The 56,792-nt window shown below is 72.1% G+C and carries 53 protein-coding genes and 1 tRNA gene (1 of these 54 running past the window's edge); 29 read left to right on the plus strand and 25 right to left on the minus strand.

Translation table 11 applies throughout. From position 1 onward, the window contains the following. Positions 1–80: 80 nt before the first annotated feature. The 3 genes from V5O40_RS04840 to V5O40_RS04850 form a co-directional block, all read right to left on the minus strand. The gene (locus V5O40_RS04840; protein WP_164446463.1) at positions 81–659 is read right to left on the minus strand and encodes an LURP-one-related/scramblase family protein; all 579 of its coding nucleotides are present in this window, start codon (positions 657–659) and stop codon (positions 81–83) included. A 70-nt stretch (positions 660–729) separates the two neighbouring features. Further along, positions 730–936, minus strand: coding sequence for a hypothetical protein (locus V5O40_RS04845; protein ID WP_164446462.1), 207 nt, complete (start codon positions 934–936; stop codon positions 730–732). Between the two features lie 106 nt (positions 937–1,042). Then, positions 1,043–3,343 carry a DEAD/DEAH box helicase gene (locus V5O40_RS04850; RefSeq protein ID WP_408631830.1) on the minus strand — a complete coding sequence of 767 codons (2,301 nt, stop codon included), beginning with the start codon at positions 3,341–3,343 and terminating at the stop codon, positions 1,043–1,045. Between the two features lie 233 nt (positions 3,344–3,576). On the opposite strand from V5O40_RS04850, the gene V5O40_RS04855 reads away from it, so the two are divergent. From V5O40_RS04855 to V5O40_RS04885, 7 genes are all read left to right on the plus strand, one after another. After that, positions 3,577–3,918, plus strand: a complete 342-nt coding sequence (locus V5O40_RS04855; RefSeq protein WP_099847876.1) for an STAS domain-containing protein — start codon at positions 3,577–3,579, stop codon at positions 3,916–3,918. After that, the gene (locus V5O40_RS04860; RefSeq protein ID WP_332904336.1) at positions 3,918–4,352 is read left to right on the plus strand and encodes an ATP-binding protein; all 435 of its coding nucleotides are present in this window, start codon (positions 3,918–3,920) and stop codon (positions 4,350–4,352) included. Before V5O40_RS04855 ends, V5O40_RS04860 begins: the two co-directional genes overlap by 1 nt. A 292-nt stretch (positions 4,353–4,644) precedes the next feature. Beyond that, positions 4,645–7,023 carry a sodium-translocating pyrophosphatase gene (locus V5O40_RS04865; protein ID WP_332904337.1) on the plus strand — a complete coding sequence of 793 codons (2,379 nt, stop codon included), beginning with the start codon at positions 4,645–4,647 and terminating at the stop codon, positions 7,021–7,023. A 118-nt stretch (positions 7,024–7,141) separates the two neighbouring features. After that, entirely contained in the window at positions 7,142–7,684 is a 543-nt protein-coding gene (locus V5O40_RS04870; protein ID WP_332904338.1) for a hypothetical protein, read from the plus strand. Further along, a complete protein-coding gene (locus tag V5O40_RS04875) occupies positions 7,675–8,442 on the plus strand; it encodes a hypothetical protein (RefSeq protein ID WP_332904339.1) in 768 nt (255 codons plus the stop codon). Before V5O40_RS04870 ends, V5O40_RS04875 begins: the two co-directional genes overlap by 10 nt. A gap of 302 nt (positions 8,443–8,744) precedes the next feature. Further along, the gene (topA, locus tag V5O40_RS04880) at positions 8,745–11,618 is read left to right on the plus strand and encodes a type I DNA topoisomerase (RefSeq protein WP_332904340.1); all 2,874 of its coding nucleotides are present in this window, start codon (positions 8,745–8,747) and stop codon (positions 11,616–11,618) included. A gap of 376 nt (positions 11,619–11,994) precedes the next feature. After that, a complete protein-coding gene (locus V5O40_RS04885; protein ID WP_332904341.1) occupies positions 11,995–12,882 on the plus strand; it encodes a DUF559 domain-containing protein in 888 nt (295 codons plus the stop codon). A 63-nt stretch (positions 12,883–12,945) separates the two neighbouring features. Here V5O40_RS04885 and V5O40_RS04890 read toward each other — a convergent pair whose 3' ends face one another. Beyond that, positions 12,946–14,262, minus strand: a complete 1,317-nt coding sequence (locus V5O40_RS04890) for a D-arabinono-1,4-lactone oxidase (protein ID WP_332904342.1) — start codon at positions 14,260–14,262, stop codon at positions 12,946–12,948. A 224-nt stretch (positions 14,263–14,486) separates the two neighbouring features. On the opposite strand from V5O40_RS04890, the gene V5O40_RS04895 reads away from it, so the two are divergent. Beyond that, positions 14,487–15,140 (plus strand): TetR family transcriptional regulator, encoded by a 654-nt coding sequence (locus V5O40_RS04895; protein ID WP_164446778.1) that lies wholly within the window; start codon positions 14,487–14,489, stop codon positions 15,138–15,140. Between the two features lie 40 nt (positions 15,141–15,180). Here the strand turns inward: V5O40_RS04895 and V5O40_RS04900 are convergent, their stop codons facing one another. Continuing rightward, positions 15,181–16,389, minus strand: coding sequence for an amino acid deaminase/aldolase (locus V5O40_RS04900; RefSeq protein WP_332904343.1), 1,209 nt, complete (start codon positions 16,387–16,389; stop codon positions 15,181–15,183). A 391-nt stretch (positions 16,390–16,780) separates the two neighbouring features. On the opposite strand from V5O40_RS04900, the gene tmk reads away from it, so the two are divergent. From tmk to V5O40_RS04930, 6 genes are all read left to right on the plus strand, one after another. Further along, positions 16,781–18,877 (plus strand): dTMP kinase, encoded by a 2,097-nt coding sequence (gene tmk, locus V5O40_RS04905; protein ID WP_332904440.1) that lies wholly within the window; start codon positions 16,781–16,783, stop codon positions 18,875–18,877. Next, positions 18,877–20,091 carry a DNA polymerase III subunit delta' gene (locus V5O40_RS04910; RefSeq protein ID WP_332904344.1) on the plus strand — a complete coding sequence of 405 codons (1,215 nt, stop codon included), beginning with the start codon at positions 18,877–18,879 and terminating at the stop codon, positions 20,089–20,091. Before tmk ends, V5O40_RS04910 begins: the two co-directional genes overlap by 1 nt. 178 nt (positions 20,092–20,269) lie before the next feature. After that, positions 20,270–20,599 carry a YbaB/EbfC family nucleoid-associated protein gene (locus tag V5O40_RS04915; protein ID WP_093404078.1) on the plus strand — a complete coding sequence of 110 codons (330 nt, stop codon included), beginning with the start codon at positions 20,270–20,272 and terminating at the stop codon, positions 20,597–20,599. A 1-nt stretch (position 20,600) separates the two neighbouring features. Next, a complete protein-coding gene (locus V5O40_RS04920; protein WP_332904345.1) occupies positions 20,601–20,906 on the plus strand; it encodes a hypothetical protein in 306 nt (101 codons plus the stop codon). Next, complete coding sequence (locus tag V5O40_RS04925) at positions 20,906–21,610, plus strand: hypothetical protein (protein ID WP_332904346.1); 705 nt, start codon at positions 20,906–20,908, stop codon at positions 21,608–21,610. Before V5O40_RS04920 ends, V5O40_RS04925 begins: the two co-directional genes overlap by 1 nt. A 338-nt stretch (positions 21,611–21,948) precedes the next feature. Beyond that, positions 21,949–22,779, plus strand: coding sequence for a PSP1 domain-containing protein (locus V5O40_RS04930; protein ID WP_332904347.1), 831 nt, complete (start codon positions 21,949–21,951; stop codon positions 22,777–22,779). A 107-nt stretch (positions 22,780–22,886) separates the two neighbouring features. Here the strand turns inward: V5O40_RS04930 and V5O40_RS04935 are convergent, their stop codons facing one another. Then, a complete protein-coding gene (locus V5O40_RS04935) occupies positions 22,887–24,674 on the minus strand; it encodes a metallophosphoesterase family protein (RefSeq protein WP_332904348.1) in 1,788 nt (595 codons plus the stop codon). 129 nt (positions 24,675–24,803) lie between these two features. On the opposite strand from V5O40_RS04935, the gene V5O40_RS04940 reads away from it, so the two are divergent. Next, positions 24,804–24,876: transfer RNA gene (locus V5O40_RS04940), tRNA-Thr, on the plus strand. 96 nt (positions 24,877–24,972) lie between these two features. Here the strand turns inward: V5O40_RS04940 and V5O40_RS04945 are convergent. The 3 genes from V5O40_RS04945 to V5O40_RS04955 are packed head-to-tail and all read right to left on the minus strand — an operon-like array spanning position 24,973 to position 27,148. Then, positions 24,973–25,365, minus strand: coding sequence for a DUF4260 domain-containing protein (locus tag V5O40_RS04945; RefSeq protein ID WP_332904349.1), 393 nt, complete (start codon positions 25,363–25,365; stop codon positions 24,973–24,975). 29 nt (positions 25,366–25,394) lie between these two features. Further along, the gene (locus tag V5O40_RS04950; protein WP_164446443.1) at positions 25,395–26,000 is read right to left on the minus strand and encodes a response regulator transcription factor; all 606 of its coding nucleotides are present in this window, start codon (positions 25,998–26,000) and stop codon (positions 25,395–25,397) included. Then, positions 25,997–27,148, minus strand: a complete 1,152-nt coding sequence (locus tag V5O40_RS04955; RefSeq protein WP_332904350.1) for a sensor histidine kinase — start codon at positions 27,146–27,148, stop codon at positions 25,997–25,999. Before V5O40_RS04955 ends, V5O40_RS04950 begins: the two co-directional genes overlap by 4 nt. Before the next feature lie 108 nt (positions 27,149–27,256). Between V5O40_RS04955 and V5O40_RS04960 the strand changes: the two genes are divergently transcribed. The 3 genes from V5O40_RS04960 (at position 27,257) to V5O40_RS04970 (ending at position 29,643) form a co-directional block, all read left to right on the plus strand. Continuing rightward, the gene (locus V5O40_RS04960; protein WP_332904351.1) at positions 27,257–28,138 is read left to right on the plus strand and encodes an ABC transporter ATP-binding protein; all 882 of its coding nucleotides are present in this window, start codon (positions 27,257–27,259) and stop codon (positions 28,136–28,138) included. Positions 28,139–28,164: 26 nt separating this feature from the next. Then, positions 28,165–28,884: an ABC transporter permease gene (locus V5O40_RS04965; protein ID WP_332904352.1), complete on the plus strand. Its 720-nt coding sequence runs from the start codon at positions 28,165–28,167 to the stop codon at positions 28,882–28,884. A gap of 75 nt (positions 28,885–28,959) precedes the next feature. Beyond that, positions 28,960–29,643 carry a GOLPH3/VPS74 family protein gene (locus V5O40_RS04970; protein WP_332904353.1) on the plus strand — a complete coding sequence of 228 codons (684 nt, stop codon included), beginning with the start codon at positions 28,960–28,962 and terminating at the stop codon, positions 29,641–29,643. Positions 29,644–29,781: 138 nt separating this feature from the next. Here V5O40_RS04970 and V5O40_RS04975 read toward each other — a convergent pair whose 3' ends face one another. Continuing rightward, positions 29,782–30,399: a pyridoxamine 5'-phosphate oxidase family protein gene (locus tag V5O40_RS04975; protein WP_332904354.1), complete on the minus strand. Its 618-nt coding sequence runs from the start codon at positions 30,397–30,399 to the stop codon at positions 29,782–29,784. 151 nt (positions 30,400–30,550) lie between these two features. Here V5O40_RS04975 and V5O40_RS04980 point away from each other — a divergent pair, with 151 nt between their 5' ends. From V5O40_RS04980 to V5O40_RS04990, 3 genes are read left to right on the plus strand one after another with little or no spacing between them, the layout of a single operon-like run. Beyond that, the gene (locus V5O40_RS04980; RefSeq protein ID WP_332904355.1) at positions 30,551–31,057 is read left to right on the plus strand and encodes a DUF2231 domain-containing protein; all 507 of its coding nucleotides are present in this window, start codon (positions 30,551–30,553) and stop codon (positions 31,055–31,057) included. Then, positions 31,054–31,587, plus strand: coding sequence for an Hsp20/alpha crystallin family protein (locus V5O40_RS04985; RefSeq protein WP_281602362.1), 534 nt, complete (start codon positions 31,054–31,056; stop codon positions 31,585–31,587). Before V5O40_RS04980 ends, V5O40_RS04985 begins: the two co-directional genes overlap by 4 nt. Positions 31,588–31,595: 8 nt before the next feature. Beyond that, positions 31,596–32,699, plus strand: coding sequence for a glycosyltransferase family 9 protein (locus tag V5O40_RS04990; protein WP_332904356.1), 1,104 nt, complete (start codon positions 31,596–31,598; stop codon positions 32,697–32,699). Positions 32,700–32,713: 14 nt separating this feature from the next. On the opposite strand, the gene V5O40_RS04995 is transcribed toward V5O40_RS04990, so the two are convergent. Then, positions 32,714–33,586, minus strand: a complete 873-nt coding sequence (locus V5O40_RS04995) for a glycosyltransferase family 2 protein (RefSeq protein WP_332904357.1) — start codon at positions 33,584–33,586, stop codon at positions 32,714–32,716. Then, positions 33,583–35,469 carry a D-glycero-beta-D-manno-heptose 1-phosphate adenylyltransferase gene (rfaE2, locus tag V5O40_RS05000; protein ID WP_332904358.1) on the minus strand — a complete coding sequence of 629 codons (1,887 nt, stop codon included), beginning with the start codon at positions 35,467–35,469 and terminating at the stop codon, positions 33,583–33,585. Before rfaE2 ends, V5O40_RS04995 begins: the two co-directional genes overlap by 4 nt. Before the next feature lie 146 nt (positions 35,470–35,615). Between rfaE2 and V5O40_RS05005 the strand changes: the two genes are divergently transcribed. Then, positions 35,616–36,164, plus strand: coding sequence for a type 1 glutamine amidotransferase domain-containing protein (locus tag V5O40_RS05005; protein WP_332904359.1), 549 nt, complete (start codon positions 35,616–35,618; stop codon positions 36,162–36,164). 57 nt (positions 36,165–36,221) lie between these two features. On the opposite strand, the gene V5O40_RS05010 is transcribed toward V5O40_RS05005, so the two are convergent. Further along, on the minus strand, positions 36,222–36,713 hold the full coding sequence (locus tag V5O40_RS05010; RefSeq protein WP_281602357.1) for an NUDIX domain-containing protein: 492 nt from the start codon (positions 36,711–36,713) through the stop codon (positions 36,222–36,224). 55 nt (positions 36,714–36,768) lie between these two features. Here V5O40_RS05010 and V5O40_RS05015 point away from each other — a divergent pair, with 55 nt between their 5' ends. Beyond that, the gene (locus V5O40_RS05015) at positions 36,769–38,418 is read left to right on the plus strand and encodes a long-chain fatty acid--CoA ligase (protein WP_332904360.1); all 1,650 of its coding nucleotides are present in this window, start codon (positions 36,769–36,771) and stop codon (positions 38,416–38,418) included. A gap of 183 nt (positions 38,419–38,601) precedes the next feature. Here V5O40_RS05015 and V5O40_RS05020 read toward each other — a convergent pair whose 3' ends face one another. The 5 genes from V5O40_RS05020 to ku form a co-directional block, all read right to left on the minus strand. Beyond that, positions 38,602–39,612, minus strand: a complete 1,011-nt coding sequence (locus V5O40_RS05020; protein ID WP_332904361.1) for an NADPH:quinone reductase — start codon at positions 39,610–39,612, stop codon at positions 38,602–38,604. 41 nt (positions 39,613–39,653) lie between these two features. Next, the gene (locus V5O40_RS05025; RefSeq protein ID WP_332904362.1) at positions 39,654–40,310 is read right to left on the minus strand and encodes an HAD family hydrolase; all 657 of its coding nucleotides are present in this window, start codon (positions 40,308–40,310) and stop codon (positions 39,654–39,656) included. 84 nt (positions 40,311–40,394) lie between these two features. Continuing rightward, positions 40,395–41,219, minus strand: a complete 825-nt coding sequence (locus V5O40_RS05030; RefSeq protein ID WP_332904441.1) for an SCO6745 family protein — start codon at positions 41,217–41,219, stop codon at positions 40,395–40,397. Positions 41,220–41,406: 187 nt separating this feature from the next. After that, a complete protein-coding gene (locus V5O40_RS05035; protein ID WP_332904363.1) occupies positions 41,407–42,042 on the minus strand; it encodes an FKBP-type peptidyl-prolyl cis-trans isomerase in 636 nt (211 codons plus the stop codon). 193 nt (positions 42,043–42,235) lie between these two features. Then, complete coding sequence (gene ku / locus V5O40_RS05040; protein ID WP_332904364.1) at positions 42,236–43,234, minus strand: non-homologous end joining protein Ku; 999 nt, start codon at positions 43,232–43,234, stop codon at positions 42,236–42,238. Positions 43,235–43,319: 85 nt separating this feature from the next. Here ku and ligD (V5O40_RS05045) point away from each other — a divergent pair, with 85 nt between their 5' ends. Together ligD (V5O40_RS05045) and ligD (V5O40_RS05050) are read left to right on the plus strand one after the other, a co-directional pair. Then, entirely contained in the window at positions 43,320–44,261 is a 942-nt protein-coding gene (gene ligD / locus V5O40_RS05045) for a non-homologous end-joining DNA ligase (RefSeq protein WP_332904365.1), read from the plus strand. After that, positions 44,251–45,162 carry a non-homologous end-joining DNA ligase gene (ligD, locus tag V5O40_RS05050; RefSeq protein ID WP_332904366.1) on the plus strand — a complete coding sequence of 304 codons (912 nt, stop codon included), beginning with the start codon at positions 44,251–44,253 and terminating at the stop codon, positions 45,160–45,162. Before ligD (V5O40_RS05045) ends, ligD (V5O40_RS05050) begins: the two co-directional genes overlap by 11 nt. A 16-nt stretch (positions 45,163–45,178) precedes the next feature. Here the strand turns inward: ligD (V5O40_RS05050) and V5O40_RS05055 are convergent, their stop codons facing one another. Next, entirely contained in the window at positions 45,179–46,315 is a 1,137-nt protein-coding gene (locus tag V5O40_RS05055; protein ID WP_332904367.1) for a hypothetical protein, read from the minus strand. 134 nt (positions 46,316–46,449) lie between these two features. Continuing rightward, positions 46,450–47,490, minus strand: a complete 1,041-nt coding sequence (locus tag V5O40_RS05060; protein ID WP_332904368.1) for a hypothetical protein — start codon at positions 47,488–47,490, stop codon at positions 46,450–46,452. Positions 47,491–47,609: 119 nt separating this feature from the next. Here V5O40_RS05060 and V5O40_RS05065 point away from each other — a divergent pair, with 119 nt between their 5' ends. Further along, on the plus strand, positions 47,610–48,362 hold the full coding sequence (locus tag V5O40_RS05065; RefSeq protein ID WP_332904369.1) for a TIGR03089 family protein: 753 nt from the start codon (positions 47,610–47,612) through the stop codon (positions 48,360–48,362). Between the two features lie 116 nt (positions 48,363–48,478). Here the strand turns inward: V5O40_RS05065 and V5O40_RS05070 are convergent, their stop codons facing one another. Continuing rightward, on the minus strand, positions 48,479–50,158 hold the full coding sequence (locus V5O40_RS05070) for a DNA repair helicase XPB (RefSeq protein WP_332904370.1): 1,680 nt from the start codon (positions 50,156–50,158) through the stop codon (positions 48,479–48,481). Positions 50,159–50,637: 479 nt separating this feature from the next. Here V5O40_RS05070 and V5O40_RS05075 point away from each other — a divergent pair, with 479 nt between their 5' ends. Then, positions 50,638–50,877, plus strand: coding sequence for a hypothetical protein (locus tag V5O40_RS05075; protein WP_332904371.1), 240 nt, complete (start codon positions 50,638–50,640; stop codon positions 50,875–50,877). Between the two features lie 3 nt (positions 50,878–50,880). On the opposite strand, the gene V5O40_RS05080 is transcribed toward V5O40_RS05075, so the two are convergent. Then, positions 50,881–53,349, minus strand: coding sequence for a helicase-associated domain-containing protein (locus tag V5O40_RS05080; protein ID WP_332904372.1), 2,469 nt, complete (start codon positions 53,347–53,349; stop codon positions 50,881–50,883). Positions 53,350–53,432: 83 nt separating this feature from the next. Between V5O40_RS05080 and V5O40_RS05085 the strand changes: the two genes are divergently transcribed. Together V5O40_RS05085 and V5O40_RS05090 are read left to right on the plus strand one after the other, a co-directional pair. After that, positions 53,433–54,056: an HAD family hydrolase gene (locus V5O40_RS05085; RefSeq protein WP_332904373.1), complete on the plus strand. Its 624-nt coding sequence runs from the start codon at positions 53,433–53,435 to the stop codon at positions 54,054–54,056. 28 nt (positions 54,057–54,084) lie between these two features. Further along, positions 54,085–54,471 (plus strand): cold-shock protein, encoded by a 387-nt coding sequence (locus V5O40_RS05090; RefSeq protein WP_099847833.1) that lies wholly within the window; start codon positions 54,085–54,087, stop codon positions 54,469–54,471. Here V5O40_RS05090 and V5O40_RS05095 read toward each other — a convergent pair. The 3 genes from V5O40_RS05095 to V5O40_RS05105 all read right to left on the minus strand — a co-directional run. After that, a complete protein-coding gene (locus tag V5O40_RS05095) occupies positions 54,432–55,277 on the minus strand; it encodes a 1,4-dihydroxy-6-naphthoate synthase (RefSeq protein WP_332904374.1) in 846 nt (281 codons plus the stop codon). The two genes, V5O40_RS05090 and V5O40_RS05095, sit on opposite strands and share 40 nt — an antisense overlap. A gap of 132 nt (positions 55,278–55,409) precedes the next feature. Continuing rightward, positions 55,410–56,234: a helix-turn-helix transcriptional regulator gene (locus tag V5O40_RS05100; RefSeq protein WP_332904375.1), complete on the minus strand. Its 825-nt coding sequence runs from the start codon at positions 56,232–56,234 to the stop codon at positions 55,410–55,412. 436 nt (positions 56,235–56,670) lie between these two features. Further along, a protein-coding gene (locus V5O40_RS05105) for a futalosine hydrolase (protein WP_332904376.1) crosses the window boundary here: on the minus strand, positions 56,671–56,792 show its final stretch. It continues 529 nt past the right edge of the window; 122 of the gene's 651 nt are visible here — the last part of the coding sequence; its start codon lies beyond the right edge, outside the window — the gene reads right to left on this strand; it ends in the stop codon at positions 56,671–56,673.

The raw sequence follows: 56,792 nt of genomic DNA on the forward strand, positions 1-56,792 counted from the left end.
GGGGGGGCCCCGCCCCCCTCGGCGGCGGGGGCGCCGGGCCCGCCCCGGGGCCAGGTGGATCGCCGGGGTCAGGACCGGCGTCAGCGGCCCTGGAGGGCGTCGAGGGCGACGGCCATGGCGATCACCAGGCGCCGGTCGATCTGCGGGTTCTGGATCTCGACGACGTACCGGTCGCGCAGACCCCACTTCTTGACCACGGAGAAGACGGGCTGCCCGTCCGCGACGAAGTCGAAGTGGTACGGCAGCCAGGACAGCGAGTCGACGAAACGGCGCAGCAGGGCCACCGGCATGCTGCGCTCCTGACCGGTGACGTTGGGCAGACCGGCCTGCTCGACGTGCCAGGTCGAGCGGAGCAGGGACTGCGCGAAGTCCTTCCGGAACAGGCCGATCGGGTTGCCGGCGTGGTCGGTGACGTCGTACGTGGCACCGAGGTCCAGGCGCTGGCGTGCCTTGAAGCCGAGCAGCGGCTGCTGCTTGGACTCGTCGGTGTAGATCGTCACCTGCTCCTTGAAGGCGAGCCGCTTCTGCTGGGCGAACGCCAGCAACCCGCCCTCGGAACCGTCCGGCGCGACGCTGTGCACCTCGTACTGGTTGACCATGAACCGCACCCGCTGACGGATGTGGAACTGCTGCTGTGCCTGCAAGCTGTCGAGCTGCATGAGAACTCCTCGATTGTGGTGCGCCGGAGTGTCGCACAGTCGGACAACGGCTGCGTGCAGGGTCCGCCGGTCAGCGGACGCCGTCCACGCCCGACCGGTGCGTCATGGTGGTCAACAGCAGATGGATGGTGCGCAGACGTTCGTTGATCTGATCCAGCCGTTCGGCCTGGGCCAGGGTGGCGAGCGCGGTCCCCAGCGCGATCTGCTGGTTGACGTCGAGCTTCTCCTGATCGATGGTGTAGAGCAGGTCGACGGTCTCGGCGATGGTGTCGGCCACGGCCTCTCCTCCATGCTGGCAAGGACGATGAACGGCAAGCACGGCGCTCTATGGAAGCGCTCCCACCATCATTGCCCGGTGGCCCCGGTTTTCATACCAGGCACGGTCAGGTCGGCAGGTTGGCGAGCACCACGTCGAGCACCCGGATCGCGTCCGGCTTGGACAGCGGATTGTTGCCGTTGCCGCACTTGGGTGACTGCACGCAGGACGGGCAACCGGTCTCGCAGCCGCACTCGGCGATCGCGTCGCGGGTGGCCCGGAGCCAGGACGCGGCCATGCCGTACGCCCGCTCCGCGAAGCCTGCACCCCCCGGATGGCCGTCGTAGACGAAGACGGTCGGGGCCTCGGTGTCCGGATGCACCGCCGTGGAGAGCCCGCCGATGTCCCACCGGTCACAGGTGGCGACCAGCGGCAGCAGCCCGATGGCGGCATGTTCGGCCGCGTGCAGCGCTCCCGGCACGTCGGCCGGCGGCACCCCCGCGTCGATCAGCGACTCGGGGGAGAGGGTGAACCAGACCGCGACGGTACGCAGCTCGCGCGCCGGCAGGTCCAACGGGCGGGTGTCGATCACCTCGCCGGTGGCGATCCGTCGCCGCTGGTAGGAGACCACCTGACTGGTCACGTCCACCTCGCCGAGGAAGAGCCCGACCGGTCCGGCGTCCACGTAGGAACGCACCGAGACCACCGACAGCGACGTGACGTCGCGGGCGTGCGTGGACCAGTCCGGCTCCTCCGGGTGCACCAGCGCGCACCCGTCGTCGAGGTCGAGCGAGTCGACCACGTACGACGCGCCCTGGTGCAGGTAGACCGCGCCGGGGTGCAGCAGGAAATGCGCCGAGCCGCCGTCGACCGTACCGAGCAGCCGGCCGGTCGCCGCCTCCACCACGCAGACCGGGGCGCCACCGTCGCCGCGCAGATCCACCTCGGGCCGTTCCCGATGCCGCCAGTACCAGCCGGTCGGCCGTTGGCGCAGCGCGCCCGCCTCGACCAGCGCGGCCACGGCCTCCTTGGCGCCGTCGCCGAAAAGCTCCAGGTCGGCCGCAGTCAACGGGGCCTCCGCCGCCGCGCAGGCCAGCTGCGGACCGAGCACGTACGCGTTGGCCGGGTCGAGCACGGTCGCCTCCACCGGCGCGCCGAAGACGGCCTCCGGGTGGTGCACCAGGTAGGTGTCCAGCGGGTCGTCCCGGGCCACCAGCACCGCGAGGGCCTCCTGGCCGGAGCGCCCGGCCCGGCCCGCCTGCTGCCACAGTGACGCCCGGGTGCCCGGATATCCGCAGATCACGACCGCGTCCAGCCCGATCAGGTCGACTCCCAGCTCCAGGGCGTTGGTCGAGGCCAGCCCGAGCAGCTCGCCGTGCAGCAGCGCCCGCTCCAAGTCGCGACGCTCCTCGCGCAGGTAGCCGGCCCGGTACGCGGCCACCCGGTCGCCGAGCCCCGGCACCGCCTCGTCGAGGCTGCGCCGGGCGCTGGTCGCCACCACCTCGGCGCCCCGGCGGGAGCGGACGAAGGCCAGCGTGCGTACCCCGGCGGCGACGGTGTCGGCGAGCAGGTCGGCGGTTTCCCGCAGCGCCGACCGGCGTACCTGGGTCAGCTCGGGCCCGGGCTCGCCGGGCCCGGCGGTCGAGGGGTCCGGCGGGAGCAGCGGCGGCTCCCAGAGGGCGAAGGTGACCCCGGCGCGCGGCGAGGTGTCCTCGGTGACTGCGGTGACCGGGAGGCCGGTCAGCCGGCCGGCCGCCGCGGCCGGATCGCCCGACGTCGCCGACGCCAGGACGAACGTCGGTCCGTCGGCGCGTCCGTACCGGGCGCACTGCCGGCGCAGCCGGCGCAGTACGTGGGCGACGTGCGAGCCGAACACGCCCCGGTAGACGTGGCACTCGTCGATCACCACGTACGCCAGCCGGCGCAGGAAGCCGGACCACTGGGCGTGCCCGGGCAGGATGCCGTGGTGCAGCATGTCGGGGTTGGTCAGCACGAACCGGGAATGCCGCCGGATCCACTCCCGCTCGGCCCGCGGGGTGTCGCCGTCGTAGCAGGCCGGGCGTACGCCCTCGATCTCCAGCGCGGCGACGGCGCGCAACTGGTCGGCGGCGAGCGCCTTGGTCGGTGCCAGGTAGAGCACGGTGGCGCGCGGGTCGGCGAGCAGCGTGGCCAGCGCCGGAAGTTGGTACGCCAGGGACTTGCCGGACGCGGTGCCGGTGGCCACCACGACGTGTCGGCGGTCGTACGCCAGGTCGGCCGCTTCGGCCTGGTGCCGCCACGGCGTGGGCACCCCGCGCCGGGCGTACGCCGTGCGCAGCTCCTCCGGAGCCCAGGACGGCCACGGTGCCGGTACCCCGATCCGGGGCGGCACCCGTTCGACGTGGGTGACCGGATCGGCGGGATGCCGCTGGCGTAACCGGCGCAGCAACTCCCCGGGCGACGCGAGCGGTGGGCCGGCCGTAACGGCGTCGGTGGGGCGCTCGGGGTCGCTGCCGGCGGATACGGTGGCTGCCGAGGTCACGTCCTGCACTCTCGCACTGGTGTTCGGGTGTTGGGAAATCGGCGTGCCGGGTACGGATGGGCTGCCCCGGTGAGTCGTCGGCCCGCCCCCGGGGTAGTGGTTAGATGCCAAGAGAGTTTACGGCTGCCTGAGGAGGACGGATGGAGCTGTCGCTGGCGACCCGCACCGTGGGTGAGCACACGGTGCTCGAGGTCGGCGGTGAGGTCGACGTCTACACCGCCCCCCGGCTGCGCGAACGGCTCCTGGAACTGATCGACGCCGGGGCCCGGCACGTGGTGGTCGACCTGGGTCGGGTGGACTTCCTCGACTCCACCGGGCTGGGTGTGCTGGTCGGCGCGCTCAAGCGGCTGCGGACCGCGGACGGCACCTTCGCCCTGGTCTGCGACAAGGAGCCGCTGCTCAAGATCTTCCGGATCACCGCGTTGGACCAGGTGTTTCCGTTGTACCCGACGGTCGAAGCGGCGACCGGCGCCGGTCAGTGATGGCCACCGTCCGGCTCTCCTTCTCGCCCGCGCCGGTGCACGTGCGTACCGCCCGCCTGGTCGGCGTCGCGGTGGCCCGGCGCGCGGGCGTTCGCGAGGATCTGCTCGACGAGGTCCGCCTGGCCATCGGCGAGGCGTGCACCCGGGCGGTCGCCCTGCACCGCCAGTACGGCCTCGCCGAGCCGGTGCTGGTGGAGATGTCCGACTCGGGGACGTACGCGGTGCGGGTGGTGGACCGGGCGCCGATCGAGGCGAGCATCGGGCTGGCCGCCCTCGACGCCGACCAGTTGGCCAACGAGTCGCTGAACGAGGACGACCTGACCACCGGTGTGGGCTTCGCCCTGCTCGCCGGATTCGTCGAGGATCTTCAGGTCCGCCCCGTCGATGTGGGCGTCGGCACCGAGGTGCGGATGGTGTGGCCGGTCCACCGCTGACACAGCGCGGACCACCGACCGGATCACCATGGACCGGTTCCTATATCAGATTTCGGTTCATAACACAGCGACGGAGATCATCCAGACCCGCCGCCACCTCGGTGTGACCTCGAACACTGGGGGCGGCTAGAGTACGCGGGTTGTCAGCAAGTGATCCACCCGGCAGCCAGCGCAGATGGGCGTGGAGTCGCTGGTTCGCCGGGTGGATCGGCGCGCGCTTGCGAATTCGCATCCAGGCGCCGGACGGTGCGTCTCCACCGGCCGGCGCGTTGTTCGGCACAGGAGGACACAGATGTCCGACACCTTGGCCGCCGAGGGCGGCGGGATCTCCCTCACCGGAGCCAATGTCACGTACGTCGTCATCGCCGCGGTGATCGCGCTGGTCGCGCTCGCCTTCGCCGCCGCGTTGACGAAGACGGTGCTGGCCGCCGGCAAGGGCACCACCAACATGCAGGAGATCTCCGGGGCCGTGCAGGAGGGCGCCTCGGCCTACCTGCTCCGGCAGTTCCGGACCCTGGCGATCTTCGTGGTGATCGCCGTGGTCCTGCTGTTCCTGCTGCCGGTGCACGACACCGACGGCAGCGAGACCGCGGTGAAGATCGGTCGCTCGCTCTTCTTCGTGGTCGGTGCCCTGTTCAGCGCCTTCATCGGCGGCGCGGGCATGTGGCTGGCGACCCGGGCCAACCTGCGGGTGGCCGCCGCCGCCCGGGAGCGCGAAGGTGGCCGGGAGTCGGCCATGAAGATCGCCTTCCGGACCGGTGGCGTGGTCGGCTTCCTCACCGTCGGTCTCGGCCTCTTCGGTGCCGCGCTCGTGGTGCTGATCTTCCGGGGTGACGCGCCGACCGTGCTGGAGGGCTTCGGCTTCGGCGCCGCGCTGCTGGCCATGTTCATGCGGGTCGGCGGTGGCATCTTCACCAAGGCCGCCGACGTCGGCGCCGACCTGGTCGGCAAGGTCGAGCAGGGCATCCCCGAGGACGACCCGCGCAACGCCGCCACCATCGCCGACAACGTGGGCGACAACGTCGGCGACTGCGCCGGCATGGCCGCCGACCTCTTCGAGTCGTACGCGGTCACCCTGGTCGCGGCGCTGATCCTGGGCCGGGCCGCGTTCGGCACCGACGGCCTGGTGCTGCCGCTGATCATCTCCACCATCGGGGTGCTGGTCGCCATCATCGGCGTCTTCATCACCCGGCTGCGGGCCTCCGACCGCAACGGCCTGACCGCCATCAACCGGGCCTTCTACCTCTCCGCGCTGATCTCGGCGGTGCTGGTCGCGGTGGCCTCGTTCGCCTACCTCCAGCCGTCCTGGGCGGCGCAGCTCGGTGACGACTGGCGGACCACGCTGGGCGTGACCGGTGGGGACCCGCTCTTCGGCCCGCGCGGCACGGTCATCGGCGCGGTGATCATCGGTATCGTGCTGGCCGCCGCCATCCAGGCGCTGACCGGTTACTTCACCGAGACCAACCGGCGTCCGGTGCAGGACATCGGCAAGAGCTCGCAGACCGGTCCGGCCACCGTCATCCTCGCCGGCATCAGCGTCGGCCTGGAGTCGGCGGTCTACTCGGCGCTGCTCATCGGCGCCGGTGTCTTCGGCGCCTTCCTGCTGGGCGGCGGCTCGATCACCCTGTCGTTGTTCGCCGTGGCGCTGGCCGGTACCGGTCTGCTCACCACCGTCGGCGTGATCGTCGCGATGGACACCTTCGGCCCGATCTCCGACAACGCCCAGGGTGTGGCCGAGATGTCCGGCGACATCGACGAGCACGGCGCCCGTACGCTCACCGAGTTGGACGCGGTGGGCAACACCACCAAGGCGATCACCAAGGGCATCGCGATCGCCACCGCGGTGCTGGCCGCGACCGCGCTGTTCGGCTCGTACACCGACACCCTGCGACTGGCGTACGGCGACGCGGGGGTGACCGACGTCGGCGCCGAGATCCTCAACGCGCTGAACGTGGCCAACCCGCAGAACCTGGTCGGTCTGATCATCGGCGCGGCGGTGGTGTTCCTCTTCTCCGGTCTGGCCATCAACGCGGTGTCCCGTTCGGCGGGTGCCGTGGTGATGGAGGTCCGTCGGCAGTTCCGTGAGCTGCCCGGCATCATGGACCGCACGCAGCGTCCGGAGTACGGCAAGGTCGTCGACATCTGCACCCGGGACGCGCAGCGCGAGCTGCTGACCCCCGGCCTGCTGGCCATCCTGGCGCCGATCGCGGTCGGCTTCGGGCTCGGCCCCGGCGCGCTGGCCTCGTACCTGGCCGGTGCGATCGGTGCCGGCACGCTGATGGCGGTCTTCCTGGCCAACTCCGGTGGTGCCTGGGACAACAGCAAGAAGATGGTCGAGGACGGCGCGTACGGCGGCAAGGGCTCCGAGGCGCACGCCGCGACCGTCATCGGCGACACCGTCGGTGACCCGTTCAAGGACACCGCCGGCCCCGCGATCAACCCGCTGCTCAAGGTGATGAACCTGGTCTCGCTGCTGATCGCGCCGGCCGTGGTGGCGTGGAGCGTGGGCGACGACCGCAACCCTGGTCTGCGGATCACCATCGCGGTGGTGGCGGCGCTGATCGTCGTCGCGGCGGTGGTGTTCAGCAAGCGCAAGAGCGTGGTCATGGGCGACGACACGGACAGCGGTTCCGGCAGCGCCGACCCGCGTCCGGAGGCGATCAAGGCCTGACCCGCGTGGCACCGGTCCCCGGTCGGCGAACTGTCCGCCGGCCGGGGACCGGTCGCCTGTCCGGACCCGGTACCGATGACCGGTGCCGACCGGCAACAGAAGCCGTACGCTGCAACGCATGCGTACGTGCCGGGCGGCAGCCGCCGGAAAGTTCACGGTGGTCCTGGCCACGCTGATGCTGGTGGCCGCCTGCGGCTCCAGCGGCCCCAGCCCGCGCGCCTGGGCCGCCTCGGTCTGCTCGGCGCTGACCCCCTGGCGGGCCGAGATCAGCAAGTTGACCAACAGCACCGACCAGCAGATGACCGCGCAGACCACCCCGGCGCAGGCCAAGGAGAACCTGGTCCGGCTCTTCGGCGGCGCCGAGCAGGCCAGCGAGACCGCCCGGCGCAAGGTGGAGCAGGCCGGCGTGCCCGAGGTGGAGCACGGCGAGGAGGTCTCCGCCGGCTTCCGCGCCTCGCTCGCGTCGATGCGGGACGCCTACGGCCGGGCCCGGACCACCATCGACGGCCTGGGCACCGGCGAGGCCAGCGTGTTCTACGACGGCGTCCGCGACGCGGTGGAGACCCTCCAGCAGGAGTACGACGCCAGCGCGCTGGACACCAGCCGGCTCGACTCCGAGGAGTTGAAGCGCGCCTTCGACGAGGTACCCGAATGCCGGTGAGCGGTCCCGGCGAGACACCGGCGGCGCAACCGCTGCCGGTGTCCTTCCCGCCGCCCGCCGAGACACCACCGACGCGCCGCCGCCGGCCGACCGGCCGCCGGCCCGCCCTGGTCGACGCGCCGGCCGACGACGACTCCCCGTACGACCCGTCGCCGGTGCCGGCCGACGCGACCGGCCGCGACCGGCAACTGGTCTTCTTCGGCGCGGAGACCGGTGAGCCCGCCGTGGCCGACCTCGCCGGCCTGCTCGCCGGACCGGGCGAGGTGCACCGGATGGGCGGCACGGCCCGGTTGTCGGTGGTGGTGGCGGCCGCGTGGCGGGTGCACGTGCTCGTCGCCGAGCTGGCCCAGCGGGGTGTCCGCAGCAGCTGGGCGCCCACCGAGGACCAGCGCTACGCGGTGCGGACCGCGTACACCCGGACGATCGTGCCGCTCGCGGCGGCCTGGCTGCGCGGCCCGACGCAGCATCCGCCGCCCGGGTTCCAGCTCGACGGCCGGCGGCTGCGTCTCTGGCTCGCCGCCGCCGGAGTGGCCGATCCGCCCGACTTCCTGCTTCACCTCGGCGGTGACGATCCGGCCCGGTGGGCCGCCGTCGGTGCCGCTCTGGCCACCGCCGGGCTGGCCGGTGAGCTGGTCGCGACCGGACCCGGCGGTCCCGCGTACCGGATCGCGGGCCGCCACCGGACCCGGCGGCTGGCCGAACTTGTCGGTGAGCGCCCGCCCGCGAGCCCGCCCACGGCCTGGCCGAGCCGGGTCTGACGGCCGGCGTGGCTGTCCGATCCGAGACAGCCGCGTGTCGGGGAACACAGGGAGAATCGGCCGGGTTTGACCTCCACCGAGGGGCTGCCATGGTCACAGCGGCCCGCTCGACACCCTACCCAGGGTGTACGGTGACGCCGTCCGGCGTGACCACCGATCGTCCGGGGCGGATCCTCGCCCGCGAAACCCGAAACACGGACGGCGCGTTACGTTGGACATCCGGACCGCCGGGTACCGGTGGGACGAGTGCGCCCCGAGCCGGCCAGGCGCGGCCATTGAGTGGGAATGAGGTCGAAACAGACGTGCCGAGCAACGCTGGAACCACCCGTCTGGTCATCGTCGAGTCTCCGGCGAAGGCCAAGACGATCTCGGGCTACCTGGGCCCGGGGTACGTCGTGGAGGCCAGCTTCGGGCACGTCCGTGACCTGCCCCGCAACGCCGCCGACGTGCCGGCGAAGTACAAGGGCGAGGCATGGGCGCGGCTCGGCGTCGACGTCGACAACGGCTTCCACGCCCTCTATGTCGTCTCCGCCGACCGCAGGCAGCAGATCAGCAAGCTGACCAAGCTGGCCAAGGAGGTCGACGAGATCTTCCTGGCCACGGACGAGGACCGCGAGGGCGAGGCGATCGCCTGGCACCTGGTGGAGACCCTCAAGCCCAAGGTGCCGGTCCGGCGGATGGTCTTCCACGAGATCACCAAGCCGGCGATCCAGGCGGCGGTGGCCAACCCCCGGGAGATCGACCGGGATCTCGTCGACGCCCAGGAGGCCCGGCGCATCCTCGACCGGCTCTACGGCTACGAGGTCTCCCCGGTGCTGTGGAAGAAGGTCATGCCGAAGCTCTCGGCGGGCCGGGTGCAGTCCGTGGCCACCCGGATCGTGGTCGAGCGGGAACGGCAGCGGATGGCCTTCCGCACCGCCGAGTACTGGGACATCCTGGCCACCCTCGCCGTGACCGACCCGGGCGAGGGGCCGCGCACCTTCAACGCCAGCCTGGTCGCGTTGAACGGCGACCGGATCGCCACCGGCAAGGACTTCGAGCCGACCACCGGCCGGGTCCGGCCCGGCGCCGGCGTGGTCCACCTCGACGAGGGTGGGGCCCGAGGGCTCGCCGCCCGCCTGGCGGATCGACCGTTCACCGTCACCCGGGTCGAGGAGAAGCCGTACCGCCGTCGTCCGTACGCCCCCTTCATCACCTCGACCCTCCAGCAGGAGGCGGCCCGGAAGCTGCGGTTCTCGTCGCAGCAGACGATGCGCACCGCGCAGCGGCTCTACGAGAACGGCTACATCACCTACATGCGTACCGACTCGGTGAACCTGTCGGAGACCGCCATCGCCGCGGCCCGCCGGCAGATCGTCGAGCTGTACGGCGAGCGCAGCGTGCCGCCGGAGCCGCGTCGCTACACCGGCAAGGTGAAGAACGCGCAGGAGGCGCACGAGGCGATCCGGCCGGCGGGGGACAACTTCCGGACTCCGGGCGACGTGGCCAAGGAGTTGTCGGCCGAGGAGTTCAAGCTCTACGAGCTGATCTGGCGGCGCACCATCGCCTCGCAGATGACCGACGCGGTCGGCTCCAGCGTCTCGGTGCGGATCCGGGCGACCACCTCCGGCGGCGAGGAGGCCGACTTCGGCGCCACCGGCAAGACCATCACCGACCCGGGCTTCCTGCGGGCGTACGTCGAGTCCAGTGACGACGAGAACGCCGAGGCCGAGGACGCCGAGCGCCGGCTGCCGAACCTGGTCAAGGACCAGCCGCTCACCGCCGACGAACTGGCCGCGCAGGGCCACCACACCCAACCGCCGGCCCGCTACACCGAGGCGTCGCTGGTCAAGGCGCTGGAGGAGCTGGGCATCGGCCGGCCGTCGACCTACGCGTCGATCATGCAGACGATCCAGGACCGGGGGTACGTCGTCAAGCGCGGCCAGGCGATGATCCCGTCGTTCCTGGCCTTCGCGGTGATCGGGCTGATGGAACGGCACTATCCGCGGTTGATCGACTACGACTTCACCGCCAGCATGGAGAACGAGCTGGACGAGATCGCCGGTGGCGACCACGCCGCCGTCGACTTCCTCACCGCCTTCTACTTCGGCAGCAGCAACGGCACCGGCGACCAGGCCATCGCGCACGCGGGCGGGCTGAAGAAGCTGGTCACCGAGAACCTCAGCGAGATCGACGCGCGCAGCGTCAACTCGATCCCGCTGTTCACCGACGACGACGGGCGTGAGGTGGTGGTGCGGGTCGGCCGGTACGGGCCGTACCTGCAACGCCGGGTGCCCGGCGAGGAGCAGGCACCCGCCGCTGAGGGCGAGGAGGGCACCAGCCCGGGCGACCGGGCGCCGATCCCGGAAGGGCTGGCGCCGGACGAGCTGACCCCGGAGAAGGTGCACGAGCTGTTCCTCGGCGGGGGCGGCGAACGCAAGCTGGGCGACGACCCGGCGACCGGGGAGCCGATCCTGCTCAAGTCCGGCCGGTTCGGCCCGTACGTGGCCAGCGGCGAGCGCAAGTCCTCGCTGCTGCGCTCCCAGTCGCCCGACTCGCTCACCTTCGATGAGGCGCTCAAGCTGCTCAGCCTGCCCCGGCTGGTCGGGGTCGGCCCGGACGGCGCGGAGGTGTTCGCCAACAACGGCCGCTACGGCCCGTACGTCAAGCGTGGTGACGAGTTCCGCTCGCTGGACTCGGAAGACAAGATGTTCACCGTCACGCTGGACGAGGCCCTGGCGTTGCTGGCCGCACCGAAGACCCGCCAGCGCCGGGCCGCCGCCCCGCCGCTGCGGGAGATGGGCAACGACCCGCTCACCGAGAAGCCCCTGGTCATCAAGGACGGCCGGTTCGGTCCCTACGTCACCGACGGCGAGACCAACGCCTCGCTGCGACGCGGCCAGACCCCCGAGGCGTTGAGCCTGGAGGAGGCCTCCGAGATGCTCGCCGAGAAGCGGGCGAAGGGTCCGGCCCCGAAGAAGAAGGCCGCCGCCAAGAAGGCCCCCGCCAAGAAGACGACGGCCAAGAAGGCCACCGCCACCAAGACGACGGCCAAGAAGGCCACCGCCACCAAGACGACGGCCAAGAAGGCCACCGCCACCAAGACGACGGCCAAGAAGGCCACCGCCACCAAGACGACGGCCAAGAACACCCCCGCCACCAAGTCCACCCCGGCAAAGGCCCGCACCACCGACTGACCTCGCCAATCTTGGTCCCGAACCGCCCCCAGGAGGGCTCGCAGGGACCAAGATCTCTCGGCTGTCCACAGGGGCAGCGTGGGGGACGGCGGCGGGGCAGGGTGGGGGTGTGGGGAATCGAGATTCGGGACAAGATGCGGGGTGGGTGGGGTGTGGGTCCGGGGTGGACGGATCCGCGGGGCGCAGGGGTCAGTTGCGGCCGCCTCGTGGGCGGGGGAAGCGAAGCGAAGGCGGACCGGGCCCTAGGGCGGGTTGGCGAGCTGGTCGGGACGATCCGAGGGCAGGTCGGCGGGGCACTGGGGGGCGTGATCCGAGGGCGGCTTTCCGGGGCTGGGGACCGGCCCTGCCGCGAGACGACGCGGACGAGCTGACCTGGTTGCTGTTCCACCAGGAGCAGGTGCTCAGCCTTGATCAGGCCCGGCTGCACCTGTCGCCGAAGGCCATCCGGCACCGGGTGGCTTCCGGACGTTGGCGGCAGGTGCACCGGGCCGTCTATGTGACGCACAACGGGCCGGTGACACCTGAGCAACTGCCATGGATCGCCGTCCTGTCGGTCGGCCCGGCGGCGGTGCTCGGTGGGCTGAGCGCGGCGCAGGCGTGGGGCCTGCGCAGACACGACGACGGAGTCGTGCACCTGCTGATACCGGCAGCGCACCGGCCGCGGTCGTTGCCGCCCAGCGTCTTGGTACACCGCACCACCATCCTGGCCGACGAGGACGTCCTCGACGTCGGGCAGCCGCGTCGGACGATGCCGGCCCGGTCGATCGTGGACGCGGCGCAATGGGCGGCCGGTGACCATGAGGCGTGTGCCATCATCGCGGCCGGCTTTCAGCAGCGTCTCGTCGGCGGCGACGATGTGCAGCGCGTACTCGACCGCCTGTCCCGGGCCCGGCGGCGTGGCCTGATCCGCCGGGCGGCCGTCGACGCGGCAGGTGGCGCACACTCCCTGCCTGAGTTGGAGTTCCTCGCACTCGTCCGGCGCGCCGGGCTGCCCGAGCCGACTCGGCAGGTGGTCCGGCGGGATGCCGCCGGTCGGCGCCGCTACCTCGACGCGTTGTTCGAGGAGTGGCGGGTGCTGGTGGAGATCGACGGCGGTCAGCACCTCGACCCGGCTACCGCATGGGCGGACATGCGCCGACAGAATGACCTGTGGCAGAGCGGCGACCGGGTGCTGCGCTTTCCGGCCTGGGCCATCCGTCACACACCCACCCAGGTGATCACCCAGCTCCGCACCGCCCTGCTGACGGCGGGTTGGTGCCCGTGACCATGCCGATCTTGGTACGACAGTGCCCCTTGAGGGGCGGATTCGGACCAAGATCTGGTGGGTCTAGCCGAGGAGGGTGGCCAGATAGGGGGTGGTGAGGGTGTGGTGGGGGTCGAGGTTGGCGCGGATGCGTTGGAAGTCGGGCCAGCGGGGGTAGGTGGGGGCGAGCGAGGCGGCGTCGCGCCAGTGCAGCTTGCCCCAGTGCGGCCGGCCCCCCAGTTCGGTGGCCACCGCCTCGAAGGCCCGGAAGTACGGCTCGTACGGCATGCCGACGTACTGGTGCAGGGCGAGGTACGCCGAGTCCCGGCCGTAGGCGTGCGACAGCCAGATGTCGTCCCCTGCGGCGAAGCGAACCTCGACCGGGAAGAGCACCTTGAACGGCAACCCGTCGATGATGCGACGCACCGCCGACAGCGCCTCGGGCAGCGCCGCGCGCGGCAGCGCGTACTCCATCTCCAGGAAGCGGACCCGGCGGGGACTACAGAAGACCGCGTCGGAGCGACCGGTGTAGCGGCGCTCGGCGAGCGCGCGTGCGGAGATCGCGCTGATGCCCGGTGCCAGGCCCGGTAGGGCCCGGCCGAGCCGGCAGACTCCGGCGAAGACGGTGTTGGCCAGGAAGTCGTCGTCCAGCCAACCGCGCCAGCGGGACAGCGGGCGGTCGTCGACGGGCACCCGGTCGTTCGTCTTGAGGTGCACCCGGTCGGTGTACGGGAACCAGAAGAACTCCAGGTGGTCATGGGCGGCGACCAGGTCGGGCAGCTGCGCCAGCACGGTGTCCAGCCTCGCCGGACGTTCGTGGGCAAGCAGGACGAAGGCGTCCACACAGCGCAGCGTGACCTCGACGAGTACGCCGAGCGCGCCGAGCGAGACGCGGGCGGCGTCGAAGACCTCCGGCTGCTCCTCGGCGGAGCAACGCAGCACCTCGCCGGCGCCGGTGACCAGGGTCAGCGCCTCGACGAAGGTGGCCAGGCCGCCGTAGGTCGCACCGGTGCCGTGGGTGCCGGTGGAGATGGCCCCGGCCACGGTCTGCGCGTCGATGTCGCCGAGGTTGGGCAGGGCCAGTCGGTGCGCGGCGAGTAGGGCGTTCACCTCCCGCAGGGTCATCGCGGCCGGTACGGTGACGAGGCGTCGATCGACGTCCACGCGTACGTCGATGGCGAGTCGGGTCAGGTCCATCCGTTGCCCGTCGCTGACCGCGACCGGGGTGAAGGAGTGGCCGCTGCCGACCGGGCGGATCCGCTCGCCGGCTTCGGCGGCACGTCGGACCTGCTCGGCGACCTCGTCGACCGAGGACGGCCGCAGTACGGCGGTGGCCGCACCGCGTTGGTTACCCGCCCAGTTCGACCAGGCGGCGGTCTCGGTGGCGGTGCTCTCGACCATGGGCCCGCTCCTAAAGATGAATATGAACCGAATTCATATCAGGAACGTTGTCCCTGGTAAACACCGCAATCGAGGTCCGCTCGTTGTACCGGTAGTCACGGACTCGTGACGTGCAGATATGTTCATCCGTCGAGAGGGGGTGGCGCGTGTCCACTTCAGCCGCCACGACCGGGCCACTGCGTCGAGTACCAGTGCAGGGTCGTAGTGTCGCGCGGGTCCAGCGGATGCTGGACGCCTGCGCCGAACTCGTCGACGAGGTGGGGTACGAGGGACTGACCACCACCCTGCTCGCCGAGCGGGCCGAGGTGGCGATCGGGTCGGTCTACCAGTTCTTTCCGGACAAGCGGGCGATCGTGCAGGCGCTGACGCTGCGCACGATGGAGTCCTACCTCCAGCGGCTCGATGAACGCTTCGCCTCGGACGACCTGACCCACTGGTGGGACGGGGTCGACGCGGGGATCGATGAATACATCACGATGCACCGCACCGTTCCCGGGTTCCGTACCCTGCACTTCGGCGACGTGGTCGACCTGCATCTGCTCGATGAGCAGCGGGACAACAACGGGGTGATCGCCGACCAGCTGGCTCGGGTGCTCACCGAGCGGTTCGGGCTGGCCGACGTGCCGGACCTGCGCTTCCATCTGGAGATCGCGGTGGAGGCGGCCGACGCTCTGATCAAGCTGGCGTTCCGGCGGAAGCCGGACGGGGACGACCGGGTGCTCACCGAGGCGAAGGCGCTGATCCGGGAATACCTGCACCGGCAGGTCGACGCCCGGGGTGACGCCGGTCGCCGGCCGGTGGTGCAGCCGGCGAAGCCGGCCGACGACCAGATCGTCGCCGAGGCGGAGCCCGCACAGCCGGCGGCCCAACCCGCCTGACGCCGACCGCACCGACGCCGACGCGGCCAGCCGGCGCCGGTCAGAGGAAGGCCCGACCCTCGCCCCGGTAGGTCGGCACGGTGGCCACCACCTGGTCGCCGTCCACCAGGTGCAGCTCGTTCACCCGTTCGCACAGCTCCCCCGACTTGGCGTGCCGGAACCAGACCCGGTCGCCGATGCGCAGGTGGGCGGCGGGTGCGCCGGTCAGCGGGGTCTGCACCTCGCCGGCGCCTTCGGCACCGAGCAAACTGAGCCCTTCGGGCAACCACGGCCGGGGCAGTCGGCTGCGGTCGGCCGACCCGGAGGCGATCCAGCCACCGCCCAGCACGGTGGCCAGGTCGGGCGTCGGACGCCGGACCACCCCGCAGGCGAAGAAGGCCGCCGGGGTGGGCCGCCAGGCGCGGTAGGCGTCGAACAGCGTCGGCCCGTACAGGCCCGATCCCGCGGTGATCTCGGTCACCGCGGGATCAGCCCTGGTGGCGGCCACGCTGCCGGTGCCACCGCCGTTGACGAACTCCAGGTCGGCGTGCTTGCGTACGGCGGCCACCGCCGCACTGCGGCGGACCAGCAACTCCCGGTACGAACCGCGCTGCGCCAGCCGGATCGCGGTGCCGAGCGCCGCCCGCCCGGGCGGTGCGTCGCCCAGGCCGGCGATCTGTGCCTCGTACGACATCAGCCCGACCAGCCGGAAGCCCGGTCGACGGGCGACGGTGGCGGCCAGTCGGCCGGCCGCCCGGGCGCTGTGCACCGGTGAGCGACGGACGCCGACGTGCAACCGCCCGTTCAACAGCCGCCACGAGGCGTCCAGGTCCAGGCAGATCCGTAGCTCGGCCCGGCGGCCGGACGGTGACACCGCGTCGCAGAAGTCCAACTGGTCCGGGTCGTCGACCATCAGCGTGATCGCGGCGGCGAGCACCGGATCGGCGCCGAGTTCGGCGAGCGCCCCCCGGTCGACGGTGGGGTACGCCACCAGCACGTCGGCGCTGATCCCGCTGCGGACCAGCCAGATCGCCTCGGGCAGGGTGAACGCCATCACCGAGTGCCAGCCCGGTCGGGCCAGCGTGCGGGCGATCAACTCGCGGCTGCGTACCGACTTGCTGGCGACCCGCAACGGCTTGTCGCCGGCCAGGTCGACGAGGGCGGCGGCGTTGGCGTCGAAGGCGCCGAGGTCGACCACCGCGTACGGCGGATCGAGGTGCGCGGTCGCCCGGTCCAGCCGGTTGCGCAGATTCTCGCTGTCGGTGGCCACGTGTGCACGCTAACTGTGAAACGGTTAATGCGAAATACCCTCGCGTCCTGGTTGCCTGGGCCGGGCTGGCCACGGCGGCCTAGGCTCGGCGAGCAGGCGGTGCAGGACGGGAGGACGTCCCTACCGGGTCTAGAGTGTTCCACCGGGGGTGCCCAGCGATGGGCCGGCACGTGGAGGTACGGCCATCGAAAGCGAGTACAACGGCGAGTCGTCCGGCGTGTCGCCGGCCGACCAGCCCGCCGGCACAGCCGACCAGCCCGCCGACACCGCCGGACGCGACGCGGCCGGCCAGTCCGGTGCCGCCAACCAGTCGGGCAAGGCGGGGACGCAGGGTCCGTCGGGAGGCCCCGCCGGGCAACCCGACCTGACCGGGTACGGAGCGATCCGCTCGGTGCTGCGCATCCGACCGTTCCGCCGGCTCTGGATCGTGCTCGGCGCGGCCTCCTTCGGTGACTGGCTCGGCCTGCTCGCCACCAGCGTCTTCGCCGCCGCCCAGGTGGAGGGAAGCACCGCCAAGGGCGCGGCCTTCGGTGGCGTGATCGCCATTCGGCTGTTGCCCGCGCTGCTGCTCGGCCCGGTCGCCGGAGTGCTCGCCGACCGGTTCGACAGGCGCTGGACGATGGTCATCTGCGACCTGCTGCGGTTCGTGCTCTTCGCCTCCATCCCGCTCTACGCGTTGACCGGTGCCAGCGGCGCGCGGGTGGTCAGTTGGGCGGCGATCGCCACCTTCCTGATCGAGACGGTCACCCTGCTCTGGATTCCGGCCAAGGAAGCCGCGGTACCGAACCTCATCCCCCGGGCCCGGCTGGAGACGGCCAACCAGCTCACCCTGATCACCACGTACGGCCTGACCCCGGTCTTCGCCGCGATCGTGCTCTCCGCGCTCGACGGCATCATCCGGGGTGCCACCGGCGGCGAGATGCCGGGCTGGGCCCAGCCGGCCCAACTCGCGCTCTGGTTCAACGCCTTCTCCCGGCTCGCCACCGCCGTCGTGGTGGCCTTCGGTATCAAGGAGATCAGTCAGGGGCAGACCGACGAAGGGGAGCGCACCGAGCAGAGCATGATGCGCCAGTTCACCGAGGGCTGGCGGTTCATCGGGCAGACCCCACTGGTGCGCGGGCTGGTTCTCGGCATCCTCGGCGCCTTCGCCGGTGGCGGCATCGTCATCGGCACCGCCCGGTTCTTCGCCGACTCGCTCGGTGCCGGTGACGCCGCGTTCTACCTGCTGTTCGGTGCGATCTTCATCGGCCTGGCGATCGGCATCGGGCTCGGGCCGATGATCGTGCGGGAGATGTCCCGGCGTCGCTGGTTCGGTATGAGCATCGTGCTGGCCAGCGCCTCGGTGATGACCCTGGCCTTCGCCATCCACCTGTCCATGGCGCTCGTCGGCGCGGTCCTCGTCGGGGCCGGCGCCGGGATGGCCTTCCTCTCCGGCACCACCCTGCTCGGCGGTGAGGTCGCCGACGAGGTACGCGGCCGGGTCTTCGCCGTGGTGCAGATCGGTACCCGGCTCGTGCTGATCCTGGCGATCGCGCTCGGCAGCCTGCTGGCCGGTGTCGGTGGCTCCCGCACGCTGACCATCGCCGACCTCGGCATCTCCGTCTCCTCCACCCGCCTGCTGCTGCTCGCCGCCGGTGCGGCCGGCATCTTCGCCGGGATCAGTGCCTTCGGGCAGATGGACGACAAGAAGGGCGTGCCGGTCCTGGCCGACCTGTGGGGGTCGATCCGGGGCCGTCCGCTGATGCCGGCCGAGCCGTTCGTCTCCGCCGGACTCTTCGTGGTGTTCGAGGGCGGTGAGGGCGCCGGCAAGTCGACCCAGCTCGGCAAGCTGGCCGAGCTGCTCCGTGGCCAGGGACGGGACGTGGTGGTCACCCGGGAGCCGGGTGCCACCGGCGTCGGTACCCGGATCAGATCGCTGGTGCTGGACACCACCCCCGACGAGGCACCCTCACCGCGCGCCGAGGCGTTGCTCTACGCCGCCGACCGGGCGCACCATGTGGCCACCGTGGTCCGGCCCGCGCTGACCCGGGGCGCGGTGGTGATCAGCGACCGGTACGTCGACTCGTCCCTGGCCTACCAGGGTGCCGGCCGGACGTTGCCGGTCGACGAGGTGTCCTGGCTCTCCTCCTGGGCCACCGGTGGGCTCAAGCCCGATCTGGTGGTGCTGCTCGACGTCGATCCGCGCACCGGGCTGTCCCGGGTCGCCGCGCGTGCGCAGAGCGCCGACCGCCTGGAGGCCGAGTCGATCGCCTTCCACGACCGGGTCCGCTACGCGTTCCTCGATCTCGCCGCCGCCGACCCGAAGCGTTACCTGGTGCTCGACGGCGCCCGGCCGGCGGAGGACATCGCCGAGCGGGTCGCCCGCCGGGTGAAGGAGCTGCTCGGCAGCGCCGACGGGATCGAGCACCCGGGCCCGGCGCACGGCCCGGACACCTCGGTGCAGCCCGAGTTATCCCCGTCGGAGCTGGTGACGACGGAGCGGACCTGATGCCGGACGCCTTCGCCGACCTGGTGGGGCAGGACGAGGCGGTACAGACGCTGCGGCGGGCCGCCGCGGCTGCCGCCGCCGTGCTGCGCGCCTCCGGCGAACCCGAGGCGGGCGTCGGCGCTGATCCGGGCGGGGGGATGACCCACGCCTGGATCTTCACCGGTCCGCCCGGCTCGGGCCGGTCGGTCGCGGCGCGGGCCTTCGCCGCCGCGCTGCAGTGCGCGCACGGCACCGGCTGTGGCGAGTGCCCCGGCTGCCACACCACCCTCGCCGGCACCCACGCCGACGTCCGCCTGGTGGTGCCCGAGGGGCTGTCCATCGGGGTGAACGAGATGCGGGCGCTGGTGCTCCGGGCGGCCAGCACCCCGTCCGGTGGGCGCTGGCAGGTCGTCATCATCGAAGACGCCGACCGGTTGACCGAGGCGGCCGGCAACGCACTGCTGAAGGCGGTGGAGGAGCCCCCGCCGCGTACGGTGTTCCTGCTCTGCGCGCCGTCCACCCACCCGGACGACATCTCGGTGACCATCCGGTCGCGGTGCCGGGTGGTGCCGCTGCGGCAGCCGGCGGCCGAGGCGGTGGCCGAGGTGCTGGTCCGCCGGGACGGGATCGCTCCCGACGTGGCGCGCTGGACGGCCGCCGCCACGCAGGGCCATGTGGGGCGGGCTCGGCGACTGGCCCGTGATCCGCAGGCCCGGGCCCGGCGGGAGGCGGTGCTCGCGGTGCCGCGTCGGCTGACCGGGGTGGGTGCCGCCTTCGACGCGGCGTCCGCGCTGATCGAGGCCGCCGAGGCGGAGGCGGAGGCGTCGGTCGCGGAGACAGACGCCGCGGAGCGCGCGGCGCTGGAGACGGCGCTCGGTGCCGGCGGTACCGGCCGGGGTGCGGCCGGTGCCGCCCGAGGAGCCGCCGGTCAACTGAAGGACCTGGAACGGCGCCAGAAGTCACGGGCCACCCGGGCCCAGCGGGACGCGCTGGACCGGGCCCTGGTGGACCTCGCCGCCTTCTACCGCGACGTGTTGACCATGGCGCTGGGCGCACCGGTTACGCCGGTGCACTCCGACACCGCCGAACTGGCCGCGGCGGGTGCCCGCAACTGGCAGGCGGAGGGGGCGCTGCGGCGGCTGGAGGCGGTGCTCACCTGCCGCGCGGCGATCGAGGCCAACGTCAAGCCCCGGATCGCCGTCGAGGCGATGATGCTCGCCCTCTGGAAGGGCTGACCGCCGCCGGTCCGGCGCGACACCTCGGCGAATGGCTGACCACCCCGCCCACCGGGCCGGCCCGTAGCCGGACCGTTGCCCACAGCCATCGACAGGCGCAATTCGCGTGCGGTACGGTCCGGTGTGCCGTGGTGACGGTGGCGGCACGCACAGTGATGAAACCGGGAGGAGTCCGGCGATGCCGCGGGGTGAGATCGACGAGGCGTGGATCGAGGAGGCGGTCCGGCGTTACCGCCGCATCGAGTCCCTCCAGGCCGAGTTCGACCAGGCCGTGGCGACGGTCGAGGTCACCGTCCGCTCACCGGACGGTCTGGTCGAGGTGGTGGTCACCGCCGGCGGCCGGATCACCGACGTACGGTTCCTCGGCCCCCTGCACACCCGGGCACCGCGCGACGTGGCCGACTCGGTACGAGCCGCCGTCACCGCCGCCGCGGACGCCGCGGAGTGGGCGAGGGAGAAGCTGCACAACGAGACCTTCACCGCGTACCGACCGCTGACGGGGGCCTGAGATGGACAGCCTTCGCACCCTGGCCGGCCGCCTCGACGAGGCGAGCGCCACGCTCACCGCGCTCTCCCGGTCGGTCACCGCCGGGGATCCGGCACAGGTGGCGTTCGGCGCCGACGCACCTGGCCGGCCGGGCGAGGTCGGGCGGGCGTTGCATCGGCAGTGGGTGGCCGCCACCGGCGATCGGGCCCGGGAGGCGCACAACGCCGCCATCCAGCTGGCGTCCGTGGCCGCCGCAGTGCGCGAGGCCGCCGACCGCTACTCCGACACCGACTCCGCCATCTCCCGTCGGCTCGCCGGTGAGGCGTGATGGATCTCCTCGACCGGCTCGCCGAGCCGGGCCTCGATCTGCTGGCGCGGGTCGACACGCTGCTCGCGACCGGCGCTCCCGAGGGGCACCGGGTGTGGCCGTTGCTCCGCCGGATGCAGGTGCTGCCCGGTGACGCGCTGCGCGGCTTCCTCGACCTGCGGCCGGGGCCGCTGGCTACCGCCGGGCACGCCGTGCGTCGGCACGTGCACGGCTACGACCACGCCTGCGCCGCGCTGACCGACCCGGTGCTCTGGTCCGGTTCGGCCGCCACGGCGTACGGCCAGTCGCGGGCGGCGTTGCTGCGACACCTGGACGAGGGGCCAGAGAGCCTGGTCGGGCGGCTGGAAGCCACCGCCGGCTACGCCGACGCGCTCGCCGACTGGGTGGAGGGCAGCCGGCTCGCCGCCGCTCGGGCGCTGGCCGAGGCCGTCGGCTCGGCCGAGGCGGTTGCCGTCGTCGCCGCCACGTCGGCCGGCCGGGCGACGGCGCAGACCGGCAGGTCAACAGCGGGCGCGGTCGCCGCCGCCGAGATCGGTGCCCGGGTGCTGGCGGTGCTCTGCGTGGCGTACGACGGTGTCGAGACGTTGTTGCGGCAGTGGTCACCGAGCCTGGCCGAGTCTCCGTGGCGACCGGGGGGCGCGCGGTTCCGACCGGACAGCGGTGGTGGCCCGCCGGGCGGCCGGACGACCCGGGTCGGCTGGTGACGTCCACCCACGTCGTCTCCGGTGCCGGCACCCGCGTCGGCACAGGGCGCACGGCGCCGCTCGCGGGCCTCTCGAAGATGGCCCGTCAGCGGCGCCGTGACCTTCCCTGCACCCCCCGCAGGTCTGCTCTCCACTCAACGCGTTCGGCCCGGTCTTGTCCCGCCCGTGACGCAGGTTTCAGCCGTCCGGGCAGCATCGTCGTACCGGTGGCCGGGCCGGGCATCGGTCAAGTCGACAACCATGGATGGCGAGACGGCGAGACATCGGCTCGCGTTTCGAGGGCACACCGCCGCCGATCGCACCGGCGCGCTTCCGCCAACCCGACGTAGGGTGAGGCCATGGGCATGCTCTGTGCGGTCAGCTTCCAGCGTTACGGGCGCCTCTACTACCTGGACCCTGGCGAGCTGAGACCACAGGTGGGCGACAAGGTGCTGGTGCCCACCGACGACGGTCCCGAGGTGGCGGAGTGCGTGTGGGCGGCGCAGTGGGTCACCGACGACACGGCGGGTTTCCCACGGCTGGCCGGGCTCGCCCAGGAGGACGACCTGCGCCGCGACGAGGAACTGCGGCGGCGCAAGGCCGAGGCGAAGGTAGCGGCCAAGCGGCTGATCCGCGAGCACGGCCTGCCCATGAAGGTGGTGGCGGTCGACCATGTGCTCGGCAACGGCGATGGCGGCGGAGAACGCAGCACGATCTACTTCACCGCCCCGCACCGGGTGGACTTCCGCTCCCTGGTCCGCGATCTCGGCGCGACCCTGCACTGCCGGGTGGAGTTGCGCCAGCTCTCGGCCCGCGATTCGGCCCGGGTGCAGGGTGGCATCGGCTCCTGCGGGCGGGATCTGTGCTGCGCCACGTTCCTCAACGACTTCGAGCCGGTCACCATCCGGATGGCCAAGGACCAGGATCTCCCACTCAACCCGCTGCGTATCTCGGGTGCCTGCGGTCGGTTGATGTGCTGCCTCAAGTACGAACATCCCCTGTACGCGAAGTTCGCCGAATCAGCCCCGGCGATCGGCGCCCGGGTCAGCACCCCCGAGGGTGAGGGCCGCGTGGTCGGCCACAGCGTCCCGAGAGACGCGGTGACGGTCCGCCTGGACGCCGACGGCTCCCGCTCCCGGTGCTCCCGCGCCGACGTCTGCGGCCCCCGCCGCGCCCACGACACCCGCTGACCCCACCCCACCCACCCCCGCCGGATCCGGCGTTGATCATGAGGTTGGCGGCAGTTTTATAGATCAACATCGCCGCCAACCTCATGATCAACAGCATGGGTGGGTGGTCAGGTGAGGGTGATGGGGGGTTCGGCTAGGCGGGGGGTCAGCGGGGTGGTGGGGGTCAGCCAGGAGGAGTCGGGGGAGTGGTCGGGGTTGATGCGCCAGTCGCGGGCGACGCGGTCGACGGCGATCGGGTAGAGGGTGAGGGTGCCGTCGGGATCGATGCGCATCCTGACGAAGCCCTTGGCGTCCTCGATGCCCTGCCCGGCGAACAGCTCGTTGACGTTCACCCCGAAGGCGCTCGCGAGCAGCAGGTACGCGGCCACCAACTGGCTGGCCACCAACCCGATCACCGGCAGGTAGACCACTGCCGCCGCCACCGCGGGCAGCGGCCAGGACCAGTCGTGGAACGGCAGCGCGAGCCAGGCCCAGGTGCCGGCGGCGGCCAGCCCGACGTGTGCCAGCCCGTGCCCGACGCCGAGGATCCAGTGCCGGGCGTGGCGCTTGCCGCTGGAACTGGGCGGTTTCGCGAACATCGCCGCCGCAAGCACCGTGACCAGCACCATCATCACCAGCGGCACACTGAACAGCCGCTGTTCGGAGGCCTCGGACCGGAAATCGGCCACCCCGGCCATGGAGAGCATCAGCAGGGTCTGCAGCACGCCCAGCAGCGTCGAGAAGCCCGGGTTGCGGCGCGGCAGCCGGGCGAAGATTCCCCAGCCGTACCGGCGGGAGCGGGCGGCGTCGGGGTAGCGGCCCGCCAACTCGTACGTCCGGGACGGGCTGGACCGGCGGGCCAGGGTGTCGGGCGGTGGCACCTGGATGCGCCCGGGCAGCTTGTGCGTCGGGTACAGGTAGGCGCCGCCGCTGCCGGAGGTGACCAGCTGTCGCCCGTCCGGCCCGGTGTACCGCGCGTAGTGGTGCAGGTCGCCGGAGATGAGCAGCCGGACCTGGGCACCGGTGGGCGCGACGATGGTGCGGATGAAGTAGTCGATCGAGTCGTACGCGGTGGGTCGGTCGACGGCCTTGACCCAGGCCGGAGCCGGCACCGCCAGGATCACCCGGCTCTGCGGTCCGAGCCGCTTCGCCACCGCGTCGAAGTAGGTGAGCTGCGGGTCGTCGACGTACGAGCCGGACTGGTCGTCGAGGCCGAGCAGCCACCAGTCGGCCGGCAGCTCGACGGCGAAGTACGACCGGGACTGGCCGGTACACCAGCCGCCGAAGTGCCGGTCCCGGGTACGGACGAACAGCCGCAGGAACGCGGTGAGCCCGTCGTACCAGTCGTGGTTGCCGGGCACCGCGAAGATCGTCGGCTGCTCCGCCGGAGTGGCCGGCAGCGCCGCCTGGTACGGCCCCTTGCACCGGTCCTCGTACGCCGCGTACTCCGCCGACGGGTAGACCTGGTCGCCACCCATCACCAGGGTCTGCGCCCGGGGCAGCCGGTGCCCGTCCACCGTGATCTCCCGCTGGGCGAGCAGGTACGCCACCGAATAGGTGGCGTCGAACCCGTCACCCAGGTCGGCCACGTAGTCGAGCCAGAGTCCACCGTCCGGCCCCACCTGCCGGGAGATCTCCGCGTCCAGCGCCTTCTGGAGTTCCCGCTTGTCCAGGTACGCACCGAACAGCATCGCCAGCAGCGTCCGCAGGCCGGTGCTGATCAGCAGGAACGGCGCGAGCCACGGCACCGGCTTGCGGGGCGCGAAACCCAGTTCCAGTGGATCGATGCTGCGGGGTCGCCGGGCCTGTCGACCGCCGGCGGCCTCCCCGGCGTACGACCCTGGCGGCGGCGTCCGGTCACGGGACGGCGGCCCGACGTCGCCCGGTTCGTCGCGAGAGGTGTGATCGTCGGTCATTCGCCGCAGCGTAGTGCGACCCGGGTGACCCGACGACCCCGGAAACGCCCCGGGCGTCCGGTTCGCTCGACCCGGCGGCCAATCCCGCTCGGCCCCGCAGCGGCGCGTGCCGTACACTTGACCACCGTTGCCGCCTTAGCTCAGTCGGCAGAGCGACGCACTCGTAATGCGTAGGTCGACGGTTCGATTCCGTCAGGCGGCTCGGTACGCAAGCCCAGGTCAGAGACCTGGGCTTCGCCGTCTTTCAGGTCAGGCCACTTCCGGTTGCGCTGCGGCTGTCCGTCCCGGGCCGACCGGCTCAGGGCGCGGGCCGCTTGGCCTTTCCGATTCGTCCGAGGTGGGTGTGTTCGAAGCCCTCGGTGGTCTTGAGGCCGTAGCCGAGGGCGCGGTCGACGGCGATGTGGAAGACCCACGCGACGGCGAGGACGCCGAGCCAGTCGATCGGCTCCCGGAATGCGGCGAGGGCCACCGCGACCGCGCCGAGCAGCGCCGGCAGCGCGTAGGAGTGCACCAGGTTGTAGCAGAAGGCACCCACCTGCGGGCCGCGCAGATAGCCGACCATCGACAGGTCGAAGATCAGGAACAGGGCGAGCAGCCACCACCACGCGTACCCGACGGCGACGGTCACCACGACGGCGAAGGCTGCCACCACGACGCCCTCGATGCGCTGTGTCTGGACCGGGTTCAACATCCGACATCTCCAAGCTGGCGGTTCAGGGGTCACAGCCAGTCGTGCTCGCGGGCGTAGCGCGCGGCCTCGTGGCGGGTGTGGGTCTGGGTCTTCTGCATGGCGTTGGACAGGTAGTTGCGCACGGTGCCCTGGGCGAGGTGCAGCCGGGCGGCGATGTCGGCGACCGAGTAACCCTCGCTCGTCACCCGCAGCACGTCGAGTTCCCGCTCGGTGAGCGGGCAGTCGTCGACGATGGCGAGGGCGGACACGTCGGGGTCGATCCACCGTCTGCCGGCGTGCAGGTCGGTGATGACCGAGGCGATGTGGGCCGGCTCGGCCGACTTGCTGACGAAACCCTGGACGCCGAGCTTCAGCGCCTTGCGCAGCACGCCGGGCCGGGCATGTCGGGTCAGCATGAGGACCACCTGCTCGGGCCGGACGCGGCGGATCTGCGTGATGGCGCCGAGGCCGTCCGTGCCGGGCATCTCCAGGTCGATGACCAGCACGTCGGGCCGGTGCCGCAGGGTGGCCTCGACGGCGGTCTCGCCGTTGGTCGCCTCGGCGACGATGTCGATGTCGCCTTCGAGCGGCAGCAGCGCCGCCAGCGCCTTGCGCAGCAGGGCCTCGTCGTCAGCGAGCACGATGGTGGTGGTCATCGGTGATCCTCCGCGGCGCCGCCGGTGGCCGCGTCGGCCCGGGCGGCCGGGAATCTCGCGGCGGTCAGGAAGCGCCCGTCGTGCTGTCGTACGGTCAGCTCGCCGCCGTCGGCTGCCAACCGTTGCCGGAGGCTGGACAGCCCTCTGAGCTCGGGCAGCCTATCGCCGCTCACGCCGTCGTTGACGATCGAGATGCCGGCTTCGGAGAGCGTGATCCGCACCTGGGTGGCCTGTGCGTGTCGCAGGATGTTCGTGGTGGTCTCGCGCAGGACCTGGCCGAGCAGCTCGCTGCGGCGCGGGTCCACCTCGGCCTCCCGGGTCACCCGGACCCGGATGCCCGCCGCCTCGAACAGGTTCTTCGCGTTCTCGAGCTCCGCCGTGAGGTTGAGTCGGCGCTGCGCGTACGCCAGCTCCTTGGTCTGGGTGATGGTGTCGCTCACCAGAGCGTACGTCTCCCGCAGCTCCTTCTCGGCTCGGTCGGTGTCGCTGAGCAACAGTTTCCGGGCCAGTGCGATCTTCAGCTTGACCACGTGCAGGGTGTGGCCCTGGATGTCGTGCAGATCGCTGGCGAAGCGGACGCGCTCGCGGATGACCGCCAGCTCCGCCTCGCGCTCCCGGGCGTGGTCCAGCTCCCGGATGAGGTCGTAGAAGCGCTCGCCGACGATCGTCAGGACGGTCACCAGGATGGTGAGGCCCGTCGGGACGAGGACGTAGGTGATCAGGACGCCGCGTACGTCGTCCTGATCGACCAGGAACCGCATCGCGCCGACGGCGGCGACGTAGCTGAACAGCCCGACCGCTGCCAGGGTCCGGCGTCGTACCTGGCGGAGGGCGAGGGACCCTACCGCGCAGATGCCCCAGTAGGCGTTGGGGCTGCCGGTCAGCAGCACCCCGAGCGGCCACACCGCAGCCCCGACGATCGTGCAGGGCAGGGCGACCCGGGCGAGGTCGTCCGCCGTCCAGCGTTCGAAGGCCACCACCGCCGCCACGGCACCCGGGACCAGGACGACGAAATGCCACCAGGCGTGCGCGTCGGTGGCCAGGAGCACCACCGCGGCGAACACGACCGGCGGCAGTGACGTGAGGAGATTGATCCGGCGCAGCCGCCTCTGCGTCGTCTTGGTGAAGGCCGGCGATCTCGCGGTCACCCAGCCAGTATTCCCACCTCCAGGTGGGGCGGGCAGTGACACCGCGTCACATGTACCCGTGACGTGACGCCACTGAACGATCACCGCGACCGCTGCTGTCATTGGGGCATGTCCACGACACCAGTGATCGAAGTCGAACGGCTCAACGTCAAGTACGGCGACTTCCACGCCGTGCGTGACCTCTCCTTCGAGGTCCGGCGCGGCGAACTGTACGCGCTGCTCGGCACGAACGGAGCGGGGAAGACCTCGACCCTGGAGACCATCGAGGGGCACCGGACGCCGACCTCCGGCACGGTACGCGTCTTCGGGCACCAGCCGGGCGACCGTCGGGTGGTCCGTCCCCGGATGGGCGTCATGCTCCAGGAGAGTGGTTTCTCCCCCGACCTCACGGTTCGTGAGTCGGTCCGGCTGATCGGCACCCTGACCCGGCGCACCGACGATGTCGACCGGGTGCTCGACATCGTCGATCTCACCGGCAAGGCCGGCCGGAAGGTCTCCCAGCTCTCCGGTGGGGAGAAGCGGCGGCTGGACTTCGCCACCGCCGTCTACGGCACACCGGAGCTGATCTTCCTGGACGAGCCGACCACCGGCCTGGACGTCCAGTCCCGCGACCACCTGTGGACGACCGTGGACCGGCTCCGGGAGAACGGCGCGACGATCGTGCTGACCACGCACTACCTGGAGGAGGCGCAGCAGCGCGCCGACCGGATCGGGCTCATGCACGAGGGCACCTTCCACCGGGAGGGCACCGTCTCCGAGCTGACCCGCACGCTGCCGGCCGTCATCCGCTTCTCGCTGCCGCCGACGGCGCCGACGCTGCCGGTGCAGGCCGCCACGGACGGCGACGGCAGGGTCGTGATCGAGACCTTCGGTCTGCAGAAGGACCTGCACCTCCTGCTCGCCTGGGCGCAGGACCACGCGGTGGAGTTGCGGGACCTGGAGGCCGGACCGACCCGACTCGACAACGTCTTCCGCGCCATCAGCGGCTGACTCGTCTCCCGAGAGGAATCCTTCCCGTGTTCCCCATCGCCTTCAGCGAGTTGATCCAGATCTTCCGGAACCGGCTGGTGCTGGTCACCAGCTTCATCATCCCGGTCGTCGTCTCCGCGTACTTCGTCCGGCAGCACGAGACCTTCGCCGCCCTCGGCAGCCTCGGCTACATCGCGGCGATCGTGCTGTTCACCGTGGCCGCGTTCGGGCTCTACGCCACGACCGTGACCACCCTGGCCTCCCGGCGGCAGAATCTCTTTCTCAAGCGGTTGCGCTCCACGGCCATCGGGGACGCCGGCATTCTCGCCGGCCTGCTGTTGCCCGCCACCGTCGTCGCGCTGGTGCAGGTGGCGGCGATCCTGACCGCGCTGGCCATGGTGGCCGGCGGGCCGGCCAACGTGCCCCTGCTGGTGGTGGCGATCGTCGCGACCGTGGCCATGCTGATGGGCCTGGGTCTGGCCACCGCCGGCCTGACGAACTCACCCGAGCACGCCCAGGTCACCACCCTGCCCGTCACCCTCGGCGTGATCGGCGTGGCCAGCTGGGTGGGCATCAGCGGCACCGAGGATCTCGCCCTGCTCAAGCGGCTGCTGCCCGGTGGTTCCGCCACCGAGATGGTGATGAACGCCTGGAACGGCGGCGTCGCCGTGACCGACTCCCTGTTCCTGCTGGCTCCGACGCTGGGCTGGGTCGTGATCGCCGTCGTGGCGGCCACCCGCCTGTTCAAGTGGGAACCCCGCCGCTGAGGGGGGTGGGCGCCCGCCGAGGTGCCCGCGACACCCGACCAGACCCTGCGTGAAGACGTACGACAAGGAGTGACCGTGATCGAAGAGACGTCGCACCCCGGCTCACCGACTCTGGTGGAGGACCTTCTGCTCCTGCTGTTCCAGCCGAGGTCGGGCACCATCGCCGGAGAGAACACCCTCTTCTACGTCCTCGCCGGGGCCGTACTCGCAGAGCTCGCCCTCGCCGACCGGGTGACCATGGCGGACCGACGCACGGTGAAGATCGTCGAGGGTCGGGCACCGTCGGATGATCTTCTCCGGTCGGCGTGGGACTACCTCTCCGAGAAACCCCGCGGTGTCCAGACGGTGCTCGCCGCGATCGGCCCGGAGCTGCGCAAGCCGGTGTTGGAGCGGCTCGTCGAACGCGGCGACATCACCCGGGAGGACCGGAAGATGCTCGGCCTGTTCCGTACGACTTCGCTGCGCGACGGTGGCACCGGACGCCGTGCGCGTCTGCTGGAGGAGGTCCGGCAGGTCCTCGTGGACGGCGCGGAACCATCGGCCCGGGTCGCCGCGCTCGCGGCACTGCTGTCGGGCAGCGGAACTCTTCCCCAGTTCTACCGCGACATCCCGTGGACCACACCTGTGATCACCCGCGCGAAGGAACTTGAGCAGGGCAACTGGGGCGCCGGAGCCGCAGCGGAAGCAGTGACCCGGACCGTGACCGCGACCGTCGTCAACAGTGTCATCGTCACCACCACGGTGATTCCCCGCAGCTAGCAGGCCCGTCCGCCCGCGTCCGTGCAGGCCAGCCTGCAACTTCGCGGATGTTGTCGTGTCTCGATGGACCTCAGGCAGCAACATCACCGAAGTTGTGGGCCGGGTGGCGGGGGGTAGCGGTGCGGGGAGGAGGGCGGGTCAGGTGTAGAGGGTGGCGGCGTACTGGGGGCCGTAGTGGCGTTCGAGGTCGGCGAGGGTGTCCGCCGGGGCCTCGACCTCCTTGACCAGGCGGGCCCGGCGGGGCAGCGGATCCGGTGGCCAGGTCTCCGGCTGCCACAGCTGGGACCGCAGGAACGCCTTCGCGCAGTGGTAGAAGATCTGCTCGATCTCGACAAGCACGGCGAGCACCGGCCGGTGCCCCTTGACCACCATGGCGTCGAACCAGGGCGCGTCGCGGAGCAGCCGCGCCCGGCCGTTGATCCGCAGGGTGTCGGTGCGCCCGGGAATGAGGAAGATCAGGCCGACGTGCGGGTTGGTCAGGATGTTGCGGTAGCCGTCGGCGCGCTTGTTGCCGGGACGCTCCGGGATGGCGATGGTCCGCTCGTCGAGCACGTGCGCGAAACCCGCCGGGTCGCCCTTCGGGGAGACGTCGCAGGTGCCGTCCGCTCCGGCGGTGGCCACCAGGCAGAACGGCGACGCGGCGAGCCACTGCCGGTCACGCTCGTGCAGTTGGGTGCGCTCCTTGGCGACCGCGCGGGGGCCGGGGGTGCCGAGCAGGTCGGTCAATTCGGCTGCGGATGTGATCTCCACCGTCACTGGGTGCCTCCCCGTGGAGTTGACCGTGGTGGCGGCACCCGGGCGGGAAACCGCCATGGTCACTCTAGTCGCGCACGACCGTCAGGTTTGTCCCCCGGTGCCCGGGGGTACGGCCCACAGAGCGCTTTCGAACAGCAGTGGAGGCCCGGAGATGGAGAGTCGACTCAAGATCCTGGGGCACCCCGTCCATCCGATGCTTGTGATGTTCCCCTTCGCCCTACTGGTCACCGCCGTGCTCTTCGACGTCATCGACACGGTCGGCGGGCCGGACTTCCTCGGCGAGGTGGCGTACTGGAACCTCACCGTCGGCCTTATCGTGGGCCTGCTGGCGGCGGCGGCCGGCACGTTCGACCTGCTGGCCATCCCCTCCGGAACCAGGGCCAAGCGGGTGGCGCTCACCCACGCCGTCGCGAACGTCGCGGTGATCCTGCTCTTCGCCGCCGTCTGGGTGGTGCGGCTCAACGCCGACTCGCGAGGGGCGGGCGGGGCACTGATCGCCATCGAGGTGGTGGCGCTGGGCATTCTCGGGGTCAGCGGCTGGCTGGGCGGTGAACTCGTCGACCGGCTCGGTGTCGGGGTCGACCGGGAGGCCAACCTCGACGCGCCGAGCTCGCTGCGGCCGGCGGCCGCCAGTCAACGGATGGGAGACGCGCGATGACCAGGCCGGGACGCGGTTGGCGGGGCGGCCAGCAGGGGTGGGACCCGATGGGCGAGTTGCAGTCGCTGCGGGCCGAGCTGAGCCGGCTGGTCGGCGGCCGTCCGGGGCCGCCGGAGGTGGAGTTGGGCGAGACCAGCGACGGCTGGGAGGTGGTCGTCCGGCTGCCCGGCGTCGCTCCCGAGGAGGTCGCGGTGGAGCTGGACGACCGCGAGCTGTGCGTACGGGCGCGGACGGAGGCCGAGGTCAACGCCGACCACGGCATTCCCGGCGGGTTCGAGACCCGGGGCTTCGAGTACCGCGTGCAACTGCCGTCGCGGGTGGACCCCGAGGCGATCGACGCGGTGATGGACCACGGTCTGCTGCGGGTACGGCTGCCCCGGGCGAACCGGCCCGCACCGCGCACCATCACCGTCGGGCGTACCGGACCGCGGTCGACGAGCCCCTCCGGTGGCGTGCCGAGCAGCGTCGACCCGGCGGCGGACCGGGAACTGCACCAGCCGGACGTCGCCACCGGCGATTCCGGCCGGTAGCGCGCCCGGTGGCTTCGGCCGTGCTGGGAGGGGCCGCCGACCGGGTGCCGGACGTGGCCCGGATCGCCGTGCTGCGCGCCAACGCGCTCGGTGACTTCATCTTCGTACTGCCCGCGCTGGAGGCGCTGCGGGCCGCGTACCCGCAGGCGGAGATCGTGTTGCTCGGTGCGCCCTGGCACGAGCAGCTGTGGCGGGATCGGCCGGGCCCGGTGGACCGGGTACTGGTGGTGCCGCCCGCGCCGGGGATCCGGACGGCGACCGAGGGCGAGCCCGAGTCGAGCACTGTAGACTTCCTGGCCGCCGCCCGCGCGGAGCGGTTCGACCTGGCGCTGCAACTGCACGGCGGCGGCGCCAACTCCAATCCGCTGGTGGCCGCGCTCGGCGCCCGGCTCACCGCGGGCCTACGGGCCGAGGACGCGCCGCCGCTGGACCGCTGGCTGCGCTACGTCTACTACCAGCACGAGGTGATCCGGTACCTGGAGGCGGTGGCACTGGTGGGCGCCGCGGCCACCACGATCATCCCGGCGCTGGCGGTCACCGAGACCGACCGGACCGAGGCGCGCACCGTGCTTGGCGAGTCGGAACGTCCCCGGGTGGCGTTGCATCCCGGCGCGACGGACACCCGTCGTCGCTGGCCCGCCGACCGCTTCGGGGAGGTGGCCCGGACGCTGCACGCCGACGGGTACGAAATCCTCGTCACCGGCACCCCTGCCGAGCGGGAGGTGGTCGACCAGGTGGTGGCCAGCGCCGGGGTGCCGGTCCGACCACAGGTCGGCACGCTCAGCCTGGGTGGGCTGGCCGGCTGCTACGCCGGCTGCGAGCTGGTGGTCTCCAACGACACCGGGCCACTGCACCTGGCCGCCGCCGTCGGTACGCCGACCGTCGGCATCTTCTGGGTCGGCAACCTGATCACCACCGCTCCCGTGACGCGGGGCCGGCACCGGCCGATCACCTCGTGGACCGTGCACTGCCCGGTCTGCGGGGTGGACTGCACCCCCGGCATCTACCCGCACCGTCCGGGCGACGGCGACTGCCCGCACCGCGACTCCTTCGTCACCGACGTGCCGGTGGCCGAGGTGGCGGAAGCCGCCCGCGAGCTGCTGTTCCGTTGACGAATCCCGCCGGCTCAGGCGTCCGGGCCCAGCGAGGCGAGGACGACCTCCCACGCCTCCACGTCGCGTTCGGTGACCGTGGTCGGCGACTCCAGGTGGTAGGCGCCGCTGGGCAGGACGCCGGCACCGCCGTGCCGCGCCAGCACGGCGAGTTGCGCGGCGACGTCCTCGCCCTGGTGCCGCGCCGGCACCCGTCGCCAGAAGTCGAATCCGCCGGCGTCGACGAGCTTGGCCCGGTCGTAGAGCACGCAGCCGCCGACCCAGGACACCTGGTACGCCCGCCAGTCACCGTCGGTGAGTGCCAGCGACGCCGTCACGTGCAGCAGGTTCGCCGCGGAGTGGATCTGCGCCCGATCCCACTCGGGCGTGCCCGGCCGTACCCGCTCCGGCACCGGTCGGCCGGTCCACTCCCGGTAGTGCCGGTGCGTGTCTGGCCGGACGTCGTCGAGGTAGGACAGGCCGTGCACCCCGTTGCCGACGAAGCCGCAGCCCAGCTCGCCGATCGCGGTCACCAGCCGGCGCAGTGTGCCCGGTTCCAGCCAGACGTCGTCGTCGAGGAAGAGGACGTACCGCGCGACGGAGGCGTCGAGCAGGAAGCTGCGGTGTTCGGCGAGCCCGCGTCGGGGCAGTCGCCGGGTCAGTAGCACCGGATGCCCCCGGTGGCGCAGCGCCCGGACCATGGTGGCCGCCGCCGGGTGGAGGTAGCCGGGGTCGCCGTCGGACTGGTCGCTGACCACCACGCCGAACCCCGGTACCCCCTCCTGCGCGGCGAGCCCGGCGAGGGTGACGGCGAGTTCGGTGGGCCGGTTGCGGGTCGGGACGAGCACGTCGACCAGCCGGTCGGCGCGGAACTGCGCGGGCGTGCCGGCGTCGAGGGGTCGGTTCACGGCGCCTTGCCGGTCAGCGGCGGCGCGTCCGCACCGGTCGTGGTGGCGGTTCCGGCGCCGGCCGTGCCGGACGTCTCCACCGCCGGCGGGGGACCGGCCTGCGCGCCGGTCGCGCCCTCCTGCCCGTACGCCCGGATCCGGTCGATGATCGCCGAGGTGGAGCGGTCCGGCACGTAGCCCAGGGTGCGTACCTGGCCGCCCAGCCGTTGCACCAGTGGCGCCTCCGGCACCAGCTCGGGCGGATAGTCGCCGCCCTTGACGTAGACGTCCGGCCGGACGGCTTCGATGAGGGTGGCCGGGGAGTCCTCCTCGAACACCACCACGTGGTCGACGCAGGTCAGCGCGGCGAGCAGGGCGGCCCGGTCCTCGATCGGGTTCACCGGCCGGTCCGCACCCTTCAACCGGCGTACGCTGCCGTCGGAGTTGACCGCCACCACCAGCAGGTCGCCGAGGGCGCGGGCCTGTTCCAGGTACCGTATGTGCCCCCGGTGCAGCACGTCGAAGCAGCCGTTGGTGAAGACGATCGAGCGGCCGGCCCGCCGGTGTTCGGCGACGATCTCCGTCAGGTGCCCCGTGTCGACAAGTACCTGCCGGTCGTCGGGTGCCGGTCGGCCCAGCGCGGCCAGCAGGTCCTCGCGGCGGCACACGCAGGTCCCGGTGCCGGCGACGGTGCTCGTCGCGGCGAGCTGGGCAAGTTGCGCGGCGGTGGACAGCGGAGCGTCGGCGGCCAGTGCGAGGGTCATCGCCGCCAGGTAGGCGTCACCGGCGCCGACGGCGTGGCTGGCGGGTACGGGTGTGCTGTGACTGCGGGCGGGCGCACCGTCGACACCGCCGACCACCGCGCCCTCGGTGTCCAGGGTCACCGCGACCACCGCCGCGCCGGTGTGGGCACGCAGCTCGGCGAGCCGGGACTCGGCCAGGACGGCCCGGTCCACGCCGGCACCGACCTCGGCGTTCACGGTCACCCCGGTGCCGGTCACGCTGAGCCCGTCGCGGGTCATCGCCACCCGACTCTCGCCCGGGGTCGGCTCGCCGGTGGGCCCGTCGGTACGCCGCGTCCCGGCCGCACCCGGAGCCGTGCCGACGGTCAGCTCGGACGGCCCGTCGGCCGGGTCGACCTCGGGATGCTCCAGGTGCAGCTCACGGCCACCGGCCGGGTCAGCGGACGTCGCCGGGTGCATGGTCGGCCGGACCGCGCCCGCGCGGGCGAGCAGGCGGGTGGCCTCGGCGAAGCTCGGGGTCACCACGGTCGGCGCGAGGCCCCGCCAGTCGGCGAGGTCGTGGGCGTCGAGCGCGACCGTGGCGTACCGGTCCCGGTGCTCGACCAGCCAGGCGCGTACCGGCGCGGGCAGCGCGCCCAGACCGTAGTCGCAGACCACCAGGGTCGGTTTCTCGCCTCCGCTGGCGGCCCGCAGCTCCTCACTCGCACAGTCCAGGGCGGTGAGCAGGCAGTCCACCCCCAGGTCGCTGAGCGGGTCGTCCGGGTCACCGGAGTCCTCCCGCAGCAGGATCTGGTCGCCGGCCAGCATCCGACGCTTGACGGGGGTGTAGCGGCCGGGCTGGCTGACGGTGCGGTCCCAGACGCCGGCCCGATCGAGGCAGTCATGCAGCTCGTCGCCGGCGGCGTCGGCCCCGACGGGCGCCACCAGCACCGAGCGTCCACCCAGCGTGGCGATGTTGACGGCGGTGTTGGCGGCACCACCCGCCGCCGAGATGCGGCGGCGCAGGGTGAGGACCGGGGCGGGGGCTTCCCGGCACAACCGGTCGGAGTCGGCGAACCGCCACTCGTCGAGCATGGCGTCACCGATCACCAGGACCGGACGCCCGAGCCAGCTCTGCACGACGTCGGCGAGCCGGAGCTGTTCCGCTGCTGCTCGTGCCATGCCGGCGGTTCCCCTCCGCTCGGCGGGGTCAAACCTGCCGGCCGGCCGCCCGCTGGCGGCGACGTGCGGTGGGCCACCGTCCAGCCGCGTTTCGTGACGTCGGCACCGGGAACGGATACGGACGTACCCCCAGAAAGGAGAACACTGTGGCAGCGACGTTGCAGGGTAAGCGAATAGCCTTCCTGGCCACCGATGGCGTGGAAGAGGCCGAGTACGTCCAGCCGCGTCAGGCCGTCGAGCAGGCCGGTGCGACCGCCGAGCTGGTGTCGATCAAGCCTGGGAAGATCACCTCCTTCACGCACCTGGACCCCTCCACCACGTACGAGGTGGAGGTGAGCGCGGCCGACGCGGATCCCGCCCGGTACGACGCGCTGGTGCTGCCCGGAGGGGTGGCCAACCCGGACTTCCTGCGCACCGACTCCGACGCCGTCCGGTTCGTGAAGTCGTTCTTCGACGCCGGCAAGCCGGTCGGGGTGATCTGCCACGGGCCGTGGACGCTCGTCGAGGCGGACGTGGTGCGGGGTCGGCGGCTGACCAGTTGGCCCAGCCTGCGTACGGACCTGGTGAATGCCGGCGCGGAATGGGTCGACGAGCAGGTCGTGACCGACAACGGGTTGGTCAGCAGCCGCAAGCCCGATGACCTGCCGGCCTTCTGCGCCAAGATCGTCGAGGAGTTCGCCGAAGGCCGGCACTGACCGGCCGGACCGGAGCCCGCTGCGGCGGCCCTGCCCCTGAGGGGCGGGGCCGCCGGGTCATTTCAGGATCAGGCGGTTGGTCTGCTCGAAGACGTCCAGGTCGGCCAGGGTCTCCAGGACACTTGCCGAGAGCGGCTGGGGCATCGCCTCGCGGTGGAAGAAGCCCGCGTCGCTCGTCTCGTCGGTGACCCGGGCCAGCCGCCCGTCCCACTCCTCCACCCGGAACGCGGTGGTGAAGATCTGGTAGGTGTGGCCGTACATGTTGGTGTGGGTGCGGTCCGGGCCGGTGTAGAGGGCGAAGGCACTCACCCGCAGCGCCCGGAGCCCGGTCTCCTCGCGTACCTCCCGCACGGCGCAGTCAGCGATCGACTCGCCCAGCTCCATCGCGCCGGCGGGCAGTGCCCACTGCCCGTTGTCGGAGCGGCGGATCAGCAGGATGCGGGCCGAACTGTCGCGCACCACGGCCCGGGCGCCGACGAACATCAGCGTCCGGTCGCCGGCCAGGGCGCGTAGCTGCCCGACGTACGAATCAGCCCAGGAGATGCTCACCCGGACAATTTACGGGGGTTCCCAACGTGTGACCGGCGACACTAACTTGTTACCCATGCGTAGCACGATGATGGACGCCCCCCTTCAGGTCTCCCGGATCCTCGAACACGGCGCCACCGTGCACGGCGCGGCCGAGGTGGTGACGTGGACCGGCGCCGAGCCGCGTCGCAGCACGTACGCCGACGTCGGGCGGGACGCCGCCCGGCTCGCGCACGCGTTGCGGGCGGAGTGCGGGGTGACCGGCGACGAGCGGGTCGCCACCTTCATGTGGAACAACACCGAGCACCTGGTGGCGTACTTCGCCGTGCCCAGCATGGGTGCGGTGCTGCACACGCTCAACATCCGGCTCTTCCCCGACCAGGTCACCTACATCGCCAACCACGCCGAGGACCGGGTGGTGCTGGTCGACGCCACGTTGATCCCGCTGCTGGCCAAGTCCCTCGGCGGCATGACAAGCGTGCGACACGTGGTGGTGGTCGGCGGTGGCGATCCCGCCCCGCTGCTGGCGGCGGCGGGCGACCGGATCGCCGTACATCACTGGGACGCGCTGCTGGCCGACCGCCCGGAGGTGTACGACTGGCCCGAGGTGGACGAACGCGACGCTGCCGCCCTCTGCTACACCTCCGGCACCACCGGCAACCCCAAGGGGGTGGCCTACTCGCACCGCTCGATCTACCTGCACTCGTTGCAGATCTGCATGCCGGAGGGGTTCGGGCTCGGGCCGACCGACCGGGAACTGGCCATCGTGCCGATGTTCCACGCGATGTCGTGGGGGCTGCCGTTCGCGGCGTTCCTCTCCGGCGCGTCGCTGGTGATGCCGGACCGTTTCCTCCAGGCCGCGCCGATCGCCGAGATGATCGCCGCCGAGCGGCCGACGCTGGCCGGTGCGGTGCCGACCATCTGGACCGACCTGCTCGCCTACCTGGACAGCCACGACGTCGACACCTCCTCGCTCACGGAGGTGATCGTCGGTGGTTCGGCCTGCCCGCCGTCGCTGATGCACGCGTTCGACGAGCGGCACGGCATCGACGTGATCCACGCCTGGGGGATGACCGAGATGTCGCCGCTGGGCTCGGTGTCGCGCCCACCGGCCGGGGCGAGCGGTGACGAGGCCTGGCGCTACCGGTACACCCAGGGCCGGGTGCCGGCGGGGGTGCGGGCCCGCGTCGTGGGCCCGGCCGGGGAACCGCTGCCCGCCGACGGAACCTCCGTCGGTGAGCTTGAGGTGCGTGGGCCGTGGATCACCGCGCGGTACGTCGGGGACGACGCGCCGGACCCGGAGAAGTTCCGCGACGGCTGGCTGCGTACCGGTGACGTGGGCACGCTGTCGGCGGACGGCTACCTCACCCTCACCGACCGGGCCAAGGACGTGATCAAGTCCGGTGGCGAGTGGATCTCCTCGGTGGAACTGGAGAACGCGTTGATGGCCCATCCGGCGGTGCTGGAGGCCTGCGTGGTGGGCGTGCCGGACCAGCGATGGGACGAACGGCCGCTGGCCACGGTGGTGCTCCGGGAGGGTGCCTCGGCGACTCCGGAGGAGTTGCGGGACTTCCTGGCCGGGTCGGTGGCGCGCTGGCAGTTGCCGGAGCGGTGGGCGTTCGTCGAGGCGGTGCCGAAGACGAGCGTCGGCAAGTTCGACAAGAAGGTGGTGCGCTCCCGGTACGCCGACGGCGACCTGAATGTGCGGGAACTGGCCACGCCGTAACGTTTTTCGGCGCATCATCGCCGTTGGGAGTAGTGGCCTGCACAGACCTCTCTCCGGTGGGCGGCCCCGGCGTTCGCACCGCGCCGGGGCCGCCCGTTCCTCGCGGGGCGACCCGCAGTGTCAGTATTGCGAGACTTGTTCGCCTCTGTCCGGCGTACGGGGAAAACTGCCAGGTCGAGCCGCTTATTCGTCGGCGCTGACCAGCACCCTGCCGACCACCGAGTCCTCCACCGCCTGATGGGCGGCAGCGGTCGCCGACAGCGGATAGGAATGCAACGGCAGACCGGCCTCCTCGCCCACCCGGACCCCGCCCTGGGCGGCCGCGGCCGCCACGTCGACCAGCGCCTGGGCCTTGGCCGCCTTCGGCATCGTGTAGACCAGCACGAACTGCCAGCGGGCGTTCGGCCCCATCAGGGGTCGTACCGGCAACGTCACCTCGTCGCCGCCGTCGTCGGCGTACACACAGACCACCCCGCCCGGGCGCAGTAGCCGTACGTCGGTGGCCGCGTTGCGGGCGGGGGAGACCTCCACGATCCCGTGCACCCCGTCGGGCGCGAGCTTGTGGACCTCGGCCACCACGTCCTGTTCCCGGTAGTTGATCACTGCCGAGGCGCCGGCCGCCGCGGCCAGTTGGGCCTTCTCGGCGCTGCTGACCGTGGCGATCACGCAGGCATCGGCCCAGGACGCCAACTGGATCGCGGCGTTGCCCACCGCGCCGGCCCCACCCTGCACCAGCACCGTGTGGTCACTCAGCGCGCCGGGACGCAGGGTGTCCGGCAGATACTCGCCGGAGGTCAGGCACCGGTGCGCCGTCAGGAACGGGATGCCGAGGCAGGCGCCCAGTTCGAAGGACGCGTCGCCGAGGCGTACCGCCTGGCGGACCGGGACCACCGTGTACTCGGCGGCGGTTCCCCAGGGCCGCTGCCAGGCGGCCTCCCAGACCCAGACCCGCTCGCCGATCAGCTCCTGGTCGACCCCCTCGCCGACCGCCTCGACCACTCCGGCGCCGTCCTGGCCCGGTATCTGCCAGCCGGCCGGCAGCGGGCCCTGCCGGCGCGACTTCCAGTCCGTCGGGTTCACCCCGGCCACCGCGACCCGCACCAGCACCTCGCCCGGCCCGGGGTCCGGCACCGGCCGCTCGACCAACTGGAGCACGGAGGGATCGCCGGTGCGTTCGTACACCATCGCCTTCATGCCACCGACCGTAGGCGGGCGGGGGACCGCCCGGTGGCGGTTCAGCCCAGCCGGTCGACGACCTCCGGGGTCAACTCGTCGATCGAGTCCAGCACCGCCACGGCCAGCCGCCGAGCGTCCGGATCCAGTGGGTACGCCCCGTGCGGCACCGCCACCACCGCCATCCCGGCCGCAGCCGCGGAACGGACCCCGTTCGAAGAGTCCTCCACCGCCACGCAGCGCGTCGGGTCGAGGCCGAGCCGCTCGGCCACGCGCAGGTAGACGTCCGGTGCCGGCTTGCCGCGCTCGGTCTCCTCGGTCGACAGGGTGCTGCGGAACGAGTCGGTCAGGTCGGTGGCGGCCAGCGCCGCGGCGATCAGCCGGGTCGGCGAGGAACTGGCCAGTCCCAGGGGCCACCGCGCGGCCATCCGGCGGACCACGTCGACCGCGCCGTCGATCACCGGCACCCGGGCCGCGTACCGGCGGGCCATCTCCTCGACCACCTCGGCGGCGACCTGGTCGGCGGTGCGCCGCACCCCCAACTCGTCGCTGAGGTAGCGGGCCCACTCACCGGTGCTCATCCCCATCAGCCGACGCTGGGTGTCGTCCTGCCAGACACCCCCGTGCTCGGCCACGTAAGCCCGCCGAACCTCCTCCCACACCGGCTCGGAGTCGACGATCACCCCGTCAAGGTCGAAAACCACCCCATCCACCGTCACACCCCCATCCTCCCCCACCCACCACGGCGTCGATCAAGAAGTTCGCGTCAGGAATCGGCGACAAGTCAGACCGGAACTTCTTGGTCAACTCGCCAGGGGTGGCAGACCGATGGGGCTGTCCGGCGGAATGACCGTGTGGGCGGCGCGGGCGATCGGGTCGAGCAGTTCGCGGAGGCGGTGTGCGCGCTCGGGGCCGAGCGTCAGCCAGGGGCGGGTGGCGGCGAGGTCGGTGGCGTCCTCGATCGCCTGGAAGGACGTCCGGCCGCGCTCGGTCGGCTTGCCCTCCGCGTCCAGCCAGCCACGGACGGTGAGCCGGTCACGCGCCTGCGACCAGTCCTGCTCCGACCAGCCCCGGCCGAGCAGGTTGGCCGCCGGCATGTCGACCGCGACCCGCCAGGCGAGGGTCTCCACCGGGTCGAGGTCGGCGGCGACCAGCGCGGCGACGTGCCCGTCACCACGATGTTCGCGCAGCGTGGTGGCGGCCTGCCAGAGCCGAGCCAGCGGGTACTCACCCCGGGGCAGGCCCGCGTTCGCCGCGCCGAGCACCCGGCCGGCCGTCCCGAGCCCGTCCGTGGCGGCCTCGAGCAGGTCGGCGGCCTCCACGAGATGCCGCTCGGGCAACTCGTAGGTCAACTCGGCGAGCGCCTGCACCGCCCCGGTCAGCCGGGCGCGCAGCGCCTGGTCCGGGGTGGCCAGTTCCCACACCGCCGGCAGGGCCCGGCTCACCATGTGCGGAGCGAAGTTGTAGAAGGCGGCGATCACCGGAGCCGGACCGGTCGGCCCGAGCGGGGCGGCGCGACCGGCGAAGTAGCCCCGCCAGTAGCCGCGTAGTCCGGCCGCCTCGTAGGCGGCGCGGGCGCGCGGATGGAAGTAGGTGACGGCGTGCAGCGGCTCGTAGTGCGTCCACATCAACCGGGCGGTCCGCCCGTCGGCGTCCACTGCCGTCACGTGCACCTCCGGGTTCGCTTCGACAGGCGTACCGGGCGAGGTACCCGGAACGCCTGTCGAACCTACTGCCGGTCGGTGACCGTCCGGAAGCCATCTGTGGTCAACCGCATCGATGTTCGCCTGCCGTCGGGGCGGGGCGCCCTGCGGCTCACTCGGCGGCGAGCACGTCCACCACGAAGCGCAGCGGACCGGCCGGGCGACCGCCGCCACCGTCGCCGTAGGCGTCCTCGGCCGGGATGTCGAGCTGCACCCGGCTGCCCACGGTCACGCCCACCAGACCCTTGTCCCAGCCCGGGATGACCTGCCCGACCCCGATCGGGAAGGTGGCGGGCTGCCCCCGCTCCCAGGAGGAGTCGAACTCCTCGCCGCTCTCGTAGAAGACACCGACGTAGTTGGTGGTGATCGACTGACCAGCCTTGACCTTCGGCCCGGTGCCCTCGATCAGCGGAGTCACGGTCAGCTTCTTCAGCTCACCCTCCCCGGCGGTGACCGTCGGCTTGCTGCCCAGCGCCGGGTCCGCGCCCTCCGGTAGTTGAGGCGCAGGCGGGGCCGCCGGCTCGTTGGTCGCCTCCGCCGGGGCGGACGGCGTACCGGCGGCCTGCTCGGGGGCGTCGTCACCGCCGCGCTGGCCCACGATCACGAACACGGTGATCAGCACCGCCACGACGGCGATGCCGGCGAACGCACCGGCCCAGGCCTGCCGGCGGCGCTTCGCCTCGGCCGCCTTCTGAGCCGCCAACTGCTCGGCCAGCCGCCGCCGCGCCTTGGTCTCCTGCTCGCTCACGTCCTCGACTCCCTGCTGAGAGGTGTGGGGTGGGTCCGGCCACGGGCAGCCGTCGCCGACACACGGTACCTGGTGTCGGACGCACTTCCGACCATCGATGGCCCGCGCCGGACGGCACGGACATGACGATCATGGGGTCGATGGTGGAGCCGAACCCGCCCAGAAAGGTACATCCAGGTGATCGAGGGTGCGGTCAGGCGGACTTGCGCGGGGTGGCCTTTTTGGTGGCTTTCTTCTCCGTGGTCTTCTTGGCCGGCGTGGCCTTCTTGGTGGTGGCCTTCTTCTCGGCGGTCTTCTTCGCGGGTGCCTTCTTGGCCGGTGCCTTGGCGGCCTTCTTCTCCGCCGCCTTCTTCTGCGCGGAACGTGCCGACGAGATCGGGGTCGGCTCGGCGCCCCCGCCGGCCGGTGCCTCGCCACGAGCCGCCCGGGCACGCTCCACGGACGCCTTCAACGCGGCCATCAGGTCGACGGCGGCGGCGGGTGCCTCCTCGACCTCCTCCGGCTGGACCACCTCGCGGCCCTCCACCTTCGCGTCGATGACCTCCTGCAACGCCGCCCGGTAGTCGTCGGTGAACTCGTCCGGGTGGAAGTCCCCGGCCATCGAGTCGATGAGCGAGGTGGCCATCGCCAACTCCGGTGGCCGGATCTTCAGGTCCTCGTCGAGGAAACCGAAGTCCGGCTTACGGATCTCGTCCGGCCAGAGCATCGTGTTCAGCAGCAACACACCCTCGCGGACCCGCAGGGTGGCCAACTGCTCCCGCTGGCGCAGCGCCACCTTGACGATCGCCACCCGCTCCGAGTCGGTCAACGCGTCCCGCAGCAGCAGGTACGGCTTGGTCGCGGCGCCCTCCGGCTCCAGGAAGTACGCCTTGTTGTAGAGGATCGGGTCGACCTGCTCGGCCGGCACGAACTCCAGCACGTCGATCGCGTGGGAGGTGCTCAACGGCAGGTCGGCGAAGTCGTCGTCGGTGAGGATGACCATCTCCCCGCCGCCGATGTCGTAGCCCTTGGCGATGTCGTCGTAGCTGACCTCCTCGCCACAGACCTGGCAGGTCCGCTTGTACCGGATCCGTCCGCCGTCGGCCCGGTGCACCTGGTGGAACCGGATGTCCTTCTCCTCCGTCGCGGAATACAGCTTCACCGCGATCGAGACCAGGCCGAACGACACGGCTCCCTTCCAGATGGCACGCATGCTGCGCTCCCTTCCCCGGTATCGACCATGCTCGCATCACAGCGAACCGGACGCGAGGTGTTCGGCCTGCTACTACAGTCGGCCTGTGCCCGGCGCGCCGCTCAAGCCGATGCTCGCGATGACCGGGCAGCTTCCGGCCGGTCCCGATTGGGCGTACGAGTTCAAGTGGGACGGGGTACGCGCGCTCGCCGACATCGCCGGCGGACGGCCACGCCTGTACGCCCGCTCCGGGGTGGAGATCACCACCGCCTATCCCGAGTTGATCGCGCTCGGCGAGCAGGTCGGCGACGTCCTGCTCGACGGTGAGGTGGTCCTGTTCGACCAGGCCGGACGGCCCTCGTTCACCGCCCTGGCCGAGCGGATGCACGTGCGTAACGCCGCGAAGGCGGCCCGGCTGGCGGCAACCGTCCCGGTCACGTACATGATCTTCGACGTGTTGCGGCTGGCCGGGCAGGATCTCACCGGCTGGCCGTACGCCCGGCGGCGGGAGACCCTCGACGGCCTGGCGCTCGGCGCGGCGCGGTGGGCGGTCCCACCGGTCTTCTCCGACGGCCCGGCCACCTACGAGGCGGCCGGCGAGCACGGCCTCGAAGGGGTGATGGCCAAGCGGGTCGAGTCGGTCTACCGGCCCGGGGTGCGCTCGCCGGACTGGGTGAAGGTCAAGCTGGAGGTGACCGGCGACTTCGTGGTCGGCGGCTGGCGGCCCGGCGCGCGGAAGATCGGCGGGCTGCTGGTCGGGGTGCCCGGTGCCGACGGCCGACTCGCCTACCGGGGCCGGGTCGGCGGTGGGATCGGTGCCGCCCTCGAACGGGAACTGCTGCGCGAGTTGGAGCCGCTGCGCACCACCGCCTCGCCGTTTCGCGGCGATGTGCCCCGCGAGGATGCCCGGGGCGCGATTTGGGTAACTCCCCGGCTGGTGGTGGAGGTCAAGTACGGCCAACGCACCCCGGACGGGCGCCTGCGGTTCCCCCGGATCCTGCGGATCCGCCCGGACAAACCGGCCGAGGAGGTCGACGATGCCAGCTGACCGGTTCCCGGTCGAGGTACAGGGCCGCACACTGGAGCTGTCCAACCTGGACAAGGTGCTCTATCCGGCAGCCGGCTTCACCAAGGGCGAAGTGATCGACTACTACACCCGGATCGCCCCGGTGCTGCTGCCACACCTGGCCGACCGGGCGCTGACCCGCATCCGCTACCCGAACGGGGTGACCGGTGGCTCGTTCTTCGAAAAGAACGCTCCGGCCGCCACCCCGTCCTGGGTGCGCGTCGAGACGCTGCCCGCGCCGGGCTCCACCAAGGGTCGGGAGACCATCGACTACGTCGTCGCCGACGACCTGCCCACGTTGGTCTGGCTGGCCAACCTGGCCGCCCTGGAACTGCACACCCCGCAGTGGAAGGTCGGCGCGCACCCGGACCTGATGGTGATCGACCTGGATCCGGGTGCCCCGGCGGCACTGGAACAGTGCTGCCAGGTGGCCCTGACGCTGCGCGACCGGCTGGCCGCCGACGGGATCGACTCCTACCCGAAGACCTCCGGCAAGAAGGGCATGCAGCTCTGCTGCCCGATCTCCGGCACCCAGCCCGCCGACGACGTGTCGGCCTACGCCCGGCGCGTCGCGCAGGAACTCGAACGCGAACAGCCGAAGCTGGTGGTGTCGAAGATGGCGAAGAACCTGCGACCGGGCAAGGTCTTCATCGACTGGAGCCAGAACAACGCGGCGAAGACCACGGTGGCGCCGTACTCGCTGCGTGCCCAGCCCGTCCCGTCGGTGTCGACGCCGCTGACCTGGGACGAGGTCTCCGCCGGTGCGGCGGGCCGACGTCCGGCCACCAGGCCGTACCCCGCCGGTGAGGTGCTGGACCGGGTCGAGCGGCACGGCGACCTGCTCGCCCCGCTGCTCGACGGCGGCCCCGCACTTCCGGAGTAGCCCCCACCGTCCCTGCTCACACGACGGTGCCCCCGGGCCAGGTGGTGTAGGAGATCCGGGCGTTCAGGTTGGCCGGTACGCCGAGCCAGGCGTAGCAGTTCACCAGGACCACCGTGTCCGCCCCGGACCGCCCCCAGCCGGCGAGCACGCAGTGGCCGCGAGGCCGACTGCCGGGAAGTACGCCGAGATGGGCGTTGACGAAGGCGGTGCCGAACGCGGTCCCGGTGCCGCTGAAGGTCATCTGGTAGCGGCCGGTGCCAAGCAGTGTGCCACTGGCGCCGCCGTAGCCGGGCAGCGTCGAGTTGTAGCTGTCGCCGCTGATGGACCCTCCGATGATGTTGTCGCCGTACAGGGTTCCGCTGGCGAACCGTGGGCCCGCCGAGTGGCCGAGCAGGTCGACCCGGGAGCCGTAGGTGACCGCGAACCGCGCGTCGACGTCGTTACCGGCGGCGTTGGCGCATCGCACCTCCCGGCCGTCCGGCCAGTCGATCTGGCAGTTCACCGCGCTGCCGCCCAGCGCCGTGACGTGTGTCATCGGGAAGATCGGGGCACCCGACTCGCTGGCCGGGTTGGGGTTCATGCGGAAACGGTAGTGACCGGTACCGAGCCGCTCATAGCTGATCGTTCCGCCCGTCGAGTCGTACCGCAGACCGGCCGGGATGGTACGCAGACCCACCGGCGTCGCCTGGTCCGTGGTGAACCAGGCCAACCGTCCCTGATGGATCTGCCGCCGGTTGGTGAAGGTCGCCACGAATCGGCTGTCCACCGGTGCGCCGGTCGCCGCGAAGCACCGTACCTGGATCAGCAGATGGTCGCCGCCCAGCAGGCTCCGGTACCAGCTGGCCACCGTGCAGTGCACCGGGCCACCACCGTACGCCACCGCGTGCGCGACGCCGGTGCTTGTCGCCGCGTGCTCCAACTCGACCGTGTACGCCCCGGTGCCGGTCCGCCGTACGACGATGTCACCCTCGGTGGAGGACCAGCTCCAGCCGTTGTCGACCGTGTACTCGGCCGCAGCCGGCTGGTTTGCCCACACGGTCGCGACGACCGCGCCGGTGGGTAGCGGATCAGCCGTCGCGGCGGCCGGCGGGGCCAGCACCGCGCCCACCGTGAGCATCACCAGTACGGCCCGTAGTCGGGTCGATCGCCTCATCCGCCAGCCTCCCGCCCGACCGCATCCGACGTCGACATCGGACGCTTGCGCCACGAGTCTGGCAGCCTCCGGCAACGCTCGCGGCGGCCACGCGGAACGTGTTCGAGGAGAACGTCGCCTCCGCACAGACGCTCTCAGCCCGGGTGAGCCGGTGCCGACCCGTGGCGCCGCAGGCGCGCGTACCCGCCGCCGAGCATGGCGAGCGCGAGCAGGCTGACGATCACGTCGCTGAGCAGGGCCTGGGTGGGCGACGCCGGTGAGTACGGGGGCACCAGGTACGCCAGCACGGCCGCCCCGAGGAGCGCTCCCGCGGCAATGGCCAGCACATGTCCCTGACCCCACCCGGAGCGTCCCGACAGGCGAAGGAGCAGCCCCACCAGCGCGGCGACGGCAACGATCGACACGACGACGCCGATCCAGCCGGAGAGCATGGCGACGCCCAGGTAGACGAGGAAGACCAACAGGCCGGGACGGAATGGCCGGGGTGCGCCGTTGTGGGCCGGGGGCGGCCGGCGCCGCCAGCGGGGCAGGGCGGCCAGCACGACCAGGGCGAGGACCACCGCCGCCGCCCCGACGAGCTGACCGGGGCTGGCCAGGAATCCCTTACGTCCGCTGTCGTCGGCGAAGACGAGCAGGCTGCCCAACAGGTAGAGCACGGCCACGACGACCAGGCCGGGCACACCCAGCCACGGCCGCAGCCGACGGGCCGGGGAGAGGTACGACTCGACGATGGCGATCGGCGCGCAGATGGTCAACGCGACATGGTTACCGACGAAACTGATCGCCTCCTGTGCGCTGATGCCCAGCGCCGGTACGCGGGTGCGGTCCGCCACGCTCAGCTCCGCGAACTCGGTGTCGGCCAGGTAGTCCGGGTTGAACAGCGACTGGTCCACCAGGCCCGCCTGGAGCACTCCGAACCCGGCGGCCAGCAGGACGATCATCGGCCAGCCGCCGCCGGTACGCCGGGCCGCCTCCCGGATCAGCACCGCCGCGCCCCCGTACATCGGTGCCAGGACGACCACGACGCCCAGCATGTCGGTGCCGGCGAAGCCGCCCCACGAGCACTCGGCGGCCCAGGGGGCGAGGAACAGCAAGGCCACGACCGGGACGAGTCGCCGCAACATCGGCTGCCGGCCGCCGTCGAGAGCCGCCCGCTCGTCCCCGTGAGTAGTCATACCCCTGACTCTCCCGGTGACGCGGCACCCTGCACCAATGCCATCAGTCATGTGTTCGCCGGTCCGGCGCGCGCGGGGCCGGCCTCGACAGACCTGGGCGGCAGGAGTAGGACCTACGTATGCGTGCTGCCCTTTCCGTACCGTCCGCCGCCGGTCTCACCGACCGGGACCGGCCGCTGCTCAGCTATCTCGACCACCGGACCGGAGCGCGTCACGACCTGACCGCCGCCGCGCTGGGTGACCTGGCGGCGCGGGCCGCCGGGCTGCTGCGCGACGGCTGCGGACTGACCCCGGGCAGCCGGGTCGCCGTGCTGCTGCCGCCGCACTGGCGTACCGCCGCGGTGCTCCTGGGGGCCTGGGCGGTGGGGCTGGAGGTGTCGTTCCGGCCGCGCGCCACCGCCGGGCTGCCGGTGCTGGAGCCCGGCGGCGACCGGCCGTACGACGCGGTCCTGGTCACCCCGGAACGACTGGACGACTGGCTGGAGGACGTGCCGGACGGGCTGCACCGGTATCTCGTCGGCACCGGGCCGCAGCCACTGGTCGACGTGCCGGTCGGCTGGCTCGACTGGTCCGTGGAGGTGCTGCGGCACGGCATCGCCCCGACCGACCGGCCCGTGCTGCACGCGAACGACGCGGCCAGCCCGGACGGCACCAGCTACGCCGAGTGGGGTGCGATCGCCAGGGCGGTGGCCGAGCAGCTCGACCTGCGGGTCGGCGACCGGCTGCTGGTCGACGTCGCCGAGCACGACCAGCCGCTCAAGTGGCTGCTCGCCCCGCTCTCCGCCGGTGCCACCGTGCTGCTCTGCGCCAACCTGGACCCCGCCGACCGGGACGCCGTCGCCGCCGCCGAGCAGGTCACCCGCGTCCTCTGACCACGCCGAGACAGGGGACGACCCGATGCGGCAACATCCCTGTTGGTGCTGTGTCGGCCCCGAGGTGAGGCAGCAACAACAGGGATGTTGCGCGGATCTTGCCGACGGGGATGCGGTCAGTCGACGGTGGGGAGGGGTGGGCCGAGGACGTCGTCGGCGTCGACGATCGTGTACGCGTACCCCTGCTCGGCGAGGAAGCGCTGCCGGTGGGCCGCGTACTCGGTGTCGATGGTGTCCCGGGAGACCACCGTGTAGAAGTGCGCCTGCCGGCCGTCGGCCTTCGGGCGCAGCACCCGACCCAGGCGTTGCGCCTCCTCCTGCCGGGAGCCGAACGTACCGGAAACCTGGATCGCCACCGCCGCCTCGGGCAGGTCGATGGAGAAATTTCCCACCTTGGAGATGACCAGGGTGCGGATCTCCCCGGTGCGGAACGCGTCGAAGAGGCGCTCGCGCTCCTTGTTCGTGGTCGAGCCCTGCACGATCGGTGCGTCGAGATACTCGCCCAACTGGTGAAGCTGGTCGATGTATGCGCCGATGACAAGCGTCTGCTCGTCCGGATGCCGGTCGAGCAGGGCGCGTACCACCGGCAGCTTGGTGCGGGCGGTGGCGGCCATCCGGTAGCGCTCCTCCGCCTCCGCCGTCGCGTACGCCATCCGCTCGGCGTCGGTCAGGGTGACCCGGACCTCGACACACTCGGCCGGGGCAATCCAGCCCTGCGACTCGATGTCCTTCCACGGCGCGTCGTACCGCTTCGGGCCGATCAGGCTGAACACGTCGCCCTCCCGGCCGTCCTCACGGACCAGGGTGGCGGTCAGGCCCAGCCGGCGGCGGGCCTGGAGGTCCGCGGTGAAGCGGAAGATCGGCGCGGGCAGCAGGTGCACCTCGTCGTAGACGACCAGGCCCCAGTCGCGGGCACCGAACAGGTCCAGGTGGGTGAAGGCGCCGCCGTGCCGCGAGGTGAGCACCTGGTACGTGGCGATGGTGACCGGGCGGATCTCCTTGCGCTCGCCCGAGTACTCGCCGATCTCCTCCTCGGTCAGCGAGGTGCGGGCGATCAGCTCCCGCTTCCATTGCCGGCCGGCGACCGTGTTGGTGACCAGGATCAGCGTGGTGGCCTTCGCCTCGGCCATCGCCGCCGCACCCACAAGCGTCTTGCCGGCCCCGCAGGGCAGCACCACCACACCCGACCCGCCGGCCCAGAACGCCTCGACCGCCTCCCGCTGGTACGACCGCAGCGTCCACGGCCTGCCACCGTCCTTGCCGGCCTCGGCCAGCTCGATCGGGTGCGCCTCGCCGTCGACGTACCCGGCCAGGTCCTCCGCCGGCCAGCCGAGCTTGAGCAGGGCCTGCTTGAGCCGCCCCCGCTCGGAGGGGTGGACCGCGATGGTGTCGTCGTCGATGCGGTTGCCGAGCATCCCGGCCAGTTTCTTGCTCTTGGCCACCTCGACCAGCACCACCCGGTCCAGGGCGCGCAGCACGAGGCCGTGTGCCGGGTCGTTGGCGAGCTGGAGCCGCCCGTACCGGTCCATCGTCTCGGCCACGTCCACCAGCAGCGCGTGCGGCACCGGATAGCGCGAATACTTGATCAGCGCGTCCACCACGCCCTCGGCGTCGTGGCCGGCGGCGCGGGCGTTCCACAACCCGAGCGGGGTCAGCCGGTACGTGTGCACGTGCTCGGGTGAGCGCTCCAGCTCGGCGAAGGGTGCGATGGCCATCCGGCAGGCCTGTGCGTCGGGATGGTCGATCTCCAACAGGAGGGTCTTGTCCGACTGCACGATAAGCGGTCCACCACTCACGCCGAATCCTCTCGTCCGTACGGCTGACCCGGCCGCCGAGGCAGGCGGCTGACCTGCCACTGGGCGACCATCCAGTGTTGCACGCGCGGGCGGGTGGCGAGAAAGTGCTCAGCCGGCGCAACCCCGCCGGTGCTCCGGCGCGTCTAGCAGTAGGGGACGAGTTGTCGAGGTCGGTGGCCCGCCGGGTCCCAGGACGGGCCACCGTACGCCCTCGCGGTCGTCAAGCCGGTCGGTGCCGGTGCGCAGCGCGTTCGATCCACGGCCGGACGGGCCAGGAAAGCGGGGGCCGTTCCCGTCGCAGTGGAAGCCAACGGGGGCGAGCGGCGCGCCCGGACCGCACCGGCACCCCCTCCACACCGTTTGCGCACCCGGCACCGCAGGGTACGAGCCGAGTCGGATCGTCACCCGATGGTGCTGGCCGACAGCCGCCAAGGGTGACACCCTTGACGGCGAGGGCCGGACCGTACGGGGGAGGGCAGATGACCGTTGACCAGGAAGTTGTCCCCGAGCGCGACCAACTTGAGTCGTCCGAACCCGTCTCCACCGCCACGGTGGTCGCGTACGCGATCGTCGGCGTCGTGCTGTTCGGCTGGTTCCTCTTCGGCTGGCTGGTGCTCCAGCAGGGCTTCATCGACTCGGTCGGTGAGGCCGCCGGGACGGGCTTCGCCCTGCTGCTGATCGTGGCGATCGTCGGCTCGGTGCGGCGTAGCCGCCGCTGAACCTCACTTCTCCAGCACCGCCGCGGTGATCCGGTGCAGCGCGAAGGTGTGCAGCATCTCGGTGCGTTCGTCCTCGGCACGCAGGTAGCCCGCGCCGAGCGAGACGGGTCGCACCAGCCGCGAGGCGGTTGCCCCGTGCGCGTCGACGTAGCCGACCCAGACCAGCGCCTTGTCGCGTACCGCCTGCTGGAGCACGGCCAGGGCGTCGTGGTGACCGTGCGTGGGAGCCAGCCCGTCGGGCGCCGCGCCCCGCACCACCGCCGGAGCCCGTCGGGCCGCCCGCGCCACCGCGTCACCCCGCCGGATCTGCTCCACCACGCCGAGCAGACGGGGCAGCGGCAGGTGCGGGGTGGCGAGTGGGTCGAGCGTCCGGTTCGCCACCGACACCCTGGCGGGTGCGCGGCGGGCCTTCGGTCGGGTGAGCACCGTCGACCCGGTGGCGTCCTCGGCCACCGGGGCGTAGCCGGCCTCCCGCAGCACGCTGAGCAGGCGGCCACCCTGGTACGGGGTCACCAGCACGGTCGGCGCGAGCCGGCGCAGCGCCAGAGCCTCCACCCGCCGGTCGGCGAGCACCTCGGCCAGCAACGCCTCGTCGTCGCTGCGCAGGTACGCCCCGGCGGAGCCGATGCGCAGCCCACCGTGCTTGCGGGCCGCGTCGTCGACCAGGTACGTCAAGCCCTGCGGCACCGGAGTTCGGGACCGGCGACGGAACAGGTCGTGCAGGTCGTCAGCGGAGTAGCCGGCGTCCAGGGCACGTCGCACACTGCTCGTGGTGATCCGGTGCACGCTCGCTCCACCGGCCGACTCCGGCTCGGCGACCACCTCCAGTTCGGCGGCGAGCGTCGGCTCGGGCGGCCCGGGTACCACCACGGTCAGGTCGGCCTGGACCAGGAAGTGGTCCACCGGGGCGGGTAGCAGCGCGTCCAGGGCCCGGACCGCGCCACCGCCGTCCTCGGCGTCGGCCAGCAACCCGAGCGGGTCGTCCGTGGCGCCGTGCTCGCTCGCCGTCGCCTCGGCCAGCAGCAGCCGTCCGTACGAGGTGAGCGCCCCCGATCCGGTCACGCCAAGCGTGGCCGCCTCGGCAAGCACCTCCCGATGCGTGTTCTCCCGGCCCCGACTGCGTCGCGGCGCCTGCCAGTCCAGCAGCGCCAGCACCTCCTCGACGCTTGGCGCGCTGGCCGGTTCCAGGTCCGCGAGGATGCCGAGCACCGCCCGCCGGGCGGCCGGCGCTCCGGCCCGTTCCGCCTCCGCCGACAGCACCGTGATCGGCCGGTCCCGATCGTCGCGCTGCCCGACGAGCCCGACCTGCCGGGTCATGGTCAGCCAGGCCCGGGCCAACTGCTCCCAGCGTTGGGCCAACGAACCGGCCCGCCACATCTCGTAGCCGGCGGTGGGCAGCACCTGCTGGTCGGCGCCGTACCGACCGGCGGTGCCGGGCAACTCCATCTCACCGGTGAGCCCGGCCGCGTACGCCACCTCCAGCAGCAGCGCGGCGGTCGACTCGTCCGACCCGGTGGCTCGCGCCAGCCGGCGCAGGTCACGCACGCCGATGCCGCCGGAGCGCAGGACCGGCGCCGGTTCGGCGGCCAGCTGCTCCAGCAGCGCCTCGGTGTGGCGTACCACCTCCATGGTCTGCCCGGCCCCGGCGGAGTCGGCGGCCTTCGGTTCGCGGGGCGTGGCGGCCACCCGGGGTGGACTGCTGCTCAGCGGACCCAGCGGGCCGGTCTCGCGGCGCAGCAACAGCCCGATCTCCCGGGGCAGCTCGACCATGCCGGTGGTGCCGCCCTTGCCGCCGGAGACCCGCACCAGCAACCGGTGGTCGACCAGCCAGCGCACCGGGGACCCGGTCGGTGCCCCGCCGTTGGTGTCGTCCGGCGGCAGGTCGTCGTCCGCGCCGACTGCCGGCGCCTGCAACGCGCCGGGCGGCACGCTGCCGACCGGTGGGCCGGCGGCCAACCGGTCCAGGATCGCCCGGGCCGACGGCGGCGCGGACAGCAGCGTCCGCCGCAGCTTCGCCGGGTCCGCGCAGAGCGCGGCCGTGCGCGGGTCCAGCTCCGCTGCCGGCCGACCGAGCCCGGCGGGGTACGGGGAGATCTCGTCGATGCCACCGACGAGATGCAGGGCGCTGTCGGGGCCGTACAGCAGGAACCTGGCCCGCAGCCGGTCGACGGCGGCCCGGACGGTGGTGGGGGCGGGTGGGTTGGGGCCGGTGGTGGCCAGGGCGAGAACCCCGTCGACCGAGGTGGTGCCGTCGGCCGGGTCACGGGTCAACCGGGCGGCGTCCATGATCTGGAGCGTGAACTGGTCCAGCCCGTCGAGTGCCCGCGACACCGAGACGCGGGACTGTGCCCGGAGGGCGAGGGCGGCCATGTCGGCGGGGACCGGTACGACGAGGTCGGGCCGGAGCTGAAGGAGCGCGGCGAGGGACTCGTCGGGCAGCGACCGCAGGTGGTCGGCGAGTGAGGTGCTCATCGTCGTTCCACGCTAGCCCGGTGAGGGGCGGTCTCGCCCATCGGACGTCCCGGCCGGTCTGACTGGCCGGGTAGCTTTCCAGGATGTCCTCGTTGACCGTCGGGTTCGATCTCGACATGACGCTCGTCGACTCGCGCCCCGGCATCGCCGCGACCTACCGCGCGCTGACCGAGCGGACCGGTGTGCCCGTCGACGCCGACGCCGCCGTGTCCCGGCTCGGCCCGCCGCTGCGTACCGAGATCGCCCGCTGGTTCCCGCCGGAGCAGGTCGAGCAGGCGGTGGCCGTCTACCGCGAGCTGTACCCGGCGTACGCGATCACGCCGACCGTGCCGCTGCCCGGCGCCGTGGCGGCGCTCGCCGCGGTCCGCGACCGGGGTGGCCGGGTGTTGGTGGTCACCTCCAAGATCGGTCGGCTGGCCCGGCTGCACCTGGAGCACCTGGGGCTGGCCGTGGACGAGCTGGCCGGTGACCTGTTCGCCGAGGAGAAGGCGACCGCGTTGCGGGCGCACGGGGCGACCCACTACGTCGGCGACCACGTGGCGGACATGGTGGCCGCCGGTGCGGCCGGGGTGCCCGGCATCGCGGTGGCCACCGGCCCATGTACGGCGGACGAACTACGTGTCGCCGGGGCGGCGGTGGTGCTGGCGGATCTCACCGGATTCCCGGCGGCGCTCGACCGGATGATCCGGCTAGCCTTGAGGCAGTAGACGGTTCAAGCGAAGCAGAGGTTCTCAGGTGCCTACGGGTCGAGTGAAGTGGTACGACGCGGCCAAGGGATACGGGTTCGTCACCAGTGACGAGGGTGGCGACGTGTTCCTGCCGAAGGGCGCGCTACCGGCGGGTGTCACCGAACTCAAGGGCGGCCAGCGCATTGATTTCAGCGTGGTGGACAGCCGGCGGGGCACCCAGGCGATGGGGGTGAAGCTCCTGGACGCTCCGCCGTCCGTGGCGGAGCTGCGCCGACGCCCCGCCGAGGAGCTGCACGGCCTGGTCGAGGACATGATCAAGGTGCTGGAGGCGAAGGTCCAGCCGGACCTGCGCCGGGGCCGCTTCCCGGACCGTCGGACCGCGCAGAAGATCGCTCAGCTGGTCCACGCGGTCGCCCGCGAGCTGGAGGTCTGAGGCACGAGCCCGGCGTCGGCGGCCCGGCCGAGCAGCGCCTCGACGGCAGCGAACCCCGCCTCACCCAGGTCCGCGGTGAACTCGTTGACGTAGAGGCCGATGTGCCGGTCCACCACGTCGGGCTCCATCTCCTGGGCGTGCGCCAGCACGTACCCCCGGCTGGCCGCCGGATCGGCCCAGGCCCGTTGGACGGAGTCCCGGATCCAGCCCGCGGCCTGCTGCGGATCGACCACGCCCCGGCGGGCCAGGATGGCGCCGAGCGGAATCGGCAGCCCGGTGTCGGACTCCCACCACTCGCCCAGGTCGACCAGGGCGGTGAGGCCGTGTCGCGGATAGGTGAACCGGGCCTCGTGGATCACCAGTCCGGCGTCGTAGCGGCCGGCGGCCACGCCCGGCATGATCTCGTGGAACGGCACCACCTCGATGCGCTGCGGCGTCCGCCCGGCCGACCAGAGCCGGAACAGCAGGTACGCAGTGGTCCGGTCGCCCGGCACCGCCACCGTGGCGCCGGCGAGATCGTCGCGGTCCGGGCCGCCGTCACGGTCGCGGGTGAGCACCAACGGGCCGCAGCCCCGACCCAGCGCACCTCCACAGGGCAGCAGGTGGTAGTCCTCCAGCAGCCACGGCAGCGCCGCGTAACTCACCTTCACCAGGTCGAACGCGCCGCGCTCGGCGGCCGTGTTGGTGACGTCGACATCGGCGTACGTCACCTCCACCGGCGGCGCGCCAGGCACCTGCCCGTGCACCAGGGCATGGAAGACGAACGTGTCGTTGGGGCAGGGCGAGATCGCCAGCGAGAGCGCCACACCCCCACCGTAGCCCCGCCGACTCACCCCGGCCGCCCTCGCCCGGCCGCCCTCGCTGATGCCCGGGCCCGGCCGGCTCCGGTCCCGCCTGCCGTTCGGTCGCCTCCGCCGGGGCAAGAGCCCCGGTCCGGCTCACCCGCGCGGGTCGAGCCGCAGGCGCTGCGGCCGGCTCCACTCGATCCGGTAGCCACACGCCAACAGGAACCTGATGCCACCGAACTCGGCTGTGGCGTAGATCGCGCACCAACCTGCCTGACGGGTTGCCTCGGTGAGGCGAGCCACGAGCCGACGCCCGATGCCGAGCAGGCGGAGCCGGGGCGTCACCAGCACACCGTCGAGCACCACCTCACGACGATCGCCCAGGTCTTCCCCGAGCAGCAGGTCGAGGCTGCGTTCATGGGCACGCAGTTCACCGACGACGTCGCCACCGGGCAGTTCCGCCACGAACCGCCAGCAGCCGTCCGGCACGCCATCGACGAGGCGACGGATCCGTACCGAATCGCGGAGCCGCTCCCGGAGCCGCCGCTCGTCCCGACGGTCCCGGTCGAGGTCGTAGGTAACCTCCGGAACCCGCAGCGGCCACCGGTCCGGTGGCAGTGTGTACCAGTGGGCCCACCATGCCCCGGGCCAGTCCTTCAGCGTTCGGACCTTCCGCACGTCCAGGTGCGCCGGATAGCGCCGGCCGGCCTCGTCCCAGCGACTGTCGTCGCAGATCACGTCGGCGGGCAGGGCCCGTTCGTCGGGACCGGCGATCCGCAGCGTTCCGCCCGCCGCCCGTACCAGCCGTTGCACCGTCCCGAACTGGGGATCCGCAGACCGGCGAGACTCGATCCGCGCCACGGTCGACTGCGGCACACCGGACCGCTCCGCCAGTTCCCGCTGACTCAGGTCGGCCTGCCGACGCAGCGCCCGCAGCAGCGACCCCAGATCGAGCACCGCATCCTCTTCGTTCCCCATCCGCCGATGCTCCCAGCGCCCTCGAAGATCACTCAACCCCGAGCTTCAGGCTGTGGATAAACCTGTGGACAAAGAGTCCGGCGAAGGCTGCCGACGCAAACGTCGGTCGGACCCTCCGGGCAGCGGCACATGGTGTTGGCGCGCTGTCGAGCTGAACCGTCCGTGCTATCGCGTCGGACAACGGACCGCAGGTTACGCCCGCCGAGAGCGACGGCACCTCTTGCCTGCGGACGTGCCCTCACCGGGCGGACGGTGGCCGGCAGAGACATACGGCAGACGGCAGCCGGTCTTCGCCGACGGCTGTTTCGCGCACCCGGCGGCGATCCGCTTACGCCCTCAGCTCGACAGGACCCGCCCACCACATCCGCACCTGCGAACGGCGGACCAGGCTAGGCAGCGGGGCGGACTGATGGCGGGCGGATTGACGGGCGGGGCGTCAGCGTAGGGCGGGGGCGGCGGCGGTGAGGGCGGTGAGGGCGTCGCGCATCCGCCACGCGTCGCGGTCGCGGGGGCCGATCGGGTTCGAGATGGTACGCAGCTCGGCGAAGGGCACGCCGG

Source organism: Micromonospora palythoicola (assembly GCF_036689795.1).
Classification (GTDB): Bacteria; Actinomycetota; Actinomycetes; order Mycobacteriales; family Micromonosporaceae; genus Micromonospora; species Micromonospora palythoicola.

Bases quoted from the DNA above. Each gene is read 5' to 3' on its own strand.
- V5O40_RS04840 (WP_164446463.1), bottom strand. From the start codon at position 659: ATGCAGCTCGACAGCTTGCAGGCACAGCAGCAGTTCCACATCCGTCAG.
- V5O40_RS04855 (WP_099847876.1), top strand. From the start codon at position 3,577: ATGGAGCTGTCGCTGGCGACCCGCACCGTGGGTGAGCACACGGTGCTC.
- V5O40_RS04860 (WP_332904336.1), top strand. From the start codon at position 3,918: ATGGCCACCGTCCGGCTCTCCTTCTCGCCCGCGCCGGTGCACGTGCGT.
- V5O40_RS04865 (WP_332904337.1), top strand. From the start codon at position 4,645: ATGTCCGACACCTTGGCCGCCGAGGGCGGCGGGATCTCCCTCACCGGA.
- V5O40_RS04870 (WP_332904338.1), top strand. From the start codon at position 7,142: ATGCGTACGTGCCGGGCGGCAGCCGCCGGAAAGTTCACGGTGGTCCTG.
- V5O40_RS04875 (WP_332904339.1), top strand. From the start codon at position 7,675: ATGCCGGTGAGCGGTCCCGGCGAGACACCGGCGGCGCAACCGCTGCCG.
- V5O40_RS04890 (WP_332904342.1), bottom strand. From the start codon at position 14,262: ATGGTCGAGAGCACCGCCACCGAGACCGCCGCCTGGTCGAACTGGGCG.
- V5O40_RS04895 (WP_164446778.1), top strand. From the start codon at position 14,487: ATGCTGGACGCCTGCGCCGAACTCGTCGACGAGGTGGGGTACGAGGGA.
- V5O40_RS04910 (WP_332904344.1), top strand. From the start codon at position 18,877: ATGCCGGACGCCTTCGCCGACCTGGTGGGGCAGGACGAGGCGGTACAG.
- V5O40_RS04915 (WP_093404078.1), top strand. From the start codon at position 20,270: ATGCCGCGGGGTGAGATCGACGAGGCGTGGATCGAGGAGGCGGTCCGG.
- V5O40_RS04920 (WP_332904345.1), top strand. From the start codon at position 20,601: ATGGACAGCCTTCGCACCCTGGCCGGCCGCCTCGACGAGGCGAGCGCC.
- V5O40_RS04925 (WP_332904346.1), top strand. From the start codon at position 20,906: ATGGATCTCCTCGACCGGCTCGCCGAGCCGGGCCTCGATCTGCTGGCG.
- V5O40_RS04930 (WP_332904347.1), top strand. From the start codon at position 21,949: ATGGGCATGCTCTGTGCGGTCAGCTTCCAGCGTTACGGGCGCCTCTAC.
- V5O40_RS04935 (WP_332904348.1), bottom strand. From the start codon at position 24,674: ATGACCGACGATCACACCTCTCGCGACGAACCGGGCGACGTCGGGCCG.
- V5O40_RS04945 (WP_332904349.1), bottom strand. From the start codon at position 25,365: ATGTTGAACCCGGTCCAGACACAGCGCATCGAGGGCGTCGTGGTGGCA.
- V5O40_RS04950 (WP_164446443.1), bottom strand. From the start codon at position 26,000: ATGACCACCACCATCGTGCTCGCTGACGACGAGGCCCTGCTGCGCAAG.
- V5O40_RS04960 (WP_332904351.1), top strand. From the start codon at position 27,257: ATGTCCACGACACCAGTGATCGAAGTCGAACGGCTCAACGTCAAGTAC.
- V5O40_RS04980 (WP_332904355.1), top strand. From the start codon at position 30,551: ATGGAGAGTCGACTCAAGATCCTGGGGCACCCCGTCCATCCGATGCTT.
- V5O40_RS04985 (WP_281602362.1), top strand. From the start codon at position 31,054: ATGACCAGGCCGGGACGCGGTTGGCGGGGCGGCCAGCAGGGGTGGGAC.
- rfaE2 (WP_332904358.1), bottom strand. From the start codon at position 35,469: ATGGCACGAGCAGCAGCGGAACAGCTCCGGCTCGCCGACGTCGTGCAG.
- V5O40_RS05015 (WP_332904360.1), top strand. From the start codon at position 36,769: ATGCGTAGCACGATGATGGACGCCCCCCTTCAGGTCTCCCGGATCCTC.
- V5O40_RS05020 (WP_332904361.1), bottom strand. From the start codon at position 39,612: ATGAAGGCGATGGTGTACGAACGCACCGGCGATCCCTCCGTGCTCCAG.
- V5O40_RS05030 (WP_332904441.1), bottom strand. From the start codon at position 41,219: ATGTGGACGCACTACGAGCCGCTGCACGCCGTCACCTACTTCCATCCG.
- ku (WP_332904364.1), bottom strand. From the start codon at position 43,234: ATGCGTGCCATCTGGAAGGGAGCCGTGTCGTTCGGCCTGGTCTCGATC.
- ligD (WP_332904366.1), top strand. From the start codon at position 44,251: ATGCCAGCTGACCGGTTCCCGGTCGAGGTACAGGGCCGCACACTGGAG.
- V5O40_RS05055 (WP_332904367.1), bottom strand. From the start codon at position 46,315: ATGAGGCGATCGACCCGACTACGGGCCGTACTGGTGATGCTCACGGTG.
- V5O40_RS05060 (WP_332904368.1), bottom strand. From the start codon at position 47,490: ATGACTACTCACGGGGACGAGCGGGCGGCTCTCGACGGCGGCCGGCAG.
- V5O40_RS05065 (WP_332904369.1), top strand. From the start codon at position 47,610: ATGCGTGCTGCCCTTTCCGTACCGTCCGCCGCCGGTCTCACCGACCGG.
- V5O40_RS05075 (WP_332904371.1), top strand. From the start codon at position 50,638: ATGACCGTTGACCAGGAAGTTGTCCCCGAGCGCGACCAACTTGAGTCG.
- V5O40_RS05080 (WP_332904372.1), bottom strand. From the start codon at position 53,349: ATGAGCACCTCACTCGCCGACCACCTGCGGTCGCTGCCCGACGAGTCC.
- V5O40_RS05085 (WP_332904373.1), top strand. From the start codon at position 53,433: ATGTCCTCGTTGACCGTCGGGTTCGATCTCGACATGACGCTCGTCGAC.
- V5O40_RS05100 (WP_332904375.1), bottom strand. From the start codon at position 56,234: ATGGGGAACGAAGAGGATGCGGTGCTCGATCTGGGGTCGCTGCTGCGG.